Source organism: Streptomyces ambofaciens ATCC 23877, from assembly GCF_001267885.1.
Classification (GTDB): Bacteria; Actinomycetota; Actinomycetes; order Streptomycetales; family Streptomycetaceae; genus Streptomyces; species Streptomyces ambofaciens.
Map to the genome: position 1 here is coordinate 2,324,888 of NZ_CP012382.1, position 56,507 is coordinate 2,381,394.

At 72.3% G+C, this 56,507-nt stretch carries 51 protein-coding genes and 1 riboswitch (2 of these 52 running past the window's edge); of the genes, 25 read left to right on the top strand and 26 right to left on the bottom strand.

Features of this window, described 5'->3' with window-relative positions; genetic code table 11:
• The 4 genes from SAM23877_RS10470 to SAM23877_RS10485 form a co-directional block, all read right to left on the bottom strand.
• Window positions 1–65, bottom strand: the 5' end (the start) of a protein-coding gene (locus tag SAM23877_RS10470; protein WP_053129545.1) for a C40 family peptidase. It extends 949 nt beyond the left edge of the window; only the first 65 of its 1,014 coding nucleotides appear in the window; its start codon is at window positions 63–65; its stop codon lies off the left edge, out of view.
• Window positions 66–278: 213 nt separating this feature from the next.
• Complete coding sequence (locus SAM23877_RS10475) at window positions 279–1,319, bottom strand: C40 family peptidase (RefSeq protein WP_053142350.1); 1,041 nt, start codon at window positions 1,317–1,319, stop codon at window positions 279–281.
• Window positions 1,320–1,551: 232 nt separating this feature from the next.
• Window positions 1,552–2,895 (bottom strand): NYN domain-containing protein, encoded by a 1,344-nt coding sequence (locus SAM23877_RS10480; protein ID WP_053129548.1) that lies wholly within the window; start codon window positions 2,893–2,895, stop codon window positions 1,552–1,554.
• Between the two features lie 62 nt (window positions 2,896–2,957).
• On the bottom strand, window positions 2,958–3,197 hold the full coding sequence (locus SAM23877_RS10485; protein WP_031030820.1) for a hypothetical protein: 240 nt from the start codon (window positions 3,195–3,197) through the stop codon (window positions 2,958–2,960).
• A 157-nt stretch (window positions 3,198–3,354) separates the two neighbouring features.
• Between SAM23877_RS10485 and SAM23877_RS10490 the strand changes: the two genes are divergently transcribed.
• The 7 genes from SAM23877_RS10490 (at window position 3,355) to SAM23877_RS10520 (ending at window position 9,735) form a co-directional block, all read left to right on the top strand.
• On the top strand, window positions 3,355–4,125 hold the full coding sequence (locus tag SAM23877_RS10490) for a rhomboid family intramembrane serine protease (protein WP_053142351.1): 771 nt from the start codon (window positions 3,355–3,357) through the stop codon (window positions 4,123–4,125).
• Window positions 4,122–4,403 carry an Lrp/AsnC family transcriptional regulator gene (locus SAM23877_RS10495; RefSeq protein WP_053129551.1) on the top strand — a complete coding sequence of 94 codons (282 nt, stop codon included), beginning with the start codon at window positions 4,122–4,124 and terminating at the stop codon, window positions 4,401–4,403. The genes SAM23877_RS10490 and SAM23877_RS10495 overlap by 4 nt, the downstream gene beginning before the upstream one ends.
• 79 nt (window positions 4,404–4,482) lie before the next feature.
• Complete coding sequence (locus SAM23877_RS10500) at window positions 4,483–4,797, top strand: hypothetical protein (RefSeq protein ID WP_053129554.1); 315 nt, start codon at window positions 4,483–4,485, stop codon at window positions 4,795–4,797.
• Entirely contained in the window at window positions 4,718–6,208 is a 1,491-nt protein-coding gene (locus SAM23877_RS10505) for a sensor histidine kinase (protein ID WP_174532208.1), read from the top strand. The genes SAM23877_RS10500 and SAM23877_RS10505 overlap by 80 nt, the downstream gene beginning before the upstream one ends.
• Window positions 6,209–6,228: 20 nt before the next feature.
• Complete coding sequence (locus SAM23877_RS10510) at window positions 6,229–6,891, top strand: response regulator transcription factor (RefSeq protein WP_053129557.1); 663 nt, start codon at window positions 6,229–6,231, stop codon at window positions 6,889–6,891.
• 101 nt (window positions 6,892–6,992) lie between these two features.
• Window positions 6,993–8,408, top strand: coding sequence for an SLC13 family permease (locus tag SAM23877_RS10515; RefSeq protein WP_053129560.1), 1,416 nt, complete (start codon window positions 6,993–6,995; stop codon window positions 8,406–8,408).
• A 91-nt stretch (window positions 8,409–8,499) separates the two neighbouring features.
• A complete protein-coding gene (locus SAM23877_RS10520; protein WP_107408719.1) occupies window positions 8,500–9,735 on the top strand; it encodes a glycerate kinase in 1,236 nt (411 codons plus the stop codon).
• On the opposite strand, the gene SAM23877_RS10525 is transcribed toward SAM23877_RS10520, so the two are convergent.
• The 6 genes from SAM23877_RS10525 to ctaE form a co-directional block, all read right to left on the bottom strand.
• Window positions 9,669–11,057, bottom strand: coding sequence for an aminotransferase class V-fold PLP-dependent enzyme (locus tag SAM23877_RS10525; RefSeq protein ID WP_053129563.1), 1,389 nt, complete (start codon window positions 11,055–11,057; stop codon window positions 9,669–9,671). The genes SAM23877_RS10520 and SAM23877_RS10525 overlap by 67 nt on opposite strands.
• 166 nt (window positions 11,058–11,223) lie before the next feature.
• Window positions 11,224–11,340: riboswitch (SAM riboswitch) on the bottom strand.
• Between the two features lie 79 nt (window positions 11,341–11,419).
• On the bottom strand, window positions 11,420–12,484 hold the full coding sequence (gene trpD, locus SAM23877_RS10530; RefSeq protein ID WP_053129567.1) for an anthranilate phosphoribosyltransferase: 1,065 nt from the start codon (window positions 12,482–12,484) through the stop codon (window positions 11,420–11,422).
• Between the two features lie 131 nt (window positions 12,485–12,615).
• The gene (gene qcrB / locus SAM23877_RS10535) at window positions 12,616–14,253 is read right to left on the bottom strand and encodes a cytochrome bc1 complex cytochrome b subunit (protein WP_053129570.1); all 1,638 of its coding nucleotides are present in this window, start codon (window positions 14,251–14,253) and stop codon (window positions 12,616–12,618) included.
• Window positions 14,250–15,308: a cytochrome bc1 complex Rieske iron-sulfur subunit gene (gene qcrA, locus SAM23877_RS10540; protein WP_053129572.1), complete on the bottom strand. Its 1,059-nt coding sequence runs from the start codon at window positions 15,306–15,308 to the stop codon at window positions 14,250–14,252. Before qcrA ends, qcrB begins: the two co-directional genes overlap by 4 nt.
• Window positions 15,305–16,114: a cytochrome bc1 complex diheme cytochrome c subunit gene (qcrC, locus tag SAM23877_RS10545; protein ID WP_053129576.1), complete on the bottom strand. Its 810-nt coding sequence runs from the start codon at window positions 16,112–16,114 to the stop codon at window positions 15,305–15,307. The genes qcrA and qcrC overlap by 4 nt, the downstream gene beginning before the upstream one ends.
• A gap of 65 nt (window positions 16,115–16,179) precedes the next feature.
• Window positions 16,180–16,800: an aa3-type cytochrome oxidase subunit III gene (gene ctaE, locus SAM23877_RS10550; RefSeq protein ID WP_029393865.1), complete on the bottom strand. Its 621-nt coding sequence runs from the start codon at window positions 16,798–16,800 to the stop codon at window positions 16,180–16,182.
• Window positions 16,801–17,007: 207 nt separating this feature from the next.
• Between ctaE and SAM23877_RS10555 the strand changes: the two genes are divergently transcribed.
• Entirely contained in the window at window positions 17,008–17,409 is a 402-nt protein-coding gene (locus SAM23877_RS10555; RefSeq protein WP_053129579.1) for a response regulator, read from the top strand.
• A gap of 140 nt (window positions 17,410–17,549) precedes the next feature.
• On the opposite strand, the gene SAM23877_RS10560 is transcribed toward SAM23877_RS10555, so the two are convergent.
• The 4 genes from SAM23877_RS10560 to ctaC form a co-directional block, all read right to left on the bottom strand.
• Window positions 17,550–18,830, bottom strand: coding sequence for a L,D-transpeptidase (locus SAM23877_RS10560; RefSeq protein WP_053129582.1), 1,281 nt, complete (start codon window positions 18,828–18,830; stop codon window positions 17,550–17,552).
• A gap of 130 nt (window positions 18,831–18,960) precedes the next feature.
• Complete coding sequence (locus tag SAM23877_RS10565; protein ID WP_053129587.1) at window positions 18,961–19,359, bottom strand: cytochrome c oxidase subunit 4; 399 nt, start codon at window positions 19,357–19,359, stop codon at window positions 18,961–18,963.
• Window positions 19,356–21,089 carry an aa3-type cytochrome oxidase subunit I gene (ctaD, locus tag SAM23877_RS10570; protein ID WP_053129590.1) on the bottom strand — a complete coding sequence of 578 codons (1,734 nt, stop codon included), beginning with the start codon at window positions 21,087–21,089 and terminating at the stop codon, window positions 19,356–19,358. Before ctaD ends, SAM23877_RS10565 begins: the two co-directional genes overlap by 4 nt.
• Complete coding sequence (ctaC, locus tag SAM23877_RS10575; RefSeq protein WP_053129593.1) at window positions 21,086–22,045, bottom strand: aa3-type cytochrome oxidase subunit II; 960 nt, start codon at window positions 22,043–22,045, stop codon at window positions 21,086–21,088. The genes ctaD and ctaC overlap by 4 nt, the downstream gene beginning before the upstream one ends.
• Window positions 22,046–22,345: 300 nt before the next feature.
• On the opposite strand from ctaC, the gene SAM23877_RS10580 reads away from it, so the two are divergent.
• A complete protein-coding gene (locus SAM23877_RS10580; protein WP_079030127.1) occupies window positions 22,346–23,728 on the top strand; it encodes a cysteine desulfurase/sulfurtransferase TusA family protein in 1,383 nt (460 codons plus the stop codon).
• A 102-nt stretch (window positions 23,729–23,830) separates the two neighbouring features.
• Here SAM23877_RS10580 and SAM23877_RS10585 read toward each other — a convergent pair whose 3' ends face one another.
• Complete coding sequence (locus SAM23877_RS10585) at window positions 23,831–24,805, bottom strand: carbohydrate kinase family protein (protein ID WP_053129605.1); 975 nt, start codon at window positions 24,803–24,805, stop codon at window positions 23,831–23,833.
• Window positions 24,806–24,939: 134 nt separating this feature from the next.
• Here SAM23877_RS10585 and SAM23877_RS10590 point away from each other — a divergent pair, with 134 nt between their 5' ends.
• Window positions 24,940–25,149, top strand: a complete 210-nt coding sequence (locus SAM23877_RS10590) for a hypothetical protein (protein WP_053129608.1) — start codon at window positions 24,940–24,942, stop codon at window positions 25,147–25,149.
• A 94-nt stretch (window positions 25,150–25,243) separates the two neighbouring features.
• Window positions 25,244–26,782 carry a hypothetical protein gene (locus SAM23877_RS10595; RefSeq protein ID WP_053129611.1) on the top strand — a complete coding sequence of 513 codons (1,539 nt, stop codon included), beginning with the start codon at window positions 25,244–25,246 and terminating at the stop codon, window positions 26,780–26,782.
• A 92-nt stretch (window positions 26,783–26,874) separates the two neighbouring features.
• On the opposite strand, the gene SAM23877_RS10600 is transcribed toward SAM23877_RS10595, so the two are convergent.
• Complete coding sequence (locus SAM23877_RS10600) at window positions 26,875–27,231, bottom strand: iron-sulfur cluster assembly accessory protein (protein ID WP_053129615.1); 357 nt, start codon at window positions 27,229–27,231, stop codon at window positions 26,875–26,877.
• A gap of 265 nt (window positions 27,232–27,496) precedes the next feature.
• On the opposite strand from SAM23877_RS10600, the gene nadA reads away from it, so the two are divergent.
• On the top strand, window positions 27,497–28,681 hold the full coding sequence (gene nadA / locus SAM23877_RS10605) for a quinolinate synthase NadA (RefSeq protein ID WP_053142354.1): 1,185 nt from the start codon (window positions 27,497–27,499) through the stop codon (window positions 28,679–28,681).
• 90 nt (window positions 28,682–28,771) lie between these two features.
• Here nadA and SAM23877_RS10610 read toward each other — a convergent pair whose 3' ends face one another.
• The 5 genes from SAM23877_RS10610 to SAM23877_RS10635 form a co-directional block, all read right to left on the bottom strand.
• Entirely contained in the window at window positions 28,772–31,891 is a 3,120-nt protein-coding gene (locus tag SAM23877_RS10610) for an efflux RND transporter permease subunit (RefSeq protein WP_053129617.1), read from the bottom strand.
• A 188-nt stretch (window positions 31,892–32,079) separates the two neighbouring features.
• Window positions 32,080–32,763 (bottom strand): response regulator, encoded by a 684-nt coding sequence (locus SAM23877_RS10615; protein WP_053129620.1) that lies wholly within the window; start codon window positions 32,761–32,763, stop codon window positions 32,080–32,082.
• Window positions 32,760–34,010 carry a sensor histidine kinase gene (locus SAM23877_RS10620; RefSeq protein ID WP_053129623.1) on the bottom strand — a complete coding sequence of 417 codons (1,251 nt, stop codon included), beginning with the start codon at window positions 34,008–34,010 and terminating at the stop codon, window positions 32,760–32,762. The genes SAM23877_RS10615 and SAM23877_RS10620 overlap by 4 nt, the downstream gene beginning before the upstream one ends.
• A gap of 244 nt (window positions 34,011–34,254) precedes the next feature.
• Window positions 34,255–34,539 carry a PspA-associated protein PspAA gene (pspAA, locus tag SAM23877_RS10630; protein WP_053129635.1) on the bottom strand — a complete coding sequence of 95 codons (285 nt, stop codon included), beginning with the start codon at window positions 34,537–34,539 and terminating at the stop codon, window positions 34,255–34,257.
• 20 nt (window positions 34,540–34,559) lie between these two features.
• On the bottom strand, window positions 34,560–35,351 hold the full coding sequence (locus SAM23877_RS10635) for a PspA/IM30 family protein (RefSeq protein WP_261340612.1): 792 nt from the start codon (window positions 35,349–35,351) through the stop codon (window positions 34,560–34,562).
• A 309-nt stretch (window positions 35,352–35,660) separates the two neighbouring features.
• Here SAM23877_RS10635 and SAM23877_RS10640 point away from each other — a divergent pair, with 309 nt between their 5' ends.
• The 3 genes from SAM23877_RS10640 to SAM23877_RS10650 all read left to right on the top strand — a co-directional run bounded on the left by SAM23877_RS10640 (window position 35,661) and on the right by SAM23877_RS10650 (window position 38,238).
• Entirely contained in the window at window positions 35,661–36,260 is a 600-nt protein-coding gene (locus tag SAM23877_RS10640) for a DUF3043 domain-containing protein (RefSeq protein ID WP_425314753.1), read from the top strand.
• Window positions 36,261–36,343: 83 nt separating this feature from the next.
• Window positions 36,344–37,075 (top strand): class I SAM-dependent methyltransferase, encoded by a 732-nt coding sequence (locus SAM23877_RS10645; RefSeq protein ID WP_053129642.1) that lies wholly within the window; start codon window positions 36,344–36,346, stop codon window positions 37,073–37,075.
• 92 nt (window positions 37,076–37,167) lie between these two features.
• On the top strand, window positions 37,168–38,238 hold the full coding sequence (locus tag SAM23877_RS10650; protein WP_053129644.1) for a S1C family serine protease: 1,071 nt from the start codon (window positions 37,168–37,170) through the stop codon (window positions 38,236–38,238).
• Window positions 38,239–38,281: 43 nt separating this feature from the next.
• Here SAM23877_RS10650 and SAM23877_RS10655 read toward each other — a convergent pair whose 3' ends face one another.
• Window positions 38,282–38,500: a hypothetical protein gene (locus SAM23877_RS10655; protein WP_053129646.1), complete on the bottom strand. Its 219-nt coding sequence runs from the start codon at window positions 38,498–38,500 to the stop codon at window positions 38,282–38,284.
• Window positions 38,501–38,683: 183 nt separating this feature from the next.
• On the opposite strand from SAM23877_RS10655, the gene SAM23877_RS10660 reads away from it, so the two are divergent.
• Window positions 38,684–39,883, top strand: a complete 1,200-nt coding sequence (locus SAM23877_RS10660; protein WP_053129649.1) for a bifunctional adenosylcobinamide kinase/adenosylcobinamide-phosphate guanylyltransferase — start codon at window positions 38,684–38,686, stop codon at window positions 39,881–39,883.
• Here the strand turns inward: SAM23877_RS10660 and SAM23877_RS10665 are convergent.
• Window positions 39,872–40,630: a class I SAM-dependent methyltransferase gene (locus tag SAM23877_RS10665; RefSeq protein ID WP_053129651.1), complete on the bottom strand. Its 759-nt coding sequence runs from the start codon at window positions 40,628–40,630 to the stop codon at window positions 39,872–39,874. The genes SAM23877_RS10660 and SAM23877_RS10665 overlap by 12 nt on opposite strands.
• 148 nt (window positions 40,631–40,778) lie before the next feature.
• On the opposite strand from SAM23877_RS10665, the gene cobT reads away from it, so the two are divergent.
• Window positions 40,779–41,954 (top strand): nicotinate-nucleotide--dimethylbenzimidazole phosphoribosyltransferase, encoded by a 1,176-nt coding sequence (gene cobT, locus SAM23877_RS10670; RefSeq protein WP_053129653.1) that lies wholly within the window; start codon window positions 40,779–40,781, stop codon window positions 41,952–41,954.
• A gap of 130 nt (window positions 41,955–42,084) precedes the next feature.
• Here cobT and SAM23877_RS10675 read toward each other — a convergent pair whose 3' ends face one another.
• A complete protein-coding gene (locus tag SAM23877_RS10675) occupies window positions 42,085–42,837 on the bottom strand; it encodes a hypothetical protein (RefSeq protein WP_053129656.1) in 753 nt (250 codons plus the stop codon).
• A 60-nt stretch (window positions 42,838–42,897) separates the two neighbouring features.
• Here SAM23877_RS10675 and SAM23877_RS10680 point away from each other — a divergent pair, with 60 nt between their 5' ends.
• The gene (locus SAM23877_RS10680) at window positions 42,898–43,683 is read left to right on the top strand and encodes an adenosylcobinamide-GDP ribazoletransferase (protein WP_053129658.1); all 786 of its coding nucleotides are present in this window, start codon (window positions 42,898–42,900) and stop codon (window positions 43,681–43,683) included.
• Between the two features lie 18 nt (window positions 43,684–43,701).
• On the opposite strand, the gene SAM23877_RS10685 is transcribed toward SAM23877_RS10680, so the two are convergent.
• Window positions 43,702–44,484, bottom strand: a complete 783-nt coding sequence (locus SAM23877_RS10685; RefSeq protein WP_053129660.1) for an endo alpha-1,4 polygalactosaminidase — start codon at window positions 44,482–44,484, stop codon at window positions 43,702–43,704.
• A gap of 250 nt (window positions 44,485–44,734) precedes the next feature.
• On the opposite strand from SAM23877_RS10685, the gene SAM23877_RS10690 reads away from it, so the two are divergent.
• The 7 genes from SAM23877_RS10690 to SAM23877_RS10720 all read left to right on the top strand — a co-directional run bounded on the left by SAM23877_RS10690 (window position 44,735) and on the right by SAM23877_RS10720 (window position 55,434).
• The gene (locus SAM23877_RS10690) at window positions 44,735–46,273 is read left to right on the top strand and encodes a leucyl aminopeptidase (protein WP_053129662.1); all 1,539 of its coding nucleotides are present in this window, start codon (window positions 44,735–44,737) and stop codon (window positions 46,271–46,273) included.
• A gap of 308 nt (window positions 46,274–46,581) precedes the next feature.
• Window positions 46,582–47,970 (top strand): dihydrolipoyl dehydrogenase, encoded by a 1,389-nt coding sequence (gene lpdA / locus SAM23877_RS10695; protein ID WP_053129670.1) that lies wholly within the window; start codon window positions 46,582–46,584, stop codon window positions 47,968–47,970.
• Between the two features lie 64 nt (window positions 47,971–48,034).
• Window positions 48,035–49,852: a 2-oxoglutarate dehydrogenase, E2 component, dihydrolipoamide succinyltransferase gene (sucB, locus tag SAM23877_RS10700; RefSeq protein WP_053129673.1), complete on the top strand. Its 1,818-nt coding sequence runs from the start codon at window positions 48,035–48,037 to the stop codon at window positions 49,850–49,852.
• A 209-nt stretch (window positions 49,853–50,061) separates the two neighbouring features.
• Window positions 50,062–50,685, top strand: a complete 624-nt coding sequence (locus SAM23877_RS10705) for a GntR family transcriptional regulator (RefSeq protein ID WP_053129676.1) — start codon at window positions 50,062–50,064, stop codon at window positions 50,683–50,685.
• 404 nt (window positions 50,686–51,089) lie between these two features.
• The gene (aceE, locus tag SAM23877_RS10710; RefSeq protein ID WP_053129679.1) at window positions 51,090–53,792 is read left to right on the top strand and encodes a pyruvate dehydrogenase (acetyl-transferring), homodimeric type; all 2,703 of its coding nucleotides are present in this window, start codon (window positions 51,090–51,092) and stop codon (window positions 53,790–53,792) included.
• A gap of 62 nt (window positions 53,793–53,854) precedes the next feature.
• Complete coding sequence (locus SAM23877_RS10715; protein ID WP_053129681.1) at window positions 53,855–54,856, top strand: helix-turn-helix transcriptional regulator; 1,002 nt, start codon at window positions 53,855–53,857, stop codon at window positions 54,854–54,856.
• A 56-nt stretch (window positions 54,857–54,912) separates the two neighbouring features.
• Complete coding sequence (locus SAM23877_RS10720; RefSeq protein WP_053129684.1) at window positions 54,913–55,434, top strand: DUF4240 domain-containing protein; 522 nt, start codon at window positions 54,913–54,915, stop codon at window positions 55,432–55,434.
• A 405-nt stretch (window positions 55,435–55,839) separates the two neighbouring features.
• Here the strand turns inward: SAM23877_RS10720 and SAM23877_RS10725 are convergent, their stop codons facing one another.
• Window positions 55,840–56,507, bottom strand: the 3' portion of a protein-coding gene (locus SAM23877_RS10725; protein WP_053129687.1) for a peptidoglycan recognition protein family protein. The gene runs 196 nt beyond the window's last position; 668 of the gene's 864 nt are visible here — the last part of the coding sequence; its start codon lies off the right edge, out of view; its stop codon occupies window positions 55,840–55,842.

Sequence of the window (56,507 nt, forward strand, 5' to 3'; positions counted from 1 at the left end):
AGGCCGACGGCGACGGTGGCGCCGCGGTCGGACCCGGATGGTGCAAGGCGGCGATGGGACCCCACGGGAAGCCGCACTCCTTCCGCTGACGGACAGGGAAACGCGGCAGACAGTAACCCCGCGGCGGGGCACCGGCCAACGACCTACGGCGGCCCGCAGCACGACGCCCCGCCGCTGACGCAGGTCACCGGCGGGGCGGGGGGTCGGAGCGCCTCACCGTAGTTCGCCCGAACGGGCGGTACGACGGGGGCGACTTCGAGGTCGGGCGTGACGTCGGGTCAGACCCGCACGCCGAACATGAAGGGACCGCCGATGGTGCCCATCGACTCGTAGCGGACGACCGTGCCGGTGCGCGGCGCGTGCAGCACCTGGCCGTTGCCGGCGTAGAGGCCGACGTGGTGCAGGTCGTTGAAGAAGAAGACGAGGTCGCCGACCTGGAGGTCGCTCATCGAGGAGATCCGCGTGCCCGCGCCGGTCTGCGCCTCGGACGTACGCGGGATGCCGACGCCGGCCTGCGCGTAGGCCCAGGAGGTCAGGCCCGAGCAGTCGAAGGAGGACGGGCCGGTGGCGCCGTAGACGTAGGGCGTGCCGATCTTGCTCTGGGCGGCGGCGAAGGCGGCGGCGGCCCGGCCGGAGGCGGGGGTGCCGGTGCCGGACAGGACCTGGCGCTCGCTGCTGCGGGTGGAGCGCTGCTCCTCGGCCTGGAGGGCGGCCTTCTCCTGCGCGGTGAGGCTGTTGAGCAGCTTCTGCGCGGAGGAGAGCTTGCCCTGGACCTCCTTCTTCTTCTTGCCCAGCTCGGTGCGGGTGGAGGCGAGGTCCTTGAGCTTCTCGGTCGCCTCGGAGCGCTGCTGGGAGAGGTCCCGCTGCTTGGTCTGGATCTTCTTCAGCGCCTCGACCTGCTGACCGCTCAGCTGGTCGAGCGTGGAGGCCTTGTCCAGGTAGTCGTCCGGGTCGGCGGAGAGGAAGAGCTGGAGGGAGGGGTCGATCCCGCCGGAGCGGTACTGGGCGCTGGCCATCGAACCGAGGCCGTCGCGCAGCTCGTTGAGCTCCTCCTGGCCGCGGGCGACGTTGTCCTGGATGGTGGAGATCTCCTTCTGGAGCTTCTCCTGCTTCTCCTTGGCGCCGTTGTACTTCTCGGTGGCCTGCTCGGCCTCCTGGTAGAGCTTGTCGACCTTGGCCTTGACCTCGTCCTTGCTCGGCTTCTCGCTCGGGGCGGCGTTGGCGGCCTGGGAGCTGAGAGCGACAGCGGCGGCAGCGGCGGTGGTGAGCACGGTCACGCGCGTGCGGCTCGGCTGCTTGGGACGACGGTGGGACGCCACGGAGACGAGCTCCTTCTTGAGAGGGATCACCCGTTCGAGGGTTCGATGGCTGACCCTAGTGACCTACTCGTGATGAGTTCAAATCCTCCGCCGAAAAATCCCGGTTACGCACCGCATTCTTTGCCGTAACTCACATGCAGTAATCCCCACTTGACACTACGTTGCGTGACGGTTCCGTCAATTCAGGCATAGAGCGCCTACGTTGCGGTTGCCACGAAAGTGAACCAGGAGGTCAGGAAAGCCGCTTGAGGAGCACCGCCGACGCCACCGGGCGTGCGCCCGCGCGCGCCACCCCGTCGGCGACCTCGCGGTCGGTGGAGACGACGATGACCGGCCGGCCCGGCGGCTCGGCCCGCACCAGTTGACGGATCAGCTCGTCGGCGGTGACGCCGGGTTTGGAGAACAGCACCCGCACCCCGCGCGGCGGTGCGAGCAGCACCGGCGCGACCAGTTCGGCGCCGTCGAAGACGCAGGTCATCTCGGCGCCCGTCTGCGCGGCGAGCTGCGAGAGCTGGCCGAGCAGGCGCAGCCGCTGCTTCTCCAGCGGCATCTGCGGATAGCCGGTCTTGGTGACGTTGTAGCCGTCGACGACCAGGTGCGCCTGGGGCAGCGCGAGCAACTGGTCGAGGATGGCGGGGTCGTTCTCGGACAGGGCGCGCGCGGCGATGTCCTTCGGCGTCATGCGCCCGGGTTCCACGGCGTCGACGGTCTCGGCGGGCCGCACCGACACCGGGGGCAGCGCGAGTTCCCGGCGCAGCCCCTGGGTGGCGTCCAGCAGGGTGTCCAGCAGCAGCCGCACCCGCATGTCCTCGACGCTGCGTCCCTCGCGGGCCGCCTTGCGGGTGGCCTCCAGGGCGGCCTCCGCCTCCCCGAGGCGGGTCTTGAGCCGCCGGGACTCGCTCTCGGCCGCGGACACCTGGGCGTGCGTCTCGGCGCGGACGGCCTCGACCTCGTCCCGCACCTTGCGCAGGGCCGCCTCGCCCCGCTTGACGTCGCTGAGGGCGGAGCGCAGCTTGCGGTGCAGCGACTCGGTCTCCTTCTTCGCCGCGTCCAGCTCGGCACGGAGCCGCTCGGTCTCGGACCTGGTGTGCTCCCGGGCCCGGGCCAGCTCCGCGTGCAGCCGCTCCAGCTCCGCGCGGCTCTCCTCGTCGGCGCGCTCGGCGTCCGCGCGCTGCGCCTCCTCGCCGGCGGCGGTCACCAGCTTCACCCAGCCGTGCGGCCGCAGTACGTAGGCCGCGGCCGCCACGTCGAGCGGGTCCGCGGCCGGTGGGGGCGAGCCGGAGTCCAGGGCACCGGCCAGTTCCGGCTGGGCCTCTCTGAACTTCTCGCCGATGCGCTGGCGGAACAGGGTGTCGGTCTCCACGGCGGCGGCCATCGCGTTGCCGGCGAACTTGGCCCTGCGGTTCGGGGCGAACCGGGCGTACTGTCTCAGCTGTGCGGGCAGCTCGCCGAGCGTGAGTCCGCCGAAGCCGTCGGACACGATCTGCACGACCCTGCGGCGCACGCCGTCGGGCAGCGGACGGTCGAGCACCTCGGCGGCGCCGTCGCCCGGCCCCCCGCCTTGTGTCTCCACCATCCGTCACCCCAATGTCTCAGGGCGACCCCGCTGCGGGATCGCCTGGTGCGGGGCCGCTCCCGTCAGGAGGCGGCACCCGGCCTGTCCACGAGTTCCACCTGGTCCACGGCGTTGCACCAACGGCACCGCACCGACTCGATGGTCTCACTGAGCACCTCGCGCTCCTCGACCTTGGGCTCACCGGCCAGGTCGAGGTGCACGTACTCGACGACCTTCGAGGCCCGGGTCACGTCGAAGCGGGTGAGGTTGCCGCAGAGGGTGCAGCGCCACCGCGTCGTGTCGGTCGGCAGGGGAACCGTCATCGTGGCTGTTCGCTCTCTTCCAGTGTCGGTGACGCGCCGGGCTCCCCCGGCGCGTATGGCTCGTAACCCTACGGCCTGGCGGGTACCCGACGCCCGCGTGTCCACGGCGGCGAGGCGGTATGGGCGGTCGCGTCCCGTTACGTCATGCTCTGTGTCCATGATCCGCAACTGGAGCACGGCGGCCCGCTGGAGGGTCAGGTCACTCGGCACGGCCCGCGCGCCCCGCACCGCCCGCGGCCGGACGGCGCCGGTGACGTACGGGCTGATCACGCTGTGCTGTGCCCTGTTCCTGCTCAGCCCGGCGGCGGGCCTCAACCCGGCGTACGGCACCGGTGACGAGCTGCTCGCCGCTCAGCGTGCCTATTTCCGGCGCTGGGGCGTGATCCCCGCAGAACTGTTCGAGGACTCCCCCGGATCGGCGCTCACCCCCGCCACGGCGCTCTTCGTCCACGGCAGCTGGGTGCACCTGCTGGGCAACATGCTCTTCCTCTACGTCTTCGGCGCGATGACCGAGGAACGGATGGGCAGGCTCCAGTTCACCCTCTTCTACCTGGGCTGCGGCTACCTGGCCCTGCTCGGCTACGCGGGCGCCAACGCCCACTCCCAGCAGTCCCTGGTCGGCGCCTCGGGGGCGATCTCCGCGATCCTCGGCGCGTTCCTCTTCCTCTTCCCGCGGGCCCGGGTGACCAGCCTGCTGCCCTTCCTCTTCTTCCTGCCGCTGCGGTTCCCCGCCTGGATCGTCCTGCCGTTCTGGGCCGGCCTGCAATGGATGGCGGCGGGGCGGGCCGGCGACGGCCCCGGGGTGGCCTACCTCGCGCACCTGGTGGGCTTCGGGCTGGGCTTCGTCTTCGCCTGGGTGCGGTTCGGGCGTACGACTAGAGTGAAGAGCGTTCCAGTGGCGGCGCCCGAGGGAGAGAACCAGCCGTGATCAGCGCGATCGTCCTCATCAAGACCAGCGTGGACCGCATCCCCGAGATCGCGGAACGGATCGCCGCGCTGGAGAACGTCACGGAGGTCTTCTCCGTCACCGGCACCTACGACCTGATCGCGATGGTGCGGGTGGCCCAGCACGAGGACCTGGCGGAGGTCATCCCCGGCCGGATCAGCAAGATCCCGGGTGTGGAGGGCACGGACACCCACGTGGCGTTCCGGACGTACTCCCAGCACGACCTGGAGGCGGCGTTCGCCATCGGGCTCGACAACTGACGTCGGCCCGGACGCGGATGAAGAGTTCTTCATCCCGGACTCATCCGGATCGCCGGGTACCGGGCGCAGGATCGGGGACATGGTCTTCTCACGCCGGATGGCGGCCCTGGCGGCCGTCGTCCTGATCCCGCTCGGCATCGCCGCGACCAGCTTCGCCCTCACCGACAGTCCGCAGGAGCCCAAGGTCCCGTCCAAGGTGGAGCTGGAGAGCGGCTCCCCCACCCCGTCGCCCACCTCCTCCTCGCCCGAGCCGACGCCCAGCGACCAGGTGGTGACCCGGCCACCGGTGACCGACAGCCCCCCGGATGACGACGATGACGACGACCGAGGCCAGGACACCGACGACGGAGCCGCCGGCACGGCCGCCGACGACGGACCCGGCGACGACGGCTGACCGCGAGCGCCGCCGGATCTCGGCCCGTGTCCGCATCCTGCTCTGGCTGCTGCTCGTGATGGCCGTCGCCCTCGCCTCGGTGGCCGCGACCACCCGCTCGATCCTGCTGCGCGACACCGACCAGCGGATCAACGGCCTGCTCGCGCAGGAGGCGGGCGAGTTCGCCAACTTCGAGGAACAGGGCTTCGACCCGGAGACCGGCCGGCCCTTCACCGACCCCGGGCGGCTGCTGCGCGTCTTTTTGGAGAGGCAGTACGCCGACCTGGACGAGGAGCTGGTCGGTCTGGTCGGCGAGGTGGGCAGCAGGCCGACGCAGATCATCCAGCAGCGGGAGATCCCGGTCGCCCTGCCCCTGCACGAGGACGCCGACGCCCGGCGCCGCATCTACGCCTCGCCCGACTCCACCGGCACCCTGGAGCGGCCGGAGGGGGAGATCCGCTGGGCCAAGGTCACCGTGGCCCGGTACGGCGGCGAACCGGCGGCCGCCTTCGTGGTCGCCTTCCACCCCGGGCGGGAACAGGCCCGCGCCGACGAGGTGTTCCGCGTGCTGCTCGCCATCTCCGGCGTCGCCCTGCTGATGACGACGGGCATCGCCTGGGTGGTCGCGGGCCGCATCCTCAAGCCGGTGCGACTGGTGCGCGCCACGGCCGCGCAGCTCACCGAGCAGGACCTGACCCGGCGCATCCCGGTGCACGGCCACGACGACGTGGCCGCCCTGGCCGAGACGTTCAACGCCATGCTCGACCGGCTGGAACGCGCCTTCGCCGCCCAGCGCAGGTTCGTCGACGACGCGGGCCACGAACTGCGCACCCCGATCACCATCGTGCGCGGCCACCTGGAGCTGATGGGCGACGACCCGGCCGAGCGCGAGGAGACGGTCCGCCTGGTCACCGACGAACTGGACCGGATGAGCCGCATCGTCGAGGACCTGCTGCTGCTCGCCAAGACCGAACGCCCCGACTTCGTCACCCCGGAGCCGGTGCAGCTCGCCGAACTCACCGCCGACGTCTACGTCAAGGCCCGCACCCTCGGCGACCGCGACTGGGTGCTGGACGGCGTCGCCGACCGCGAGGCCCGCCTCGACCCCCAGCGGATCACACAGGCCATGGTGCAGCTCGCGCAGAACGCCGTGCAGCACACCACCACCGGCCAGACCATCCGCATCGGCTCCCGCGCCGACGGCACCCGTGTCGAGCTGTACGTCGCCGACTCCGGCCCCGGGGTCCAGCCGCAGGACGCCGAGGTCATCTTCGAACGGTTCCGGCGCGGCACGGCCCGGCGCGGGGTGCGCGGGACCGGCGCCGGGCTCGGGCTGTCGATCGTCAAGGCCATCGCGGAGGGGCACGGCGGGCGGGTCGCCCTGCGCACCACCGAGGGTGGCGGCGCCACCTTCGTCCTGACACTGGACTGATTTCCGGAAGAGGCACGTCCATGAACCGCATCCTCATCGTCGAGGACGAGGAGCGCATCGCCTCCTTCGTCGAGAAGGGCCTGCGCGCCAACGGCTTCACCACCACCGCCGTCGCCGACGGCGACTCCGCCTACGAGTACGCGCTCACCGGCGGCTTCGACCTGGTCGTCCTGGACATCGGGCTGCCCGGCCGGGACGGCTTCACGGTCCTGCGCGAGCTGCGCGAGTCCCGGGTGACGACCCCGGTGATCGTGCTGACCGCCCGGGACTCCGTACGGGACACGGTGGCCGGCCTGGAGGGCGGCGCCGACGACTGGATGACCAAGCCGTTCCGCTTCGAGGAACTGCTCGCCCGGGTCCGGCTCCGGCTCCGTACGGCGGCCAGGGCACCGGAGGTGACGGTGCTCAGGTCCGGCGACCTCTCCCTGGACCTGCGCACCCGCCGGGCCCGAGCCGCGGAGCGGACGGTGGACCTGACGGCCCGTGAGTTCGTGCTGCTGGAGCTGTTCCTGCGGCATCCGGGGCAGGTCCTGTCCCGGGAACAGATCCTGTCCCACGTGTGGGGCTACGACTTCGACCCCGGCTCCAACATCGTCGACGTGTACGTGCGGGCGTTGCGCAAGAAGCTGGGGGCGCAGCGGGTGGAGACGGTGCGGGGCATGGGGTACCGGCTGCCGGGCTGAGGCGCGTCCCCGCGCCTCGGGCGGGCTGACCGGCTTTTGTGTGAAGTTTCCTTCATGTCGGGCTCATTGGAGGCTCACCGCCCGGGAGAACCCTCGATGACGTGACGTTGAACCTCCGCCTCGCGGCGGCCCTGTGCGTGGCGCTGTCCCTGTGCGCGCTGCTGGCGGTCCCCGCCAACTTCCCCGCCCTCGGCGGCGACGCGCGCCTCACCCTCGCCGTCTTCGCCCTGGCCACCTGCGCCTGGATCGGTACGCCGATCGACGACACGTACATCGCGCTGGGCGCCGGTCTCGCGCTCACGGCGACCGGCGTGATCAGCAGCGACACCCTCTTCGGCACCCTCGGTGACGCCACGGTGTGGCTGCTGATCTGCGCCTTCGTGCTGGCGGCGGCGGTGGCCCGGACCGGGCTCGCCGGACGCGCGGCGGTCTTCCTGGTCGGCGGGGCGCGCAGCGTACGGCAGTTGGTGCACCTGACGACGGCCGCGCTGGTCGTGACCGCGTTCGCGGTGCCGGCCACCTCCGGCCGGGCGGCGCTCGCCCTGCCGGTGTTCCTCGCCCTCGCCAAGGCCCTCGCCGACCGGAAGCGACTGGTCGTGATGCTGGCGCTGCTGTTCCCGACCGTGATCCTTCTGTCGGCGGTGGCGACCCTGATCGGGGCGGGCGCACATCTGATCACGGTGTCGGTGCTGTGGGAGTCGACCGGCGACCGGATCGGCTTCACCCAGTGGCTGCTGCTCGGACTGCCGCTGGCGGTGGCCTCGTCCCATCTGGCCGCCGAGACCGTCCTGCTGACGACGACCCGGCGCGCGGACCGCGAGGGCCCGGTCCACATCACCGCCGAGGAGATACAGCGGCACAGCGAGAGTCCGGTCACCGGTCCCTGGACGCAGGCGGAGAAGCGCTGCGCCCTGCTGCTGGCCACGGTGGTGACGCTGTGGTGCAGCGAGCCCCTGCACCACGTCTCGCCGGCGGTGGTGGCGCTGATCGGCGCGGTCGTCGCCTCCTCCCCCGCGCTCGGCACCGTACGGCTCAAGGACGCCCTGAAGACGGTGCCCTGGTCGCTGCTGCTCTTCATGGCGGCGACCATGGCGATGGGTGTCGCGCTCGCCGACTCCGGAGCGGCGAGGTGGCTGGTGTCGGGGCTGCCCGCGCACGTCACGCCGGCCGTCTTCCTCGGGGTCGTGGTCGCCGTGAGCACGGCCGCCCACCTGGTCCTGCAGTCCCGCTCGGCCCGCTCCTCCGTCCTGGTCCCGCTGGTGATCGCCGCGGCGGTGGGCGCCGGGGTCAATCCGGTCGCCGCCGCCCTCGCGTCCACCGCGGCGGCCGGCTTCTGCCACACGCTGCCGGCCTCCGCCAAGCCGGTCACGCTCTTCTCCGACCTCCCCGGCACCCCCACCTACACCCCGCGCGACCTGCTGCGGCTGTCCGCCGTGCTGGCACCGCTGACCGCCGCGCTCGTGCTGTTCTTCGCCGCCGCCGTCTGGCCGCTGCTCGGCGTACCCGTGACCCGCTGAAGGAGTCTCCATGTCCATGCCGTCCTCCGCGCCCTCCGTGATCCCCGCGGCCTCGGTGACCCCCGCGCCCGCTGGGGCCTCCGCGGCCTCCGTGCCCTCCCCGCTGCACCGTGTCGTCGTCGCTCCCAGCGGCTTCAAGGAGTCCCTGTCCGCCCAGGCCGCCGCCGACGCCATCGCGGCGGGTGTCCGCCGGGTCCTGCCGGCCGCCGAGATCGACAGCATCCCGCTGGTCGACGGCGGCGAGGGCACGGCCGTGACGCTGGCCGCGGCGACCGGGGGGCGGCTGGTGGCGCTGCCCGCCACGGGGCCGGTCGGGGAGACCGTGGGCACCCACTTCGCGCTGCTCGGCGCCCAGGACACGGCGGTCGTGGAGATGGCGGCCGTCGCGGGACTGTCCCTGGTGCCCCGGGCCCTGCGCGACCCGGGCGCCACGACCACGTACGGCGTCGGTGAGCTGATCCGCGCCGCGCTCGACACCGGGGTACGGCGGATCCTGGTCGGCTGCGGCGACTCGGGTACGTCGGACGGAGGCGCGGGCGCGCTCCAGGCGCTCGGGGCCCGGCTGCTGGACGCGGACGGCTTCGCCCTGCCGCCCGGCGGAAGGGAGCTGGTCCGCCTCGCCCGCGTCGACCCCTCCGGCCTGGACCCCCGGCTGAAGGACACCGAGCTGCTGGTGGCCTGCAACCCCTTCAACGTGCTGTGCGGCGAGCGGGGCGTGGCCCGGGTGTTCGGTCCGCAGAAGGGGGCGACGCCCGCGCAGGTCGAGCACCTGTCGGCCGGGCTGGAGAACTGGGCGCGCGTCCTCACCCGCGACCTCGGTGTCACCGGAACCGATCTGCGCGGCGGCCCCGGCACCGGCGCCTCGGGCGGGCTGGGCGCGGGTCTCGCCGCCGTCGGCGCCCGGCTGCTGCCCCGCTTCGAGGTGCTGCTGGACCACCTCGACCTGGACGCCCGCCTCGCCCGCGCCGACCTGGTGCTCACCGCCGAGGGCGCCCTGGACCACCAGACGCCGCGCGGCAAGGTCCCCGCGGAGGTGGCCCGCCGCGCCAAGCTCTACGGCCGTCCCGTCCTCGCCCTGGCCGGCACCCTCGGCGAGGGCGCCCACGAGGTGCCGGGGGTGGACGCCTGCCACGGGATCATGCCGGCCCCGATGGCCCTGGCCGACGCGCTGCTGCGCGCGGCCGAACTCCTCACGGACGCCACGGAGCGGGCACTGCGGATGATCCTGCTGGGGTCGCGGCTGCCGGCGGGCCGGACCGCTCAGGCCGCCGGGACCTCGGCGGCGGAGGTGGTGTCGGGCACGCAGCGCCCGTCCTCGGTGCGGTAGTTCCACCGGGCGCCGTCGCTCACCAGCTCCTTGACGGCGTTCACGAACCGCTCGACGTGCTCGTCCGGGGTGCCCGCGCCGAAGCTGACGCGGATGGCGTTGAGGGACTTCTCCCCGGGCGCGGCCTCGGGGGCACCGCACTCGCCCTGCGTCTGCGGGTCGCTGCCGAGCAGGGTGCGCACCAGCGGGTGGGCGCAGAACAGGCCGTCGCGCACACCGATGCCGTACTCGGCGGAGAGCGCGGCGGCGAAGTGCGAGCTGTTCCAGCCGTCGACGACGAAGGAGAGCACGCCGACGCGGGGCGCGTCGTCGCCGAAGAGGGACAGGACGCGCACCTGGGGCACCTCGGCGAGGCCCTCGCGCACCTTGCCGACGAGGTACTGCTCGCGGGCGACCAGCGTGTCGAAGCCGGCCTCCTCCAGCGCCTTGCAGGCGGAGGCGACGGCGTAGGCGCCGATGACGTTGGGCGACCCGGCCTCGTGCCGCGCGGCGCTCTCGTGCCACTCGACGTCCACGCCGCCGTCGGCGCGCCGGGAGACGCTGCGGCTGGCCCCGCCGCCGGCCAGGTACGGCTCGGCCTCGCGCAGCCAGTCGGCACGGCCCGCCAGCACCCCGGTCCCGAAGGGGGCGTACAGCTTGTGCCCGGAGAAGGCGACCCAGTCGACGTCCAGGTCGGCCACCGAGACGGGGTGGTGCGGGGCGAGCTGGGCGGCGTCCAGCACGATCCGTGCGCCGTGCGCGTGTGCGGCGGCGGCCAGTTCGCGCACCGGCCACAGCTCGCCGGTGACGTTGGAGGCGCCGGTGACGCAGACCAGGGCGGGCCCGTACGGCTCGCGGGCGGCGAGGGCGCGCTCCAGGGTCTCGACGGCCTGCGCGGGGGTGCGCGGGGCGTCGAGGTAGGTCACGTCCGCGTCACTCCAGGGCAGCAGCGAGGCGTGGTGCTCGGTCTCGAAGACGAAGACGCGGCAGCCGGCCGGCAGCGCGGCGGCGAGCAGGTTGAGGGAATCGGTGGTGGACCGGGTGAACACGACCTGGTCGGTGTCCCGGCAGCCGAGGAACCCGGCGACGGTCTTCCGGGCGTTCTCGAACAGGTCGGTCGACAGCTGCGAGAGGTACCCGGCGCCCCGGTGCACGCTGCCGTAGTAGGGGGCGTAGGCGGCGACATCGTCCCAGACCCGCTGGAGCGCGGGCGCGCTGGCGGCGTAGTCGAGCGCGGCGTAGGTGACCTCGCCGCCGGTGACGAGCGGCACGGTGACGTCCCGGCCCAGCACGGGCAGCGGGGCGCAGACGGACGGGTCGGCGGCAACGGTGGAGACGGACATGGCGGTACTCCCGTGAAGGCGGAGGACGTCGCCACGCGAGCGCGTGCGGCTCGAGCGTGGGACGGAAAGGAAAAGGAGGTGCGGAGGCGGGGCTCTGCGGCCCTATCGCATTCGCTGGTTCACGGGAGACTCCCTCGGACGACCCAGGACCCCTGGTTTCGCGAGGGGTCCGCGCTTGCCGCGGACCTTGCTGTCCACGACCTGGTCTTCACCCGGGGCACCCCGCCACGGACGGAGGGTTGCCGGACAGTCGGCCGGGGCCTCATGACTGTCACTCATGACCTGTCGAAAAACCTAGGGGAAAAGATCGGCGCCCCGCAACCCGAGTCCGGATCGCGGGACGCACGTCACACGAGAGGCGGCTACGCGTTGCTCGCGGCCACCCAGCGCTCCAGGGCGCGGCGCGCGGCACCCGAGTCGATCGCCTCGGCGGCCCGGTCCATGCCGGCCCGGATGCGCGCGGTCAGCGGCTCGTCGCCCGGCTCCAGGGCCACCAGGGCCGCCGCCGAGTTCAGCAGCACCGCGTCCCGCACCGGGCCCGTCTCGCCGTTCAGCAGACGTCGGGCGACGTCGGCGTTGTAGGAGGCGTCAGCGCCGCGCAGTGCCTCGACCGGCACCAGTTCGAGGCCGACGTCGCGCGGGTCGAAGGTCTCCTCGGTCACCCGGCCGTCCCGCACGACCCACACCCGGGAGGTGGAGGTCGTGGTCAGCTCGTCGAGGCCGTCGTCGCCGCGGAACACCAGGGACGAGTGGCCGCGTTCGGCGAAGACCCCGGCGATGATCGGCGCCATGCGGGCGTGGGCCACCCCGATGGCCTGGGACTTGACCCGGGCGGGGTTGGTCAGCGGACCCAGGAAGTTGAACACCGTGCGGATGCCCAGCTGGCCGCGTGCCGCCGCCACGTGGCGCAGCGCCGGGTGGAACTTCACGGCGAAGCAGAAGGTGATGCCGGCCTCCTCGGCGACCTCCGCCACCCGCTTCGGCGTCAGCTCCAGATTGACCCCGAGCTTCTCCAGGACGTCGGAGGCACCGGACGCCGAGGAGGCGGCCCGGTTGCCGTGCTTGACGACCTTCGCTCCGGTGCCGGCCACGACGATCGCCGACATGGTGGAGATGTTGACCGTCTTGGCGCCGTCGCCGCCGGTGCCGACGATGTCGACCGTCTCGCCCGGCACCTCGATCACGTTGGCGTGGGCGTACATGGTGCGGACGAGACCGGAGATCTCCTCGACGGTCTCCCCCTTGGACCTGAGGGCCACCGCGAAGCCGGCGATCTGCGCGTCGGTCGCCTCGCCGCGCATGATCACGTCCAGCGCCCAGGCGGTGTCGTCCGCGGACAGGTCCTGGCCGTCCAGCAGTCCGTTCAGCAGGGCGGGCCAGGAGCGGCCCGCCGCGTTGTCGCCTCCAGCGGGGGTCACAGCGCTCATGAGCCGCTCCTGTGTCGTGTGTACTGCGGAAGGAAGGTGTGGTCCCACCCTATCCAGCCCCGGGCACGGCGAAGGGCCCCGTCCGCGGAACGGACGGGGCCCTTCGACCGTGGTGTGGCGACGCTGGAGGGTCAGTGGTGGCCGTGGCCGCTCGTGATCTCCTTGTACTCCTCGACGGTCGGCTTCGGAATCTGCGACTCCTCGCCGTAGTACGACTTGCTGAGCTTGGCGCGGAGCTTCTCGGTGCCCTTGACCTTGCGCTCGACGCCGTTCTCGTCGACCGTCGGGCCGATCTCGACCGGCTTGTACTGCTCGTGAGCCGTGAGGGTGTGCAGCTGCTCCTGGCTGAGCGGCTCGTGGACCTCGATGAACTCACCGTGCGGCAGGCGCTTGATGATGCCCGACTCGCGGCCGTGCAGCACCTTCTCCTTGTCCCGGCGCTGGAGGCCGAGGCAGATCCGCTTGGTGACGATGAACGCGATGACCGGGCCGACGAAGAACGCGATGCGGACGAACCAGGTGATCGCGTTGATCGACAGGTGGAAGTGCGTGGCCCAGATGTCGTTGCCGCCACCGATCAGCAGGATGAAGTACTCGGTGATCCAGGCGACACCGAACGCGGTCCGCGTCGGGGCGTTGCGCGGGCGGTCCAGGATGTGGTGCTCGCGCTTGTCGCCGGTGACCCAGGACTCGATGAACGGGTAGACCGCGATCGCCACCAGGACCAACGGGAAGATCATCAGCGGGACGAACACACCCAGGACCAGCGTGTGACCCCAGAAGTTGATCTCCCAGCCGGGCATCACGCGGATCAGGCCCTCGGAGAAGCCCATGTACCAGTCCGGCTGGGCGCCGGTGGAGACCATGTCCGGCCGGTAGGGGCCGATGGACCAGATCGGGTTGATCGTGGCGATCGCCGAGATGGCGGCGATCACGCCGAAGACCAGGAAGAAGAAGCCTCCGGCCTTCGCCATGTACACCGGCAGCAGCGGCATGCCGACGACGTTCTTGTTGGTCTTGCCCGGACCCGCGAACTGCGTGTGCTTGTGGTAGAAGACCAGGATCAGGTGGCCGACCACCAGGCCGAGCATGATGCCCGGCAGCAGCAGGATGTGGACCGAGTAGAACCGGGCCACGAAGTCGTGGCCGGGGAACTCCCCGCCGAAGAGGAAGAACGAGAGGTACGTGCCGACGATCGGCACGGACAGGATCGCGCCCTCCATGAAGCGGATGCCGGTGCCCGAGAGCAGGTCGTCCGGGAGCGAGTAACCGGTGAAGCCGGTGAACATGCCGAGGACGAACAGCAGGAAGCCGAACAGCCAGTTGATCTCACGCGGCTTGCGGAACGCACCCGTGAAGAAGACGCGCATCATGTGCACGAACATGCCGGCCAGGAAGATCAGCGCCGCCCAGTGGTGGATCTGCCGGATGAGCAGACCACCGCGGACGTCGAAGCTGATGTCCAGCGTCGAGGCGTACGCCTCACTCATCAGCTGGCCCTGCAGCGGCACGTACGAGCCGTGGTACGTGACCTCGTTCATCGAGGGGTGGAAGAACAGCGTCAGGTACACACCCGTGAGGATGATGATGATGAAGCTGTAGAGGCAGACCTCACCCAACATGAACGACCAGTGGTCGGGGAAGATCTTGCGCATGTTGGCCTTGGCCAGGGAGTAGATCCCCAGCCGGCCGTCGGCCCAGTCGGCGACGCGCTCGCCGGCCGGTGCCTTCCCGCGAGAGCGGGGGGCTTCGTTCGCTGTAGTGCTCATCCGCGCTCCCAGAAGGCAGGACCGACGGGCTCTTCGAAGTCGCCGAGCGCTTCGAGGTAACCCTCGTCGTTCACGCCGATGCGCAGCTGCGGCAGGGCGTGACCGGCGGGACCGAAGATCACCCGGGCGCCGTCGGCAAGGTCGAAGGTGGACTGGTGGCAGGGGCAGAGCGCGTGGTGCGTCTGCTGCTCGTACAGGGAGATCGGGCAACCGACGTGGGTGCAGATCTTCGAGTACGCCACGATGCCCTCGTGCGACCACTCGAGCTCGCGCTTGTCCTTGATGGCCTCCGGCTCCAGCCGGATGATCATCAGGGCCGCCTTGGCGATCTCGGTCATGAACTCCTCGTCGTGCTCCTCCAGGCCCTCGGGCATGGCGAAGGTGAGGGAGCCCACCGCGACGTCGGAGGGACGCAGCGGCTCGTGGGTGTTCATGTTGACCAGCAGCTTGCCCTTGGACCACAGGGTGTGGCGGAGCTTGGTCTCGGGCAGCGGACCGAGGTCGCGCAGCAGGACGACACCGGAGAGCGGGACCAGGGTCAGCGCGCCGAACATCGTGTTGCGGATCAGCTTGCGGCGCCCGATGACGGACTCCTTGGCACCCTGCTTGAAGTCCGCGTGGACCTTGGCACGGACCTCGGGCTCCGCCTCGATCGGGTGGCGCTCGTCGGCGATCTCCTCGTCGGACATCAGGGTGCGGGCCCAGTGGACCGCGCCCGCGCCGATCGCGAACAGCGCGACGCCGAGCGTCATGCCGAGCGCGAAGTTCAGCGCACTGATGTGACCGATCGGGAAGATGTAGACCGACTGGTCGACCGGGATCGTCACGAACGCGGCGATGAAGCCGACGGTGGCCAGCATCGACAGCGTGAACAGCAGGGCCACCGTGCGCTCGGACCGCCTGGCGGCCCGCTCGTCGATGTCCTGGACACGGTGCTCGTGGGGCGGCAGCCCCGGGTCGGCGAACGGGTTCTTGTCGTCCGCGACCTTCACCGCGCCGTGCGCGGTGCCCTGCTCAGCGGGCAGGTTCTCTTCTGGAATGTCTTGGCTACTCATGACTTCTTGGCCTTTGCGGTCCGAGCGGCGACCCAGACGGCGACCGCGATCAGCGCGCCCAGTCCGAAGACCCACGCGAACAGACCCTCACTGACCGGGCCCAGTCCGCCGAGGCTGAGGCCGCCGGGGTTCTCGGTGTCGTCGCTGTTGACCGCGTGCAGGTAGGCGATGATGTCCTTCTTGTTCTGCTCGGACATCGTGGTGTCGGGGAAGGAGGGCATGTTCTGCGGGCCGGTCTGCATGGCCTCGTAGATGTGCTTGGGGTCGACATCCTCGAGGCTCGGCGCGTACTTGCCGTGCGTCAGCGCGCCACCCTTGCCGGTGAAGTTGTGGCACTGCGCGCAGTTGTTGCGGAACAGCTCACCGCCCTTGGCGATGTCCGCGCCCTCCGGGCCGTACTTCTCCTCCGACGGGATGGCCGGACCGGCGCCCAGCGACGCCACGAAGGCGGCCAGCTGGTCGATCTCGGCCTGGGTGTAGATCACCTTCTTGCGCGGGACCTGAGCGCCCGGCTGCTGGGCCGGCATGCGGCCGGTGCCCACCTGGAAGTCGACGGCCGCGGCACCGACGCCGACGAGGCTCGGACCGTCGGTGGTGCCCTGACCTCCGGTGCCGTGGCAGCTGGCGCAGCCGACGGCGTAGAGCTTCTTGCCCTCTTCGATGGCGAGGGACTGGGCGGTTTCATCGGCCTGCGCCTTGCTCGCGGGTGCGAACGCGGCGTACAGCCCCCCTGTGCATGCCAGCGCGAGGAGTAGGACGACGAGCGCCGCCAGCGGGTGGCGTCGTCGTGCGGAGAGCTTTTTCACGGATTACCCCGGTGTCAGGATCTTCTGCGTCGATGCTTCTGGTATTGGGCGGGTGCGTGCCGCGACTACTTGATCATGTAGATCGTGGCGAAGAGGCCGATCCAGACGACATCGACGAAGTGCCAGTAATAGGACACGACAATGGCCGCGGTCGCCTGCTCGTGGGTGAACCTCCGGGCCGCGTAGGTGCGGCCGAGGACCAGCAGGAAGGCGATGAGGCCGCCCGTCACGTGCAGTCCGTGGAAGCCGGTGGTCAGGTAGAACACCGAGCCGTACGGGTCCGACGAGAGCGAGAGGCCCTCGTGCTTGACCAGTTCGGTGTACTCGAACACCTGACCGCCGATGAAGATCGCACCCATCACGAAGGTGACGATGAACCACATCCGGAGCTTCTTCACGTCACCGCGCTCGGCCGCGAACACGCCGAGCTGACAGGTGAGGGAGGAGAGCACCAGGATCGTGGTGTTCGTCGCGGAGAACGGGAAGTTCAGCGCGTCGGCCTTCTCGGACCAGAAGTCCGGGCCGGTCACCGATCGCAGGGTGAAGTACATCGCGAAGAGGGCCGCGAAGAACATCAGCTCGGAACTCAACCAGATGATGGTTCCGACGCTGGTGAGGTTCGGCCGGTTGACCGACGGGTGCGCGTGCCCGGTTTCTACTGTCGTTGCTGTCGCCACGACCGACATTATGTCGGTCGCTTATCCCGCCCTCACCCCGGGGGGTGCCGTTCGGAGTGTCCGCCCCGTCTGTACTGCCCGTATGGCCCATCGAACGGCCCGTCGAAGCCCTGTCCGAACCAGTGTTGACGGGCTGGACGAGGGAGTAGCATCCGGCGCACGGACTACGACAGTCCCGACGGGCTTCATCGGTCTTCACCGCGTATCGGAGGAAGCATGCAGGCGACCGCCACGGTGCTGGTCTACAGCGACGACTCCAACACCCGCGAGCAGGTGCGGCTGGCGACCGGTCGCCGGCCGGCTCCGGACGTGCCCGTGGTCGAGTTCGTGGAGTGCGCCACCCCGGCCGCCGCGATCAAGGAGCTGGACAAGGGCGGCATCGACGTCTGCGTCCTGGACGGCGAGGCGGTTCCCATGGGTGGCATGGGGCTGTGCCGGCAGATCAAGGACGAGGTCTTCCACTGTCCTCCGGTGCTGCTGCTCATCGCACGGCCGCAGGACGCGTGGCTGGCGACCTGGAGCCGCGCCGAGGCGGCTGTGACGCTCCCGGTGGAGCCCGTCGAGTTCGCGGGCGCGCTGGCCTCCCTGCTGCGGCAGAAGAGGCTGCAGGGCGTCTAGGGGCGCCCGAGGGGCCCGGGGCAGGGGTCGCCGGGGACGGTACGGCGCCGCCGCGGCCCGTCGCGTCCGCGCGGCCGGGCCGTGCGCCGGCCGTCCCGCGTCCCCCGGTGCGCCGCCCCCGGGGGCGTCCTCGAACGTCCTCACACGCTCTCCGGGCGCAGTCGGGCCTGCTCCGCCGCCCCGGGAGCGTCCGGGGTGCCGCCCGTCAGGGCGCTTCCCGTGCGCCACCTGTTCCAGTCCAGGTTCCAGTCGCCGAAGCCGTTGCCGAAGGACTCCATCGTCTCGCCACCGGAGTTGACCACCTCGACGAGGTCGCCCTCCTGGACGGCGCCGAAGAACCACTCCGCGTTGGCGGTGCTCATCCCGACGCAGCCGTGGCTGACGTTGGCGGAGCCCTGGGAGCCGACGGACCAGGGGGCCGCGTGCACGTACTCGCCGCTCCAGGTGACCCGGGTGGCGAAGTACACCGGCAGGTCGTACGACTCCGAGGAGCCCTCGGCGATGCCGACGGTGGTGCTGCGCATGCGTACGAAGGGTTCCTTGCCCAGGACGACCTTGACGCCGTTGCGGGTCTCGAAGCCGGGCTTGCCGGTGGTGACGGGGATCTGCCGGACCTCGCGGCCGTCCTGGAAGAGCGTCAGCGTGTGCGTGGCGGCGTCGGTGACGGCCACCACGTGGTCGTCCGTGGTGATCCTCAGCGGCTTGGCGGCGCCGCCCCACATCCGGTCGCCGATCTTGATGCCGTCGAGGGCGCTGCGCACCTCGATCGTGGCGTGGGCGGGCCAGTACTCCCTGGGCCGGTAGTGGAGCTTCTTGTCGTCCACCCAGTGCCAGGCGCCCTCCACGGCGGGGGTGGACCGCACCTTCAGGGCGCGCTCCACTATGGCCCGCTGGGCCTTGTCCCGGACCGGCTGGTTCAGTTCCGCCGTGATGGGCTGTCCGACCCCGTACGCGCCCGCCTCGGGCCCGAAGGCGACGTCCAGGGTCTTCTTCGCGCTCGGCCGTCCGGTCTCGAAGGTGAGGACCTTGCGGCCGGGCGCGCCGTCGCCGTCCTCGGTGCTGACCCGGACGGTGTACCGGGCGCTGGCGGCCAGCGGGGAGGTGCTGTGCCAGCGGGCCCCGTCCGCGGAGAGTTCGCCCGCCACGTAGCGGCCCGCCGCGTCCACGGCCGTGACGTCCGTGATGCGGCCGTCCGCGCCCTCGGCGACGACCTCCAGGGGTTTGTCCGGGTCGGCCTTCTTCCCGGCGTCCGTGGGGCCGTTGAAGGAGATCTGGCCGGCCGCGTCGTACGGCGCGGCCGTCAGCGGATTGTCGGCGTCGCCGGTGCAGGCGGTGACGCTCGCGCCGAGGGCGATCACCAGCAGGGTGCAGCCGACGACCGTACGCCCCCGCGCCTGGAAGTGAACCGTGTTGCTGCTCATGTCCTCACGCTAGGGAGCGACGTCAACGGCGGCACGGCGGGTAACCCGTACGAGTGAGGGCGGCTGCGGCAGACGAAGGGGCCCGGACTCTCCTGACGGAGTGTCCGGGCCCCTCGGCGTCCGACGCGTGCTACTGGGTGCGGTTCTCCCCGCGGTAGTACTCGAAGACCCAGCCGAACAGGCCCACGAGGATGACCGGCGCGGAGAAGTACATGATCCACCAGCCGACGGCCACGCCCAGGAAGGCGAGCGCGCCGCCGAGACCGAGCGCCAGCGGCTGCCAGCTGTGCGGGCTGAAGAACCCGACCTCGCCGGCCTCGTCCGCGACGTCCGCTTCCTTGTTGTCCTGGGCCCCGGCGTCCACCCGCTTGGCCGTGAAGGCCAGGTAGAAGCCGATCATGATGGCCAGGCCGAAGGCCAGGAAGAGGGCCGTGGTGCCGGCCGGCTCCTTCGACCAGTAGCCGTAGACGATCGCGACGGCCAGGATGAAGACGCTCAGCCAGATGAAGAGCTTGCCCTGGATCTTCACTTCCCGGCCTCCTTGCCGCCGGCGAGGGCCTTCTCACCGTGACCGACGTTCTCCAGCTGGTCCAGCGCGGAGATCTCCGGGTGGTGCAGGTCGAAGGCCGGGGATTCACTGCGGATGCGCGGCAGGGTGAGGAAGTTGTGCCGCGGCGGCGGGCAGGAGGTCGCCCACTCCAGCGAACGGCCGTAGCCCCACGGGTCGTCCACGTTGACCGGCTTGCCGTACTTGGCCGTCTTCCAGATGTTGTAGAAGAACGGCAGCATCGACATGCCGAGCAGGAACGAGCTGATCGTCGAGATCGTGTTCAGGGCCGTGAAGCCGTCGGCCGCCAGGTAGTCGGCGTACCGGCGCGGCATGCCCTCGGCACCCAGCCAGTGCTGGACGAGGAACGTGCCGTGGAAGCCGATGAACAGCGTCCAGAAGGTGATCTTGCCCAGGCGCTCGTCCAGCAGCTTGCCGGTGAACTTCGGCCACCAGAAGTGGAAGCCGGCGAACATCGCGAACACCACCGTGCCGAACACCACGTAGTGGAAGTGCGCCACCACGAAGTACGAGTCCGAGACGTGGAAGTCCAGCGGCGGCGAGGCCAGGATGACACCGGTCAGACCACCGAAGAGGAAGGTGATCAGGAAGCCGGTGGACCACAGCATCGGGGTCTCGAAGCTGATCGAGCCCTTCCACATGGTGCCGATCCAGTTGAAGAACTTCACACCGGTCGGGACCGCGATCAGGAAGGTCATGAACGAGAAGAACGGCAACAGCACGCCGCCCGTGACGTACATGTGGTGCGCCCACACCGTCACCGACAGACCGGCGATCGCGATGGTCGCCGCGATCAGGCCCATGTAGCCGAAGATCGGCTTCCGGGAGAAGACCGGGATGATCTCACTGACGATGCCGAAGAACGGCAGCGCGATGATGTACACCTCGGGATGCCCGAAGAACCAGAACAGGTGCTGCCACAGCAGGGCTCCGCCGTTGGCCGAGTCGAAGATGTGGGCACCGAACTTGCGGTCGGCCTCCAGCGCGAACAGGGCCGCGGCCAGCACCGGGAAGGCGAGCAGGACCAGCACACCGGTCAGCAGCACGTTCCAGGTGAAGATCGGCATGCGGAACATGGTCATGCCCGGGGCGCGCATGCAGATGATCGTGGTGATGAAGTTGACCGAGCCGAGGATGGTGCCGAAGCCGGAGAAGGCCAGACCCATGATCCACAGGTCACCGCCGATGCCCGGCGAGTGCACCGCGTCGGACAGCGGCGAGTAGGCGAACCAGCCGAAGTCGGCCGCGCCCTGCGGGGTCAGGAAGCCGCCCACCGCGATCGTCGAGCCGAACAGGTACAGCCAGTAGGCGAACATGTTCAGCCGCGGGAACGCCACGTCCGGCGCGCCGATCTGCAGCGGCATGATCCAGTTCGCGAAGCCGGCGAACAGCGGCGTCGCGAACATCAGCAGCATGATCGTGCCGTGCATCGTGAACGCCTGGTTGAACTGCTCGTTCGACATGATCTGCAGACCCGGCCGGGCCAGCTCGGCGCGCATGAAGAGCGCCATCACGCCGCCGATCACGAAGAACGCGAACGACGTGGCCAGGTACAGCGTGCCGATCGTCTTGTGGTCCGTGGTCGTCAGCCACTTGACCACGATCTCGCCACGCCTCTGGCGCCGGACCGGCAGCTCGTCCTCATAGTGGGACCCTGCCGCGGCACCCTGGGGTTCGTTGAGGATGCTCACAGGATGTTCGACTCCCGGTTCTTCTCGTGGCCCGCCTGCTCGATGCCGGCGGGGACGTAACCGGTCTGCCCCTTCTTCACGAGGTCGTTCAGGTGCTGCTCGTAGCGCTCCGGAGAGACGACCTTCACGTTGAACAGCATCCGGGAGTGGTCCACGCCGCACAGCTCGGCGCACTTGCCCATGAAGGTGCCCTCCTTGTTGGGGGTGACCTCGAAGGCGTTGGTGTGGCCCGGGATGACGTCCTGCTTCATGAGGAACGGCACCACCCAGAAGGAGTGGATGACGTCACGCGAGGTGAGGACGAAGCGGACCGTCTTGCCCTTGGGGAGCCAGAGGGTCGGGCCCGGGTTGTTGGTCTGCGGGTTCCGCGTGCTCGGGACACCGCAGTCGAAGGTGCCGCCGGCGTTCGCCGGGAAGTCCTCCTTGTACCGGTCCGGGATGCCGGCCAGTTCCTTGGAGGTCTTGGCGTCACCGGTGGAACCGTCGACGTTCTCGACGTAGTTGAAGCACCAGCTCCACTGGAAGCCGACCACGTTGACCGTGACGTCGGGCTTCTTCTTCAGGGTCAGGAGCTCGGACTCGTCACGGGCGGTGAAGTAGAACAGCACCGAGACGATGACGAGCGGAACGATGGTGTAGAGCGCCTCGATGGGCAGGTTGTACCTGTTCTGCGGAGGTACCTCGACCTTGGTGCGGGTGCGCCGGTGGAAGAAGCAACTCCACAGGATCAGGCCCCACACCAGCACGCCGGTGGCCAGCGCGGCTGCCCAGGAGCCCTGCCACAGGGAGAGGATCCGCGGAGCCTCTTCCGTGGTGGGGGTGGGCATGCCGAGGCGGGGGAAGTCCTCGTATGTGCAACCGGTGGCGGTCGCCAGGACCAGGCCCGCGGTCAGTGCCTGCAGCAGCTTCCGCCGCATCGGGCGCCGCGGCGAGCGGTCGGAGCCGTTGGGACTCACGTAGCGCCTTCCCGAGAGTCTCGCCCGCGCTGTTCGGCTGCGGCCTTCTCGCTGGTCGGTCGCCGCCCTGCGTCGGGCAGGGGTTTGATGTTTATGCGGACCAAACCCTAGCCGACGCCCTCCGGGGGGTCGCGGGGAGGGTGGCATACGCGCCGGGGGGCACCCTGAAAGGGTGGGACGGGACGCCCACGAGGGGTGCGAGCTGGGGTTACGCGGCGGCTCGCGGTGCGTTGTGGCGGCTCGCGCGGTTCCCCGCGCCCCTCCGGGGCGTTTCCCCACCGGACGTCATAGCGTGGGCCTGTGGCCTACTTCGACGCTGCTTCCGCTGCTCCTCTTCATCCCGTCGCCCGGCAGGCGCTGTTGGCGTCCCTCGACGAGGGGTGGGCCGATCCCGCGCGGCTGTACCGGGAAGGGCGCCGGGCCCGGTTGCTGCTCGACGCCGCCCGGGAGGCGGCCGCGGAGGCCGTGGGGTGCCGGGCGGACGAGCTGGTGTTCACTCCTTCGGGGACGCGGGCGGTGCATTCGGGGGTCTCCGGGGCACTGGCCGGGCGGCGTCGGGCCGGAAATCACCTCATCGTGTCCGCCGTCGAACACTCCTCCGTACTGCACGCCGCCGAGACGCACGAGGCCGGCGGCGGGGCGGTCACCCGGGTGCCGGTGAACCGGACGGGGGCGGTCGACCCGGCGGCGTACGCGGGGGCCCTGCGCGCCGGCACCGCCCTGGCCTGCCTCCAGTCGGCCAACCACGAGGTGGGCACGGAGCAGCCGGTGGCCGAGGTGGGAGAGGCCTGCCGGGCGGCGGGGGTGCCGTTGCTGGTGGACGCGGCCCAGTCGCTGGCGTGGGGACGCGTCGAGGGCGACTGGTCGCTGCTCACGGCGAGCGCCCACAAGTGGGGCGGGCCGTCGGGGGTCGGGCTGCTCGTCGTGCGCAAGGGCACGCGGTTCGCGCCCGAGGGCCCGGCGGACGAGCGGGAGTCGGGCCGGGCGCCCGGTTTCGAGAACCTTCCGGCGATCGTCGCCGCGGCGGCCTCGCTGCGGGCGGTGCGGGCCGAGGCGGCCGAGGAGGCGGCCCGGCTGCGGGAGCTGACGGAGCGGATCCGGGCTCGGGTGCCGGCTCTGGTGCCGGACGTGGAGGTGGTCGGCGACCCGGCGCGCCGGCTGCCCGGTGTCGTCACCTTCTCGTGTCTCTACGTCGACGGGGAGACCCTGCTGCACGAGCTGGACCGGGCGGGTTTCTCGGTCTCCTCCGGGTCGTCCTGCACCAGCAGCACCCTGACGCCCAGTCACGTCCTGAAGGCGATGGGGGTGCTCACCGAGGGCAACGTCCGGGTGTCGCTGCCGCCGGGGACACCGGCCGAGGACGTCGAGCGCTTCCTCGAGGTGCTGCCGGGCACGGTGGCCGCGGTGCGGGAGAGGCTGGGCGCGCCGACGGCCACGGAGGCCGCCCCCCGGACGGGGGACGACCTCGTGGTGGACGCGCTCGGGCGGCGCTGCCCCGTCCCGGTGATCGAACTCGCCAAGGTCATCGGCGACGTGCCCGTCGGCGGCACGGTCCGCGTCCTGTCCGACGACGAGGCCGCCCGCCTGGACATCCCGGCGTGGTGCGAGATGCGGGGCCAGGAGTACGTGGGGGAAGCGCCGGCGGCGGCGGGAACGGCTTACGTGGTCCGCCGGACCAGCTGACCCACCGCGGGGCGCGGGGGCCGCTCGCGGGTGCGGCTCCGCCGCGCGGGCGGGCCGGCCCCCACGCACCCGCACGAGGCGAACGCGTGGGCGCGCCCGCGGTCAGCCCAGGTGCGCCTGGACCTCGGCGGCCGCCTCGTCCCCGTACGCCTTGGTGAACCGCTCCATGAAGTGGCCCCGCCGCAGCTGGTACTCCTGCGTCCCCACGGTCTCGATGACCAGCGTGGCGAGCATGCACCCGACCTGCGCGGCCCGCTCCAGCGAGACCCCCCACGCCAGTCCCGACAGGAACCCCGCGCGGAAGGCGTCGCCCACGCCGGTCGGGTCGGCCTTGCGCTCCTCGTCCGGGACGCCGACCTCGATGGTCTCCTCGCCGACCCGTTCGATACGGACGCCCCGGGCGCCGAGGGTGGTGACCCGGTGGCCGACGCGGCCGAGGATCTCCTCGTCCGTCCAGCCGGTCTTGGTCTCGATCAGCCCCTTCTCGTACTCGTTGGAGAAGAGGTAGGTCGCCCCGTCCAGCAGTATCCGGATCTCGTCGCCGTTCATCCGGGCGATCTGCTGGGAGAAGTCGGCGGCGAAGGGGATGGACCGCGCGCGGCACTCCTCGGTGTGCCGGAGCATCGCCTCCGGGTCGTCGGCGCCCACGGAGACCAGGTCGAGGCCGCCCACGCGGTCGGCGACGGTCTTCAGCTCGATGAGGCGGGCCTCGCTCATGGCACCGGTGTAGAAGGAGCCGATCTGGTTGTGGTCGGCGTCGGTGGTGCACACGAAGCGGGCGGTGTGCAGCGTCTCGGAGATGCGCACCGAGTCGGTGTCGACGCCGTGCCGGTCCAGCCAGGCCCGGTACTCGTCGAAGTCCGAGCCGGCGGCGCCGACCAGGATCGGCCGGGTGCCGAGCTGTCCCATGCCGAAGGCGATGTTCGCGGCGACCCCGCCCCGGCGCACGTCGAGCTGGTCGACCAGGAAGGAGAGCGAGACCGTGTGCAACTGGTCCGCGACGAGCTGGTCGGAGAAACGGCCGGGGAAGGTCATGAGGTGATCGGTGGCGATGGAGCCGGTGACTGCGATGCGCACGGCGTGGACTCTCTCCTGAAGGGGAGGGCGGGTTGACAGTTCACGCTACCCGGGACTTCCTCGGACCCGAAGCAGGCAAAACTACCCGGTAGTACAACTTTCTTCGCGGTCCGGGACGTGCCTACGGTTCTGTTATGACGAACTCGAGGACCGCCGACCCCGCCCCGGCCGACCTGGACGGCGACCTGGCGTCGCTGCGCGGTGACTGCGCCCGGATGGCCCCGCGCTGGGAGACTCCGGCGCGGGCGTCCACCCGTCCCGTCCCCGTCTCGCTGATCCACGGCGTGCGGGTGCCGCAGACGTCGGCCAGGCTGCTGGAGGCGATGTCCGACTACGGCGACTGAGGGCCGTCCGGGCGGCGCGCGACGCCGCCGGGAACCGGATCCTCCCCCACCGCGTCCCATCGCTGTCCCCAGTAACAGCCGAAGGAGCGATGCGGTGAACACCGAGCGACCCGACAACGACGACGCCACCGCCTCCGACGAGGCCGGCACCGGGCGCCCCGCGCGGCGGCGCCCCCGGGCGGTCGCGGTCGCGTCGGTCGCCGCCGCCGTGCTGCTGGTCGGGACCGGCGGGGCCTATCTGGCCACCTCCGCCTCCGGCGACGACCCGGATGGCGGTACGTCGTCCGGGGCGTCCGGCGACGACACTCCCCCGCCGCTCGTCCTGGACGGGTACGGCGCGCCTTCCCAGGGCGGCACGAACGGCATCGCGCCCGGCGAACCCGACCCGAACGGCGTCACCTACCGGTCCGACGGCCCGCTCCCCGAGGGGCCCGGCTCGGCGCCCGTGTACCGGGCCAAGGGCGAGGTCAGCGAGGCGGAGGTGGCGCGGCTGGCCGAGGCGCTCGAGGTCGAGGGGACACCGCGCGTGCGGGGCGAGGAGTGGAGGGTCGGCACCGCCGGGGACGGTTCGGGTCCGCTGCTCACGGTGCACCGGCAGGCGCCGGGCACCTGGACGTTCCACCGCTACGCCCCCGGCACGGACGACTGCGGCAAGGGCCCGGCGTGCAAGGCTCCGTCCGCCGGCGGGAGCCCGGTGAGCGAGGCGGCCGCGAAGAAGGCGGCGGCTCCGGTGCTCAAGGCGCTGGGACAGGACGACGCCAAGCTGGACGCGGGCCAGGTCATGGGCGCCCGCCGGGCCGTCAACGCCGAGCCCGAGGTCGGCGGGCTGCCGACGTACGGCTGGACGACCGGCGTGGTCGTCGGCCCGCAGGGCGAGGTGGTCGGCGGCAGCGGCCAGGTGACGGCGCCGGTCAAGGGCGACACGTACCCGGTGCTGGGCGCCGAGGAGGCGCTGGCGCTGCTCAACGCGCCGGGCGGCGGCACCGGGGCCGGTATCGGCGGCTGCGCGAGCCCCGTACCGCATCGGGACCGCGCGGACGCGGCCTGCGAGCCGTCGGCGGGCACGCCGCAGAAGCCGGGCAGGCCCGACGCGTCGGAGAAGCCCGGGGAGCGGACGGTCGCGGTCGAGGACGCGGTGTTCGGGCTGGCCGCCCATCCGGTGCGGGGCCGGCAGACGCTGGTGCCGTCCTGGCTGTTCGAGGTGCGGGCGCCGGGCGCGCGGGACGCCCTCACGGTCACGTATCCGGCGGTGGACCCGAAGTACCTGACCACCGCCGCTCCCGCCTCGCCCTCCCCGGCCCCGTCCGACGGGCCGACCTCGGCGCCGTCGGAGCCGCGGGACGTGCGGGCCGACGGCTACACGGCCGCGGGCGGGGAGCTGACGGTGCACTTCACGGGCGGGGTCTGCGCCGACTACGAGGCGACGGCGAAGGAGAGCGCGGGGAAGGTGACGGTCACGGTGACCGAGACCCCGCGTCCCGGGAAGGTCTGCATCCTCATCGCGAAGGAGTACGAGCGGACGGTGCCGCTCGACGAGCCGCTCGGCGACCGGACGGTCGTGGGCCCCGACGGCGAGAAGATCCCGGCGCACAAGCCGGGCGCGCGGCTGCCGGCCCCGTCCGGGAGCCGGTGACCCGGAACCACCCGGCGCGACGACAGGGCGGCGGCCCGGGGTGATCCCCGGGCCGCCGCCCTGTGTACGACTGTGGCGCGTGGCCGCGCGGCTCAGCTGAAGGAGTCGCCGCAGGCGCAGGAACCCGTCGCGTTCGGGTTGTCGATCGTGAAGCCCTGCTTCTCGATCGTGTCCACGAAGTCGATGGTGGCACCGCCCAGGTACGGGGCGCTCATCCGGTCGGTGGTGACCTTGACGCCGTCGAAGTCCTTCACCACGTCGCCGTCGAGCGAGCGCTCGTCGAAGAAGAGCTGGTAGCGCAGGCCGGAGCAGCCACCGGGCTGGACGGCGACGCGCAGCGCCAGGTCCTCGCGGCCTTCCTGGTCGAGCAGGGCCTTGACCTTGGCCGCGGCGGCGTCGGTCAGGATGATGCCGTCGGTGACGGTGGTGGTCTCGTCCGATACGGACATCTACATCTCTCCCGGGTTGTACGGAGACTGCTTGCCGACGGTTCCAACCGGCGGGGCCGCGGATTCATTCCGGGATCGGTCCCGGATCTCGCCCTCGGCCTTCCCCTTCATGCTCGCACACGCCCCGGGGAGCGGACAGCGGCTGTGGACGGCGGCTCGGGCACCGGGATTCACGTCACACCGACACAAGGGCCATCGTCAAACTGACGTGAACCGGTTATGATAGATAGCGTCAGTTCGACGAAAAGAAGAAAGGGTGCGTGTCGTGACCACCGCCCAAACGCAGGAGCTCGACGTACAGCCGTCGCCTCTCGCTCTGCTGCTGCTCGGCCGCGAGGCCGACCCGAGAAGCGAGCGCGGCGTGGAGTGCCCCGGCGATCTCCCCTCGCCCTCCGACCCGGACCTGGTCGCCCGCGCCCGCGCGGCCAAGGAGAAGCTCGGGGACAAGGTCTTCGTGCTCGGTCACCACTACCAGCGCGACGAGGTCATCCAGTTCGCCGACGTCACGGGTGACTCCTTCAAGCTGGCCCGGGACGCGGCCGCGCGCCCGGAGGCCGAGTACATCGTCTTCTGCGGTGTGCACTTCATGGCGGAGTCGGCCGACATCCTGACCTCCGACGAGCAGAAGGTGGTCCTGCCCGACCTGGCGGCCGGTTGCTCGATGGCCGACATGGCCACCGCCGAGCAGGTCGCCGAGTGCTGGGACGTGCTGACCGAGGCCGGCGTCGCCGAGCAGGTCGTGCCCGTCTCGTACATGAACTCGTCCGCGGACATCAAGGCGTTCACGGGCAAGCACGGCGGCACCATCTGCACGTCGTCCAACGCGAAGCGGGCCCTGGACTGGGCCTTCGAGCAGGGCGAGAAGGTGCTGTTCCTGCCCGACCAGCACCTGGGCCGCAACACCGCGGTGCGGGACATGGGCATGTCCCTGGAGGACTGCGTCCTCTACAACCCGCACAAGCCGAACGGCGGACTGACCGCCGAGGAGCTGCGCGCCGCGAAGATGATCCTGTGGCGGGGCCACTGCTCGGTGCACGGCCGCTTCAGCCTCGACTCGGTGAACGACGTGCGCGAGCGCCTACCGGGCGTGAACGTCCTGGTGCACCCCGAGTGCCGGCACGAGGTCGTCGCGGCGGCGGACCTGGTCGGCTCGACCGAGTACATCATCAAGACCCTGGAGGCGGCCCCGGCCGGTTCCAAGTGGGCCATCGGCACGGAACTGAACCTGGTCCGCCGCCTGGCGAACCGTTTCGCCCCCGAGGGCAAGGAGATCGTCTTCCTCGACAAGACGGTCTGCTTCTGCTCGACCATGAACCGCATCGACCTGCCGCACCTGGTGTGGGCGCTGGAGTCGCTCGCCGAGGGCACCCTCGTCAACCGCATCGAGGTCGACAAGGAGACCGAGGCGTTCGCCAAGCTGGCGCTGGAGCGGATGCTGGCACTGCCGTAGGGGCGGGGTTCGAGGACCGGAACGGGGAGGGGCCCCGCACCACCACCTTCGGTGGCGGGCGGGGCCCCTCCCCGTTCGGGTTCCGGTCGCTCAGACCTTCGCCGGCTCCGGCTCGTCCGAGGCCTCGGCCCGCGGCGGCACGGCGCCGCCCTTCTTCGCCGCGCGCTTCTTCGCACGGCGCTCCTTGCGCAGCTCCAGCATCGCGTAGAGGGTCGGGACCAGCAGCAGCGTCAGCAGGGTCGAGGTGATCAGACCGCCGATCACCACCACCGCCAGCGGCTGGGCGATGAACCCGCCCTCGCCGGTGACGCCCAGCGCCATCGGGAGCAGGGCGAAGATCGTCGCCAGGGCCGTCATGAGGATCGGGCGCAGCCGGTGCCGGCCGCCCTCGACGACGGCCTCGACGACGCCGTAGCCCTGCCCCCGGTACTGGTTGATCAGGTCGATCAGCACGATCGCGTTGGTGACCACGATGCCGATCAGCATCAGCATGCCGATCATCGCCGGGACGCCCATCGGGGTGCCCGTGGCCAGCAGCAGGCCGATGGCGCCGGTCGCCGCGAACGGGATGGACACCAGCAGGATCAGCGGCTGGGCCAGCGACCGGAAGGTGCCGACCAACAGCATGAACACGATCGCGATGGCCGCGAGCATGGCGAGGCCCAGGTTGACGAACGCCTCGTCCTGGTCGGCGGTGACGCCGCCGATCTCGGCCGTGGCGCCGGCCGGCAGGTCCAGCCCGTTGATCTTCGACTGGAGTTCCGTGCCCACCGCGCCGGTGTTGTCGCCGGTCGGCTTGGCGGTGATGGTCGCCGCCCGCTGGCCGTCGATGCGGGTCATCGAGACCGGGCCGTCCACGAGCTGGACGGTGGCGATGTCGCCGAGCTTGGCCGGGCCCAGGTTCAGGGCCTTCAGCTGAGCCAGCGTCGCGGCCGGCTGGGCCGACCTGATGACGACGTCGCGCTCGGTGTCGTCGAGGACCGCCTTGGCGGCCGGGGTGCCGCGCACCGCCTGGGCGACGGCCGCGCCGAGCGTCTGGTCGCTGAAGCCGGCCCCGGCCGCCTTCGCGTTGGCCTTGACCGAGACGCGGGGCACGCTCTGCGCCAGGTCGCTGGTGACGTCGGTGACGTCGTCGAGCCCGGCGACCGTCTTGCGGACCTCCTCGGAGGCCTCGCGGAGCACCTGCGCGTCGGCCGCCTTGACGACGACGCTCAGGTCCTGGCTGCCGAAGCCGTCACCGGCGGCGACGGTGGTGGTGCCGATGCCGTCGAGCTCGGCGAGCCCGTCCTCGATGTGGTCCTGGACGTCCTCGGCGTTCGCCGAGTCCTCCAGCATGAGTTGGTACGAGGCCTGGTTGGTGTCCGTGCCGCCGCCGAAGGCGGCCATGAACCCGGACGAGCCGATGGTGACCTGGAAGTCCTTGACGCCCTCGGTGTCGCCGAGCAGCTTCTCGACCTTCTCCGCCTGGGCGTTCGTCGCGCTCAGGCTGGTGCCGGGCTTCAGCTCCTGCTTGATGCTGAGGACCTTCTGGTCACCCTGGTCGAAGAAGTTGGTCTTCAGCAGCGGCGCCATGCCGAACGTGCCGAGCAGGACGACGACCGCGATGGCCACGCTGGTCAGGCGACGGCGGGTGGCGAAGCGCAGGACGGGGACGTAGATGCGCTGGAGGCGGCTCCTGGCCTCCTTCTCCTCGGCCAGCCGACGGGCCTCGTCCGCGTCCTCGGGGGTGCCCTTCGGAGGACGGAGGAACCAGTACGACAGCACCGGGACGACCGTCAGCGACACCAGCAGGGAGGCCAGCAGCGCGGCGGTGACGGTGAGGCTGAAGGAACCGAACAGCTCGCCGACCATGCCGCCGACCAGGCCGATCGGCAGGAACACGGCCACCGTGGTCAGCGTCGAGGAGGTGACCGCTCCGGCGACCTCCCGGACGGCCTTGAGGATGGCCTCCTGGCGCTCCTCGCCGTAGCCGAGGTGCCGCTTGATGTTCTCCAGGACCACGATCGAGTCGTCGACCACGCGGCCGATGGCGATGGTCAGCGCGCCCAGCGTCAGCATGTTCAGCGACAGGTCGCGCGTCCACAGCACGATCAGCGCCAGCACCACCGACAGCGGGATGGAGACCGCGGTGACCAGGGTGGAGCGGACCGACGCCAGGAAGACCAGGATGATCAGGACGGCGAAGAGCAGACCGAGGGCGCCCTCGGTGGTCAGGCCCTCGATGGCCTTGGAGACCGCCGGGCCCTGGTCGCTGACGACGGTGAGCGTCGCGCCGGAGCCGAGCTGCTCGCGCAGGTCGGGGAGCTTGTCCTCGACGGCGTTCGAGATGGCGACCGCGCTGCCGTCGTGGTCCATCGTGACGGCGACGGAGAGGCTCGGTTCGCCGTTGGTGCGGGTGAGGGAGTCGGCCTTGGCCTCCTCCTCCTCGACGGTGGCCACGTCACGGAGGCGCACGGGCTTGTCGACGCCCTCGCCGGTGACCATGAGGTCCTGGATCTGCTTCAGCGAGGTGAAGCCGCCGCCGACCTGGACGGTGCGGTTGGCGCCGCCCTCGTCGAAGGAGCCCGCGGGGACGGTGGCGCCGCCGGCCTGGAGGGACTGGGCGAGCACCTGGGGGGCCACGCCGGCCTCGGCCAGCTTCGCCGGGTCGGGGGTGACGGTGACCTGGAGGTCCCGGACGCCGTCGACCACGACCTGGGCGACCCCGTCGATGTCCTTCAGCTCGGCGACGACCGTCTTGTCGAGCTGGTCGGCCAGCGCCTGCTGGTCCTTGTCGGAGGTGACGGCGAGGACGACGGTGGGGATGTCGTCCGTGGAACCGGAGATGACCTGCGGGTCCACGTCGTCCGGGAGCTGGGCGCGGGCCCGGTTGACGGCCTGCTGGACGTCGGCGACGAGCTGCTGGGTGCCGTTGCCGTAGTCGAAGGACGCCATGATGACGGCGTTGCCCTCACTGGCCGTCGCGGTGATGCCGGAGATCCCGTCGACGGCTTCGAGGCTGTCCTCGATCGGCTCGACGACCTGCTTCTCGACCACGTCGGGCGAGGCGCCCTGGTAGGGCGCCAGCACGGACACCATGGGCAGTTCGATGGTGGGCAGCAGCTGCTGCTTGAGCTGGGGGATGGCGATCGCGCCGAAGACGAGCGCGACGATCGACATCAGGCCTATCAGGGCCCGTTGCGCGAGGCTGAACCTCGACAGCCAGGACATGGATCAGGGTCTCTCTTCTGTGGCCGAGCGGGGGACGGAGCACATGTGAGCGCCGGACGCGGGCGTCACCGGCTCACGGGTGACCGCCCACCCCAACACCCTGGGCCATGAACGGCCCCGGTTCCCTAGGCCGCAGGTCCATTTCCTTATCCCGCGCATACTCCGGCCGCAGTACGCCCGGGCCGGGGTCACTCCACCCTCGGACGTACCAGCCCGGACTCGTACGCGATGACGACCAGCTGGGCCCGGTCGCGGGCGCCCAGCTTGGCCATGGCCCGGTTGACGTGCGTCTTCACGGTGAGCGGGCTGACCTCAAGCCGCTCGGCGATCTCGTCGTTGGAGAGTCCGCCGGCGACCTGGACCAGCACCTCGCGCTCGCGCACGGTCAGCGTCTCCAGGCGTTCGGCCCGGGCGGGGTCGCGCTCCTCGCCGGCCGTGCCCTCCTGGGCGAGGAAGCGGGCGATGAGCCCCTTGGTCGCGGCCGGGGACAGCAGCGCCTCGCCGCCGGCCGCGACCCGGATCGCGCTGAGCAGCTCCTCGGGCTCGGAGCCCTTGCCGAGGAAGCCGGAGGCACCGGCGCGCAGCGACTGCACCACGTAGTCGTCGACCTCGAAGGTGGTCAGTATGACCACGCGGACGTGCGCGAGGGAGGGATCGGCGCTGATCATGCGGGTGGCGGCGAGGCCGTCCGTGCCGGGCATCCGGATGTCCATCAGCACCACGTCGGCCCGCTGTTCGGCGGCCATCCGCGCCGCCTGGGCACCGTCGGACGCCTCCCCCACCACCTCCATGTCGGGCTCGGAGTCGACCAGCACCCTGAAGGCGCTGCGCAGCAGCGCCTGGTCGTCGGCGAGCAGGACACGGATCGTCATACGGGGTCCTCCGCGGCATCGGTGCGGTTTCTGACCGGCAGGATCGCATGGACCCGGAAACCGCCCCCGTAGCGGGGACCCGTGGTGAGGGCCCCGCCCACGGCGGCCACGCGCTCGCGCATGCCGAGCAGGCCGTGTCCGCCGCCGTCGGCGCCGGTGCCCGCCGGGGCGCCGGGGGCGCCCGGCGCGTCCCCCGCGCCGGCCCCGTCGTCGAGCACGGTGACCTCGATGTCCGGCCCCACCCTCACGACGCTGACCTCGGCCTTCGCCCGCGTCCCCGCGTGCTTCTGCACGTTGGTCAGCGCCTCCTGGATGATGCGGTAGGCGGCCAGGTCGACGGCGGCGGGCAGGTCGGTGCCCTGGTCCGCGCGGGCCACCTCGACGTGCAGCCCGGCGTGGTGGAAGGTGGCGGCCAGTTCGTCGAGGCGGTCCAGGCCGGGGGCGGGCTCGGTCGGTGCCTTCGGGTCGCCCGACTGGCGGAGCAGGCCGACGGTGGCGCGCAGTTCGTCCAGTGCGGAGCGGCTGGCCGCCCGTACGTGGGCCAGGGCCTCCTTGGCCTGGTCGGGCCGCTTGTCCATCACGTGGGCGGCGACCCCGGCCTGGACGTTGACCAGGGCGATGTGGTGGGCGACGACGTCGTGCAGGTCACGGGCGATGCGCAGCCGCTCCTCGGCGACGCGGCGGCGGGCCTCCTCCTCGCGGGTGCGCTCGGCCTTCTCGGCCCGGTCCCGGATGGCCTGCACGAAGGCGCGCCGGCTGCGCACCGCGTCCCCCGCGCTGGCGCCGATGCCGGTCCAGGCGAAGACGGCGAGGTTCTCCTGGGCGTACCAGGGCAGGGGGCCGGCCAGCATGGCGGCGCCGGTCAGCACCGTCATGGTGAGCAGGCCGGCCCGCCAGGTGGTGGGGCGGTCGGTGGAGGCGGCGACGGTGTAGAGGGCGACCACGGTGGACATGACGACCGGGGCGCGGGGGTCGCCGGTGACGCTCTCGACGACGGAGACGCAGCCGGTGACCGCGAGGACCACCAGCGGAGCACGCCGGCGGAAGACGAGCGCGGCGGCGCCCACGGCCATGAGGACCAGGCTCAGCACGTCGGGGGTCCGCAGGCCCCAGGTGACGCCCTCGGGGCTGTGCGGGTCCACGAAGGAACCGGCGACCATGCACACCAGGACGGCCGCGGCGAGGGCCGCGTCCAGGGCCGAGGGGTGGGCGCCGAGGGTGCAACGGGCGCGGGCGAAGGTGCTCACGGCCGCTCACGGTAGCCGGAGCGGGCGTGGCCGACGGCCGGGCCCGCGTGCGGCGGGAGGTGGGGGGTGCCGCCCCCGGGCCCCTGCTCCGGCCCGGACGGCCTCGTCCTCGGGGTCTGCCGGGTCCTCGAAGTACGCGGAGTCGTCGGAGTCGTCGGAGTTCTCGGGGTGGTCGAAACGGTCGAGGCGGTCGAGGCGGTCGAAGTCCTGGAACGCCGGCCGGGCCGGCAGTGGATGCCGGCCGTCACGCCCCGCCCGGAATGAGACCGTCGTCGCTCAGCAGCTCCCGGACCTCCTCCAGGGTCGCGTCCGGCGACGGGAGGATGAGGTCGGACGGCTCCAGGGAGTCGTCCGGGAGCGGCTCGCCCAGTTCGCGGACCTTGGCCAGGAGAGCCTGGAGGGTCGCGCGGAAACCGGGGCCGTCGCCGGTCTCCATCTCGGCCATCAGCTCGTCGTCCAGCTTGTTCAGCTCGGCGAGACGGCCGTCGGCCAGCGTCAGCTGTCCCTCCCCCATGATCCGTACGATCATGTCGCCCTCCTAGGCGTGGCCTACTGCTTGTCGAACCGCGGGGTGTCCTGCGGCTGCTGCTGGGACTGCTGCTGCCCCTGTCCCTGGCCGCCCTCGAGGGCCTGCCGGTCGGCGGCGGGGCCACCGGCCAGCTCGGCCTTCATCCGCTGCAGTTCCAGCTCTACATCCGTACCACCGGAGAGCCGGTCCAGCTCGGCCTGGATGTCGTCCTTGCGCATGCCGGACTGGTCGTCGAGGGCGCCGGAGGCGAGCAGTTCGTCGATGGCGCCGGCCCGGGCCTGGAGCTGGGCGGTCTTGTCCTCGGCGCGCTGGATGGCCAGGCCGACGTCGCCCATCTCCTCGGAGATGCCGGAGAACGCCTCACCGATGCGGGTCTGCGCCTGGGCGGCGGTGTAGGTGGCCTTGATGGTCTCCTTCTTCGTACGGAAGGCGTCCACCTTGGCCTGGAGGCGCTGGGCCGCGAGGGTGAGCTTCTCCTCCTCGCCCTGGAGGGTGGCGTGCTGCGTCTCCAGGTCGGTGACCTGCTGCTGGAGCGCGGCGCGCCGGGAGAGCGCCTCGCGGGCGAGGTCCTCGCGGCCCAGCGCCAGCGCCTTGCGGCCCTGGTCCTCCAGCTTGGACGACTGGGACTGGAGCTGGTTGAGCTGGAGCTCCAGGCGCTTGCGGCTGGTCGCCACGTCGGCGACGCCGCGGCGCACCTTCTGCAGCAGCTCCAGCTGTTTCTGGTACGAGTAATCGAGGGTCTCGCGCGGGTCCTCGGCCCGGTCAAGGGCCTTGTTGGCCTTCGCGCGGAAGATCATCCCCATACGCTTCATGACACCGCTCATGGGCTTCGCGCGCCCCCTTCTGACCGACTCCAGCTCCAGCACCTGCGACAGAACCCACAGTACGGGCCCTGCATCCATTACCGCACTGTTCGGGGACGGATGCGCTCATCCCCAAGGACGACTGCGTACCCTCCCGGTCCGGCGTAGGGAGTAGGTGCTCCCCGGGGTTGTCCGGAATGACCCGGTGTCCGGGGCGGTACACAACGTCCCCTCTGTCCCCTTACAGACGACCGGCGTTGCCGGATCGTTCCCCACCGGGCTGGGTCCACGCCTGCGCACCCCGTACCCTTGGGTTTTGTGTTCCGTAGCCGTGCCAAGGATGAGAAGGCCCAGAGCGCCGTCAGCGCGCCGGTGACCGACTCCAATCAGCCCCGCGACCCGCAGGCCCCGAAGGGCAGGCCGACGCCCAAGCGCAGTGCGGCCCAGTCCCAGCGCCGCAGCGTCGCCCAAACGCCGATGACGCGCAAGGACGCCGCCAAGCGCCAGCGTGAGGAACGCCGGACCGCGATGGCGCGGCAGCGCGAAGCCCTGGCCAAGGGCGACGAGCGGTACCTGCCGGCCCGCGACAAGGGTCCGGTCCGCAAGTTCGCGCGCGACTTCATCGACTCGCGGTTCAACGTCGCGGAGTACTTCCTGCCGATGGCGGTGGTCATCCTCGTGCTGAGCATGATCCGGGTCGCCTCGCTGCAGAACGTCGCGCTGCTGTTGTGGCTGGTCGTGATCGTGCTGATCGTGCTGGACTCGATCGTCACCGGCTTCCGGCTGAAGAAGCGGCTCGCCGAGCGCTTCCCCGACGACCGCAAGCGCGGCGCGGTCGCCTACGCCCTGATGCGCTCCCTCCAGATGCGCCGGCTCCGGCTGCCCAAGCCCCAGGTCAAGCGCGGGGAGCGGCCCTGAGCACGACGCCGTTCGCCGGCGGCGCCGCCGACGCCTGGCTCGGCAGCCTGGGCGGTCTGCGGGACGTCGTACGGCAGGAGCTGGTGGCCCGGCAGCTCGACGAGCAGATAGCCGGCCGCTTCCCGGTCGGCAGGCGGCTGCGGGTGCTCGACGTCGGCATGGGCCGGGGCGCCCAGTCGCTGCGGCTGGCACGGGCCGGGCACCAGGTGACCGGCCTGGAGCGGGACGCCGTGATGATCGCCGCGGCACGCGAGGCCCTGGCCGGTCAGCCCGAGGGCATCCGGGAGCGGATGCGGATCATCGAGGGCGACGGCCGGGACACCGGCGTGCACTTCCTGCCGGGCAGCTTCGACGTGGTGCTGTGCCACGGCGTGCTCATGTACGTCGAGGAGCCCGACCCGCTGCTCGCGGGGCTGGCCCGGATGCTCGCCCCGGGCGGCCTGCTGTCGCTCCTGGCACGCAACGGCGACGCGCTCGCCATGCGCCCCGGCCTGTTCGGCGAGTGGTCGGGCGCGCTGGCCGCCTTCGACACCGGCCACCTGCTGCCCCGGTCCCGGACCGAGTCGGACGGGGTGGCGCCCGCCCGCCCGGGCGTCCGCGCGGACCGGCTGGCGACGCTGACGGCGAAGCTCGCGGGCATCGGCGCCCCGCTGCACACCTGGTACGGCGTCCGGGTCTTCACGGACACGGCGCCCGACGGCGCCCCGGTCCCGGACGATCTCGACACGCTGCTGGCCGTCGAGGACCGGGCGGGCCGGACCGACCCGTACCGCGGCGTCGCGGCACTGCTGCACCTGTGCGGGGTGCGGGGCTAGCTCCGACGCTCTCCGTCGTCGCGCGGCGGGCCCGGCGCCCGTTCGGGCGTTCACCGGGAGCCGGTGGTCCGGCGCGCGGTGAGACTCGGGGCATGGACGCTTCCCGTACCCGTGCGCCACGGCTGTTCGGCCCGGCCGCCGCGGTGGCCTGCTCCCTGCTGTTCGTCGCCGGCTGCTCCGGTCCGGGCGCCGGTGCGGGGCGGGAGGGCGACACGGCACAGGCCGCCGCGCCGCTCGCGGCCAACGCTCTGCAGAGCGACTACCAGCGGGTGATCAACGACGTGCTCCCGTCGGTCGTGCAGATCCAGGCGGGCGACTCCCTGGGGTCCGGGGTCGTGTACGACGGCAAGGGACACGTCGTCACGAACGCGCACGTGGTCGGGGACAACAGGTCCTTCCGGGTGACGACCGCCCGGACCGAGGACACCCTCGCCGCCGAGCTGGTCTCCTCCTACCCCGAGCAGGACCTCGCCGTCATCAGGCTGGACCGGGTGCCCGACGGCGTCAAGGCGGCCCGCTTCGGGGACTCCGCGAAGGTCGAGGCCGGGCAGATCGTGCTGGCCATGGGCTCGCCGCTCGGCCTGTCCTCCAGCGTGACGCAGGGGATCGTGTCGGGGACCGGACGGACCGTCACCGAGGGCCGGTCCGGCGGCGGTACGGGCGCGACCATCGGCAACATGGTGCAGACGTCCGCCGCCATCAATCCCGGCAACAGCGGTGGCGCCCTGGTGAACCTCGACGGCCAGGTCGTCGGCATCCCGACGCTCGCCGCCACCGACCCGGGCCTCGGCGACAGCGCGGCGCCCGGTATCGGGTTCGCCATCCCGGCGTCGATGGTGCGGACGGTCGCCGACCAGATCGTCGCGGACGGGCGGGTGACCGACTCGGGCCGGGCCGCGCTCGGGGTCACCGCCCGTACGGTCGTCGACGACGCCAACCGGCCCGCGGGCGTGGCCGTCGTCGAGGTGAGTGACGGCGGAGCGGCCGACGAGGCGGGGCTTCGCCCCGGGGACGTCATCGTCCGGCTCGGCGACACGGACATCACCACGATCACCTCGCTGGCCGAGGCGCTGGCGTCGATGCGGCCGGGCGACCGGGTGAAGGTGACGTACACCCGCGACGGCGACGAGCGCACCGCCGAGGTGACGCTGGGCGAGCAGTGACGGGAGCGGGGCCGGTCCGGTCGTGCCCGGCCCCGCCGGCCCGTCAGGCCTCGGCGTCCTCCGCGTGCAGACTCATCGGGCCGTAGATCTCGGTGGAGTCCTCGAACAGCCGAACCTGGTCGGTGCCGCCCTCCTTGAGGTCCTTCCAGTACTCACCGATCCAGGACTCGGCGTCCCCTTGCGTGGTGAACTCCTCGGGCTGCACCGCGGGCTGGACCTCCGTCCCGCCGGCCGTCTCGAACCGCCACGTCCATGCCGCCATGTACGCCTCCAAGATGTGAGCACATGCAGAGCGGAAGCCGGATCTTGGTCCGGCCTCCGCCCGCAGCCTATGCGGTGAGCCGGGCGCGCCGCGGGCGACCCGGGGACACAGGCCGGGGCGGCCCGCGCTCCTCAGGGGGGTCTCGGGCGCGCACGTCGCCGGGTCACCGGGGAAAATCGGTGCGTGGACGTGACTCTGCTCGGCACCGGTGCCCCCGCGGGACTGCCCCGCCCCGACTGTCCCTGCGCGGCGTGTGCCGCGGCGCAGGGCGAGAACGCGCGCGCGGCGACCTCGCTGCTGGTGGACGGGGCGATGCTGCTCGACCTGACGCCGGGCGCCGCGTTCGCCGCCGCGCGTGCCGGGCACTCCCTGACCGGCGTACGGCAGGTGCTGCTGTCGCACCCGCACGACGGGCCCGCCGTGGAGGTGCCGGCGGGGCTGCCGCAGCCGGGTCGGGTGCCGGACGGGCGGGAGCTGGCGCTGCTGACCGGGCACCGGGTGCGGGCGGTGGCGATGGACTCGCCGGGCACCGGGTACGCGGTGACCGGCCCCGACGGACAGCGGCTGCTGTACCTGCCGCCGGGCGGGGCGCCGGCCGGTCTGGAGGAGTCCGCCGAGTCCTACGACATGGTCCTCGCGGACGTCGTGGGGCGGCCGGACGCGCTGGCCAGGCTGCGGGCGGCGGGCGCCGCGGGACCGACGACGGACGTGGTCGCCGTCCACCTGGACCACGACGTGCCGCCGGGCCGGGAACTGGCGCGGCGGCTCGCGGCGGCCGGGGCGCGGGCCGTGCCGGACGGGACGACGCTGGCGGTGGGCGCCTACGAGGACGTGCCCGACGTGCCGCGGCGCACCCTGGTCCTGGGCGGTGCCCGGTCGGGGAAGTCGGTGGAGGCGGAGCGGCGCCTGGAAGCCTTCCCGGACGTGCTCTACGTGGCGACCGGGGGTTCCCGCAACGGGGACACCGAGTGGGCGGCGCGGGTCTGCGCGCACCGCGAGCGGCGGCCGGGGTCCTGGCGGACCGTCGAGACGTGCGACCTGGTGCCGCTGCTGAAGGACGACGGTCCGGCGCTGCTCGTGGACTGCCTGTCCCTGTGGCTGACGGACGCGATGGACGCCGTCGGGGCGTGGGACGACGCGGAGTGGGCCGACGGCGGCGAACGGGCCCTCAGGGACCGGGTGCACGAGCTGACGGAGGCGGTCCGCGCCACCCGCCGCACGGTCGTCGCGGTGTCGAACGAGGTCGGCTCGGGCATCGTCCCGGCCACCGCGTCGGGACGCCGCTACCGGGACGAACTCGGGCGGCTGAACGCGGCCTTCGCGGCCGAGTGCGAGCAGGTGCTGCTGGTGGTGGCGGGCCAGGCGCTGGTGCTACGGGGCTGAGGCGTCCTTGCGCGCGATGACCCGGTGGGCCCGGGCGCCGGTGAGCACCGTGCAGCCCCGGGCCGCCAGTTCGGCGCGCAGGTCCGCCGGGTGCGGGGCACCGGGCGGGAGGGCGAGCAGCCGGCGCGGGTCCGTCACGTCGACGAGCAGATGGCCGCCGGGGCGGAGCACGTGGAGGGCGGCGCGCAGTTCGGCGCGCGGGTCCGGGACGCGTTCCAGCTGCTGGAAGAGGCTCACCACGTCGTAGCGGGCCCGCAGGCGGGCCGCGATGTGCGGGTCCGTCAGACGGCCGACGAACGCCTCCTCGACGCGCTCGACCGCGCGGGCGCGCAGGACGCGGTGGGTGGGGTCCAGGCCGTCGAAGGACGTGTACGGGAAGTGGGCGCGCGCGGCGTGCGGGAAGTCGGCGTCGCCGGTGCCCACGTCGAGCCAGCTCTCCGGCTCGGGGCAGCGGCGGAGCAGTGCCCGGGCGGCCAGGCCGTGGCGCAGCCGCACGCCGGCCCGGACCAGCGGGTGGTCCGGGCGGCCGGCCGCGAGTGCGGGGTTGTGGAAGGTGTGCCGGCAGTCCCGGCACCGGTCGAGGACGGACCGGCCGGGCGCGGCCCGCCGGGGGTCCGCGCCGCGGGTGCGGGTGCGCAGCCGCCGCGAGCCGCACCAGGGGCAGTCCCCGCGGTGCGGCCCGTACCGGGGCACGGGCGGCACCAGGGGCACGGGGGGCGGCGTCGAGGGGACGGGGGGTGCGGACACGGGCGGCTCCCGACGCGAGAGAGGGACGTACGACAAACCAGGCAAAACGTTACGTAGGTGATCGCGATCCGGAGCGCAACGACGCCGCCCGGGCGCGGTGCGGACAGGCCCGCCGTGGTGTTCGACCGGGGCCGGTACTGTTCGGCGAATGAGCTCGCTGAATCTCGACGACTTCACCGATCTGATCGAGCGGCCCGACGGCGGGGTGCGCCGCGACGCCGAGGCACGCCGGGAGCGTCAGGTCGTCCCGCCCGGATCGCTGGGCCGCCTGGACGAACTGGGCGAGTGGCTGGCCGCGGCGCAGTCCGCCGTACCGGTGCGGCCGGTCGACCGGCCCCGGGTGGTGCTCTTCGCCGGTGACCACAGGATCGCCGAGCTGGGCGTCTCGGCGCGGCCCGCGGGCGGTGCGGGTGAGCTGGTGCGCGAGGTGCTGGAGGGCGGCCGGCCCGTGTCCGTGCTCGCCCGGCGGCTGGGTGTGCCGGTGCGGGTCGTCGACATGGCCCTGGACTGCGACCCGCAGACGCTCCCGGCCGAGGTCGTACGGCATCGGGTGCGGCGCGGCGGCGGGCGCATCGACGTCGAGGACGCGCTGACCCCCGAGGAGGCGGAGGCCGCTTTCCGGGCCGGGATGGCGGTGGCCGACGAGGAGGCCGACTCCGGCACGGATCTCGTGGTGCTCGGCGACGTGAGCGTGGGCGGGACCACGGCGGCGGGCGTGCTGGTGGCCGCGCTGTGCGGGACCGACGCGTCGGTGGTCACCGGGCGGGGCGGGCTGGCCATCGACGACCTGGCCTGGATGCGCAAGTGCGCGGCGACCCGCGACGCGCTGCGCCGGGCCCGGCCGGTGCTCGGGGACCAGTTGCGGTTGCTCGCGACGGTGGGCGGCGCGGACCTCGCCGCGATGACGGGGTTCCTGCTGCAGAGCGCGGTGCGCAAGATGCCGGTGATCCTGGACGGCGTCGTGACGGCCGCGTGCGCGCTGGTCGGGCAGCGGGTCGCCTTCCGGGCCCCCGACTGGTGGCTGGCCGCGCACGACAGCGGGGAGCCGGGCCAGGCCAAGGCGCTGGACCGGATGGCCCTGGAGCCGCTGCTCACCCAGGGCGTGACCGTCGGGGAGGGCGCGGGCGGCCTGCTGGCCCTCCCCCTGGTCCAGGCCGCGGCGGCACTGGCCGCGGAACTGCCGGAGCGGCCGAAGGCGTCGGAGAGGTCCGAAGGCTCCGTGGACTCCGCGGGTTCCGAGAACTCCGAGAACTCCGAGGACTCCGAGGACTCCGAGGACTCCGAGGACTCCGAGAACACGGACTCCGCCGAGGAGAAGGCGTAACGGCACGACGCGGGAGCGACGCGGACCGTCGGCCGCCCGCGGCGGGAAGCGGCCGTGACGGGGGGTGTCCGCCCGCGGCGGTCGGCGCGTCCGCCCGCCGTGGACCCCGCACCCGCGCCCGCGGGTGCCGTCACCGCCGGTCCGGCACCGGGTCCGGGCGTCCCCCGATCCAGTCCTGGACGGCGCGGCTGGGACCGGCCCAGCGGCGGTCGTGGCGGTAGGCGCGCAGCCGGGACTTGGCGCGGGCGCGCGGACGGCTGCCGTAGAAGCGGCGGGCCCACGCGGAGCCGGGCCGGGCCAGACGGACCGCGCCGACCAGCGCGACGAGGGGGACGATCACGCCGAAGAGCGCGAGGCGGCCCTTGCCCTTGGCGAGGGCGAGGAGCGAGAAGAAGAAGTTCCCGGCGACGGTCGCGATGACGTTGGCCCGGTCCTGTCTCTCGTCCGGGGACAGACCGTCGACGCCGAACGGCGTGAACCCGGCGAGCACCAGCCCGACCAGGGCCGCGGTGACCACCACGACCTCCACGCTCTTGCGGCCGGCCTCGGTCCAGTACACGTCGTCGAGGTGCAGGATGAGCGCGAACTCGTCCAGGACGAGCCCCGCCCCGACGCCGAAGACCACCGCGGCCACGGCGGAGCCGAAGCCGTGCCGGCCCCCCGCAACCGCGGCGAACCCGCCGACGACGGTGAGGACGATCCCCGGGACGACGTGGTGGATGTGCACCCCGCCCGCCCGGACGTTGCCGAAGGGGCCCTTGCCGGCCCGGATGAGGCGGGTGACGACCCGGGTGATCACGAACGTCAGGACGAAGGCCCCCAGGGCGAGGAGCAGCGGCAGCTTGCCCGGTTCCATGATGTTGCGCTGCCACCAATCTCCCATATGCGCACTTTATCCCCACGGGCCGTCGGTGCCCTGGTGACCGCCGGGTAGTCTGCGCCGGTGCTCAGGACGCCCCTCTCCCCCGACGGTCTCCGCTTCGCCTTCGGCACGCTCACCGTGTTCCCGGTCGAGGTGACCCGCTGGGACCGCGAGGCCGCACGCGGCGGCATGCTGTGCGCGCCGCTGGCCGGACTGGCCGTCGGCCTCGCCGCCGCGGCCGCCGGGCTGCTGCTGCTGTTCCTGGGCGCGGGCAGCCTGCTCGCCGCCGTCGCCACGGCCGCCGTACCCGCCGTGCTCACGCGCGGGCTGCATCTGGACGGGCTGGCCGACACCGCGGACGGACTGGGCAGCGGGAAGCCCGCCGAGGACGCGCTGCGGATCATGAAGCAGTCGGACATCGGGCCGTTCGGCGTGCTCGCCCTCGTGTTCGTGCTGTTCGCCCAGGTGGCCGCGCTGGCGCAGGCCTACGACGGCTCCTGGGCCCGGGGGGCGCTCGCCGCCGTGGTCTCGGCGACGGCCGCCCGGCTGGCGCTGACGCTCGCCGCCCGGGCCGGGGTGCCGGCCGCGCGCCCGGAGGGGCTCGGCGCGGCGGTCGCCGGGGTGGTCCCGGTGGGAGCCGCGCTGGCGACCGCCGCCGTCGTCACGGCGGCCGGCGCGGTGGCGGGCGCCTTCGGCGGGCCGTACGACGCGGTCCGTACGGCACTCGCCGTGCTGTGCGCCGCCGCCGCCGCGGAACTGCTGCTGCGGCACTGCGTCCGCCGGTTCGGCGGCGTCACCGGTGACGTCTTCGGCGGGGTCGCGGAGACGGCGGCCACCGCCTCGCTGGTCGTGCTGGTCCTCGGCTGATCCCCCGCACGGGCGGCCTCAGCAGGCCTCCCGCTCCGCCCCCAGCTCGTACTCCTTCAGCATCGAACTCAGCCGCAGCTCGCGGGACTCGGCGCAGAAGCGCTCCGTCGGCAGCTCGTACTCGACGTGGAAGACGGCCTTGTCCGCGTCGATGAACGGCTTGTTGTCGGCGCACTCGCCGTACTGGGCGCACTGCTCGTTGACCGCGAAGTCGAAGTCGTCCACCAGTTCCGGGATCTGGTCCAGGTCGTTCTTCAGGCCGACGGCCATGCCGCGGTCGTGGGCGAGTCGGGCGATCAGCCGGTTGTAGCGGAGCTGGTCGTCGGCGGTGAGCGGGAAGCCGGTCTCGTTCCTGTAGCCGTCCATGTTGTCCGGCTCGACGGCGTCGAAGCCCTTCTCGCGGCACATGTCGATGCGTTCGGCCATCAGCGGTTCCAGGACGTCCGTGGCACGGATGTCCAGCCAGCGCTCGCCCTCCCACCCGTTGCCTTCGCCCAGCACCGCCTCGGGGAACTTCGCCGCGTCGGGGCGGAAGTCCTCCCAGGCGCCGGTGGACAGGTAGCAGATGACCTTGCGCCCGTCCTCGTGCAGTGCGGCCACGGTGGAACCGGGGTGGTCGAAGCCGTCGATGTCGTAGACCGGGACGTCGACGGAGGTGTCGAGCCTGCCGCTGAGCTGCCACTGCCAGGCGGTGCCGGGCCGCGGCTGCCAGTGGCCGGCGGCTTCCCGCCCGTCGCCCGGGGACGCGGAGCAGCCGGCGAGCAGCAGGAGGAGGGCTATCGACAGGACCGGGCGTCTCACGGGGGTGCTCCAGGGTGTGGGTGGCGCGGTGGCGTACCCCAGGAATGATCTCCCACCCCGGGGGCGGCGCGGGAAACCGCGGCCCCGCGGGAGGGAGCGGAGGCGGGCGCGAGCGTAGGCTCGTGCCCGGTGTTCGCCTGCCCAGGCGAAGACCGCGACGCAGGAGGGATCTAGGGTCGGTTGTCGGGCCCGGTCGACCCACCCGCATTCGGCCATACAGGACTTCATACGGAAGCGAGAATTCACCACCGTGACTGCTCTCACTCTCTCCACCGCCGCGGTGCCCGGCCTGCGGGCCGACGCGATCGTGATCGGTGTCGCCAAGGGCGCGGCATCCAGGTCCGGGGGCCTGGTCGTCGCACCGGGTGCCGAGGCCGTGGACAAGGCGTACGACGGCCGGCTCGCCGGCGTCCTGGAGACCCTCGGCGCCTCGGGCGCCGAGGGCGAGGTGACGAAGCTGCCCGCGCCGGCCGGCTTCAAGGCACCCGTCGTGGTGGCGGTGGGCCTGGGCGCCGAGCCCGAGAAGGACGCCGGGTTCGACGCCGAGGCGCTCCGCAGGGCCGCCGGTGTGGCCGCCCGCGCGCTCGCCGGCGCCAAGAAGGCCGCCTTCGCCCTGCCGCTCGCCGAGGCCGCCGACGCCGGCGCCGTCGGTGAGGGCGTGCTGCTCGGCGCGTACCTGTTCGACGCCTACAAGGAGTCCGCCAAGGACACCAAGGCGAAGAACGGCAAGGCCCCGCTGGCCGAGGCCACGCTGCTCGGCGGCAAGCCCCGCGACAAGGCGTTCAAGGCCGCCGTCGAGCGTGCCGCCGCCGTCGCGGAGGAGCTGAACCGCGCCCGCGACCTGGTCAACACCCCGCCGAACGACCTCGATCCCGAGGCGTTCGCGGCGGTCGCGCAGGCCGCCGCGAAGGAGCACGGCATCAAGGTGCAGGTGCTCGACGAGAAGGCGCTCACCAAGGGCGGCTACGGCGGCATCCTCGGCGTCGGCGCCGGCTCCGCGTCCGGCCCCCGGCTGGTGAAGCTGTCCTACACCTCGTCCAAGGCCAGGAAGACCCTCGCCTTCGTCGGCAAGGGCATCACCTACGACTCGGGCGGCATCTCGCTGAAGCCGGCCGGGCACAACGAGACGATGAAGTGCGACATGGCCGGCGCCGCCGCCGTGTTCGCCGCGGTCGTCGCCGCCGCGCGCCTCGGCCTGGAGGTCAACGTGACCGGCTGGCTGGCGCTGGCCGAGAACATGCCGTCGGGCTCCGCCACCCGCCCGGGTGACGTGCTGCGCATGTACAGCGGCAAGACGGTGGAGGTGCTCAACACCGACGCCGAGGGCCGGCTCGTGCTCGCCGACGCGCTCTGGGCGGCCTCGCAGGAGAAGCCGGACGCGATCATCGACGTGGCGACGCTGACCGGCGCGATGATGCTGGCGCTGGGCAGCCGGACCTACGGGATCATGGCGAACGACGACGCGTTCCGTGCCGCGGTGCACGAGGCGGCGGAGGAGGTCGGCGAGCCGGCCTGGCCGATGCCGCTGCCGGAGCACCTGCGCAAGGGCATGGACTCGGCGACCGCGGACATCGCCAACATGGGCGAGCGGATGGGCGGCGGCCTGGTGGCCGGTCTGTTCCTGCGCGAGTTCGTCGGCGAGGGCATCGCCTGGGCGCACCTGGACATCGCGGGTCCGGCCTTCAACGAGGCGGGGCCCTTCGGGTACACGCCGAAGGGCGGCACCGGAACGGCGGTGCGGACGCTGGTGCGGGTCGCCGAGCTGGCGGCCGCGGGCGACCTCGGATAGGGCGTCCGACAGCTCGGGGGTGCGGGTGCCGGTGCGGTCGCGGGACGTCGTGCCCGTCGCGCCGAAGCGGCGAAGCCGTGGACGAAACACCGCCCCGCGCCCCCGGCAGCGTCTCCGTCGCCCCTGTGACAGGAAAAGGTGCGACGTCTCACACACCGGCCCCACGTCTCGTCGGCCCCTCACAAGTGCGAAGATGGGGCTCGGCAGGACAGGGCCCCACCTAAGGGCCGAGAACAATGAGCGGCCGGACACCAGCCGCCGACCGGTCACTGGAGACCGGCGTGGCGCACATGCATGGAGGACGTGACGTGGCGAACGACGCCAGCACCGTTTTCGACCTAGTGATCCTCGGCGGTGGCAGCGGTGGTTACGCCGCGGCCCTGCGCGGGGCGCAGCTGGGCCTGGACGTCGCCCTGATCGAGAAGGACAAGGTCGGCGGTACCTGCCTGCACAAGGGGTGCATCCCCACCAAGGCCCTGCTGCACGCGGGCGAGATCGCCGATCAGGCCCGCGAGAGCGAGCAGTTCGGCGTGAAGGCCACGTTCGAGGGCATCGACGTGGCGGCCGTGCACAAGTACAAGGACGACGTGATCTCGGGCCTGTACAAGGGCCTGCAGGGTCTGATCGCCTCGCGCAAGGTGACCTACATCGAGGGTGAGGGCCGGCTGTCCTCGCCGACCTCCGTGGATGTGAACGGTCAGCGCGTCCAGGGCCGCCACGTCCTGTTGGCGACCGGCTCCGTGCCGAAGTCGCTGCCGGGCCTGGAGATCGACGGCGACCGGATCATCTCCTCCGACCACGCCCTCAAGCTCGACCGCGTGCCGAAGTCCGCGATCGTCCTGGGCGGCGGTGTCATCGGCGTCGAGTTCGCCTCCGCGTGGAAGTCCTTCGGCACCGACGTCACGATCGTCGAGGGCCTCAAGCACCTCGTGCCGGTCGAGGACGAGAACAGCTCCAAGCTGCTGGAGCGCGCCTTCCGCAAGCGGGGCATCAAGTTCAACCTGGGCACCTTCTTCGAGAAGGCCGAGTACACCCAGGACGGCGTCAAGGTCACCCTGGCCGACGGCAAGGAGTTCGAGGCCGAGGTCCTGCTCGTCGCCATCGGCCGCGGCCCGGTCTCGCAGGGCCTGGGCTACGAGGAGGCCGGCGTCGCCATGGACCGCGGCTACGTCCTCGTCGACGAGTACATGCGGACCAACGTCCCGACCATCTCCGCCGTCGGCGACCTCGTCCCGACCCTCCAGCTCGCGCACGTCGGCTTCGCCGAGGGCATGCTGGTGGCCGAGCGGATCGCCGGCCTGAAGACCGTCCCGGTCGACTACGACGGCGTGCCGCGGGTGACGTACTGCCACCCGGAGGTCGCCTCCGTCGGCATCACCGAGGCCAAGGCCAAGGAGATCTACGGCGCGGACAAGGTCGTCGCCCTGAAGTACAACCTGGCGGGCAACGGCAAGAGCAAGATCCTCAAGACCACCGGCGAGATCAAGCTCGTCCAGGTCAAGGACGGTGCCGTGGTCGGCGTCCACATGGTCGGCGACCGCATGGGCGAGCAGGTCGGCGAGGCCCAGTTGATCTACAACTGGGAGGCGCTGCCGGCCGAGGTGGCCCAGCTCGTCCACGCCCACCCCACGCAGAACGAGGCGATGGGCGAGGCTCACCTGGCGCTGGCCGGCAAGCCCCTGCACTCCCACGACTGACCTCCCTCGGTCACTGGGCGCGACGACACAGACTTCCGCAATTCGTTAAGGAGCAACCGAAACCATGGCGGTTTCCGTAACCCTTCCGGCGCTCGGCGAGAGCGTCACCGAGGGCACCGTCACCCGTTGGCTCAAGGCCGAGGGTGAGCGCGTCGAGGCCGACGAGCCGTTGCTCGAGGTCTCGACCGACAAGGTCGACACCGAGATCCCGGCCCCCGCGTCCGGCGTGCTGTCCTCCATCAAGGTCGCCGAGGACGAGACCGTCGAGGTCGGTGCCGAGCTGGCGCTGATCGACGACGGTTCCGGCGCCCCCGCGGCCGAGGAGGCCCCGGCCGCCGAGCAGGCCCCGCAGGCCGAGCAGGTCGCCGAGCCCGCCCCCGAGCCGGCCCCGGCCGCCCCCTCCACCGAGCAGGCCGCCCCGGCGCCCGCCCCCTCCGCCGACGCGTCGGCCGGCGGCGGTTCCGCCGAGGGCACGGACGTGGTCCTGCCCGCGCTCGGCGAGTCCGTCACCGAGGGCACCGTCACCCGCTGGCTGAAGTCGGTCGGCGACGCGGTCGAGGCCGACGAGCCGCTGCTGGAGGTGTCCACCGACAAGGTCGACACCGAGATCCCGGCCCCCGCCTCCGGCACCCTGCTGGAGATCGTGGTCGGCGAGGACGAGACCGCCGAGGTCGGCGCCAAGCTCGCCGTCATCGGCGAGGCGGGCGCGGCTCCGGCCGCCGCCCCGGCCCAGGAGGCCCCGGCCGCCCCCGCGCAGCCCGAGCCCGCCCAGGCCCCGGCTCCGCAGCAGGCCGCCCCGGCCCAGCAGGCCCCGGCCGCTCCGGCTCCGCAGGCCCCGGCGGCCCCCGCGCCGCAGCAGCCCGCCGCCCCCGCGCCGCAGCAGCCGGCCGCCCCGGCGCCCGCGCCGGCCCAGGCCGCCGCTCCGGCCGCCCCGGCCGCCGCCCAGCCGGCGGACGACGGTGCCTACGTCACCCCGCTGGTGCGCAAGCTCGCCTCCGAGAACGGCGTGGACCTGTCCACCGTCAAGGGCACCGGCGTCGGCGGCCGCATCCGCAAGCAGGACGTCATCGCCGCCGCCGAGGCTGCGAAGGCGGCCCCGGCCCCGGCCGCCGCCCCCGCGGCGCCCGCCGCGAGGAAGGCCCCCGCCCTGGAGGCCTCCCCGCTGCGCGGCCAGACCGTCAAGATGCCTCGCATCCGCAAGGTCATCGGCGACAACATGGTCAAGGCGCTGCACGAGCAGGCCCAGCTGTCGTCGGTCGTCGAGGTCGACGTCACGCGTCTGATGAAGCTGCGCGCCCGTGCCAAGGACGCGTTCGCGGCCCGCGAGGGCGTCAAGCTCTCGCCGATGCCGTTCTTCGTCAAGGCGGCGGCCCAGGCGCTGAAGGCGCACGCGCCGATCAACGCCAAGATCAACGAGGCCGAGGGGACCATCACCTACTTCGACACCGAGAACATCGGTATCGCGGTGGACTCCGAGAAGGGCCTGATGACCCCGGTCATCAAGAACGCCGGTGACCTCAACCTGGCCGGCATCGCCAAGGCGACCGCCGACCTGGCGGGCAAGGTCCGGGCCAGCAAGATCAGCCCGGACGAGCTGGCCGGCGCGACCTTCACCATCAGCAACACCGGTTCGCGCGGCGCGCTGTTCGACACGATCATCGTGCCGCCGGGCCAGGTCGCCATCCTCGGCATCGGTGCCACGGTCAAGCGTCCGGCCGTCATCGAGACGGAGGAGGGCACGGCCATCGGCGTCCGCGACATGACGTACCTGACCCTGTCCTACGACCACCGCCTGGTGGACGGCGCCGACGCCGCCCGCTACCTGACGGCGGTCAAGGCGATCCTGGAGGCGGGCGAGTTCGAGGTCGAGCTCGGCCTGTAGTCCCCCTCGCCAGTGGGTCTGTTCGGTGCCCCCGCCCGGAGCTCTCCGGGCGGGGGCACCGTCATGTGCTGCCGCGCGCGCCGTGTAAGTCTCGTCTCACCTGCGTGAAAGCGCCCCCGTGCGCCCTTCCGGCTCGCGGTGACGGCCGTATTGTTTCTCAACGTCAGTCGCCCCAGGGGGCCGGAAGGGCCCCTCCCGAAGGAGCTCTCATGACCGCGCCCGTCGTCCACTCGCTGCGCGAACAGATCCGCGAGCACATCCTGGAAGGGATCATCAGCGGACGCTGGCAGCCGGGCGAGCGGATCGTGGAGCGCCGGATCGCCACCGAGCTGGAGGTCAGCCAGACGCCGGTGCGGGAGGCGCTGCGGGAGCTGGAGTCGCTGCGGCTGATCGAGTCGGCGCCGAACAAGGGCGTGCGGGTGCGCAATCTGACCGCCGCCGACCTGGAGGAGAGCTACCCGGTCCGGGCCGGTCTGGAGGCGATCGCCGCGGAGCTGGCGGCGGACCGGCTCGCCGAGGACTGCTCGGCGCTGGAGCCGCACGTCACGGCCCTGTACGAGGCCGACCGGACCGCCGACGGGACCGCCCAGGTGCGGCACACGGTGGGCTTCCACCGGGAGCTGGTGCGGGCGGCCGGCAACTCGGTGCTGCTGCACACCTGGGAGGGCCTGGGCATCGAGGTGTTCACGGCGCTGTCGATACGGTGGCTGGGGACGGTGCAGCAGTCGTACGCGGAGGAGCACGAGGAGCTGGTCGCGGCCTTCCGCCGCCGGGATCCCCGTATCCCGGAGATTGTCAAGGCCCACGTCCTCGGCTGCGCCCCCCGCGCCTAGCTTCTTCGCCTCCGCCGCCCCTCCCTGCCCCGCCCCTGGGGGCCGCGCCCCCAGACCCCCCGGATTCGCGCGGTTCCCCGCGCCCCTGAAGGGGTGCGGGGAACCGCGCGATCAGCCCAGGCGCACGGCAGAGGCCAACGCACCGAACCAACCGAGCCGCACCGCGCTCACCTGCACAAACCGCCGGTTTCATGGTCACCCCGTGCCACCGCAGGAGGCACCGCGTGCCGACTTTCTCGTGATCAAGAGGTTTTGGGCCTCAACCCTTTGATCGATCATCGATCAGGGAGTTACAGTCACCGACGGGCTTCCACCCAAGCCCAAGCCCTGTCCTGCCAAAGACCTAGGGCACCCCCGAACCCTTGACGATGAGGGAACCCCCTTCGACTGAGGAAGGCGGCGACATGACCGACCCCAAAGCCATCCAGCCGAGCGAGCTCGACCAGCTCCCGGACCGCGACCCGGAGGAGACCGCCGAATGGCAGGCCTCCCTGGACGCCGTCACCCAGGCGGCCGGGCCGCACCGTGCCGCGTACCTGATGCGCCGCACACTGGAGCGCGCCGAGGGCGCCGGCCTCGCCCTGCCGAAGCTCCTGGAGACGGACTACGTCAACTCCATCCCGACCGCCGACGAGCCCAGCGTGGACGGCGACGAGGACCTGGAGCAGCGGATCACCGCCTGGAACCGCTGGAACGCGGCGGCGATGGTCACCCGCGGCAGCAAGTACGGCGTCGGCGGCCACATCGCCACCTTCGCCTCCGCGGCCTGGCTGTACGAGACCGGCTTCAACCACTTCTTCAAGGGCAAGGAGGGTGACGGGTCCGGCGACCAGCTCTACATCCAGGGCCACGCCTCCCCCGGCATCTACGCCCGCGCCTTCCTCGACGGCCGGCTGACCGAGGAGCACCTCGACAACTTCCGCCGCGAGGCCGGCGGCAACGGCCTGCCGTCCTACCCGCACCCGCGCCGGCTGCCGTGGCTGTGGGAGTTCCCCACCGTCTCCATGGGCCTCGGCCCGATCTCCGCGATCTACCAGGCGCGGTTCAACCGCTACCTGACCAGCCGCGGCATCAAGGACCTGACGAACTCCCACGTGTGGGCGTTCCTCGGCGACGGCGAGATGGACGAGCCGGAGTCCACCACCGCGCTGACCCTCGCCTCCCGCGAGGGCCTGGACAACCTGACCTTCGTCATCAACTGCAACCTGCAGCGCCTCGACGGTCCGGTCCGCGCCAACTTCAAGATCGTGCAGGAGCTGGAGGCCCAGTTCCGCGGCGCCGGCTGGAACGTCGTGAAGTCGCTGTGGGGCACGGCGTGGGACGAGCTGTTCCAGCTCGACACCACCGGCGCGCTCGTACGCCGCCTGCGCGAGGTACCCGACGCGCAGGTGCAGACGTACCAGACGCGCGACGCCGCCTACATCCGCGAGGACTTCTTCGGCAAGGACCCGGCGCTCGTCGAGATGGCGAAGCTGCTGTCCGACGACAAGATCCTCGAGTGCTTCCACTACTCGCGCGGCGGCCACGAGTCCCGCAAGGTCTACGCCGCCTACCGCGCCGCGCTCGCCCACAAGGGCGCGCCGACCGTGATCCTGGCCCAGACGGTCAAGGGCCACACCCTCGGCACCGGCTTCGCGTCCAAGAACGCCAACCACCAGATGAAGAAGCTCTCGGTGGACGAGTTCAAGGCCATGCGCGACCTGCTCGGCCTGCCGATCAAGGACAGCGACTTCGTCGACGGCGTGGTCCCCTACGGCCACCCGGGCGCCGACTCCCCCGAGGTCCGTTACCTCCAGGAGCGGCGCGCCGCCCTCGGCGGTCCGGCCCCGGCCCGCCGCGTCCACCCGGTCGCCCCGCTGCCCGCGCCCGCCGAGAAGGCCTTCGCCTCCTTCGACAAGGGCTCCGGTTCGCAGAACGTGGCCACCACCATGGCCTTCGTCCGCCTGGTCAAGGACCTGGTCCGCGACAAGGAGACCGGCAAGCGCTGGGTGCCGATCGTCCCCGACGAGGCGCGTACCTTCGGCATGGAGAGCCTCTTCCCGTCCCTGGGCATCTACTCGCCCAAGGGCCAGACGTACGAGCCGGTCGACCGCGACCAGCTGATGTACTACAAGGAGGCCAAGAACGGCCAGATCCTCAACGAGGGGATCACCGAGGCCGGCTCGATGGCCGACTTCATCGCCGCTTCGACGTCGTACGCGACGCACGGCGAGGCGATGATCCCGTTCTACATCTTCTACTCGATGTTCGGCTGGCAGCGCACGGCCGACCAGATGTGGCAGCTCGGCGACCAGCTCGGCCGCGGCTTCCTGGTCGGCGCCACCGCCGGCCGGACCACGCTGACCGGTGAGGGCCTCCAGCACGCGGACGGCCACTCCCCGGCCATCGCGGCGACCAACCCGGCCGCCCTGACGTACGACCCGGCGTTCGCGTACGAGGTCGCGGCGATCGTCAAGGACGGTCTGCGCCGGATGTACGGCGAGGCGGCTCCGGGTGAGGACCCGGACGTCTTCTACTACCTCACCGTCTACAACGAGCCGATGCCGCAGCCGGCCAAGCCGTCCGCGCCCGGCGTGGACGAGGGCATCGTCAAGGGCCTGTACCGCTTCAACACGGCGGAGTCCGCGGGCCTGACCCCGGCCGCCAACGCCCCGCGCATCCAGCTGCTGGGCTCCGGCACGGCGATCCACTGGGCGCTGAAGGCGCAGCGGCTGCTCGCCGAGGAGTGGGGCGTGGCCTCCGACGTGTGGTCCGCGACCTCCTGGACGGAGCTGCGCCGCGACGCGCTGGACGCCGACGCGGCACTGCTGCGCGGCGAGGAGCGGGTGCCGTACGTCCGCCGGGCGCTCCAGGGCGTCGAGGGGCCGGTCCTCGCGGTGTCCGACTACATGCGCCAGGTCCCGGACCAGATCGCGCAGTGGGTCGAGCAGGACTGGTCCTCGCTGGGCGCCGACGGCTTCGGCCTGTCGGACACCCGTGAGGCCGCCCGCCGCCACTTCGGCGTCGACGCCGAGTCCATCGTGGTCGCGTCCCTCGCCCAGCTCGCCAGGCGTGGCGAGGTCAAGGCGACGGCCGTGAAGGAGGCGCGCGAGCGCTACGGTCTGTAGAGGCCGGGCACGAGCTGAGAGGAGGCCCCCGCCGCGGCGGGGGCCTCCTGCATGATGTGGGGATGCGTGCTGCCCGCCTCATCAAGATGGTGCTGCTCCTCCAGTCCCGCCCGGCCATGACCGCCGCCGAGCTGGCGCGGGAGCTGGAGGTCTCGGAGCGTACGGTCACGCGGGACGCGCAGGCGCTGTCGGAGGCGGGGGTGCCGGTGTACGCGGAGCGGGGGCGGGCCGGGGGTTACCGGCTGATCGGCGGGTACCGCACCCGGCTGACCGGGCTGGCCCGGGGTGAGGCCGAGGCGCTGTTCCTGTCCGGGGTGCCGGGGGCGTTGCGCGAGATGGGTCTGGAGGACGCGGCCTCGGCGGCCCGCCTGAAGGTGTCGGCGGCGCTGCTGCCGTCCCTGCGGGACGCCTCCCGCACGGCGGCGCAGCGGTTCCACCTGGACGCGCCGAACTGGTTCCGGGAGCCCCGGACGCCCGAACTGCTGCCGGTGGTCGCGGACGCCGTCTGGGACGACCGGCCCGTCACCGCGCGCTACCGGCGCGGGCAGGAGGAGGTCGTACGGGAGCTGGAGCCGTACGGGCTCGTGCTGAAGGCGGGCGTCTGGTACCTGTGCGCGAGGATCGCGCGGGCCGACGGCGGCGGCGCCTTCCGCGTGTACCGCATCGACCGGTTCACGGCGGTGGAGGCGGGCGAGGAGCGCTTCGAACGGGACGACGGCTTCGACCTGCCCGCGTTCTGGGCGGAGCGGGCCGAGCAGTTCGCGCGGTCGATCCTGCGGGCCCAGGTCGTGGTGCGGCTGTCGGCCAGGGGCGTGCGGGCGCTGCCTCACGCCGTCGACGCGCTGTCCGCCCGGGAGGCGCTGGAGGCGGCGGACGCGCCGGACGCGGAGGGCCGGGTCACGGTGACGCTGCCCGTGGAGTCCGAGGAGGTCGCGCACACCCAGCTGGCGGGGCTGGGACCGGAGGTGGAGGTGCTGGCGCCCGTGACGCTGCGGGAGCGCTTCGCACGGGACGCGCGACGGCTGGCCGGCCTGTACGCCGACGCGGACCCGGCCGGGACATAACGATCCGCCGCACTCCACGTGCGTCCCGCCCCTCCAGGGCCGATGCTGGACCCGTGATGGACGAGACGGAGTTCTGGGAGCTGATCGACGCCACCCGGCAGGGCGCCGACGGCGATCCCGAGGACCAGGCCGACCTGCTCGTGGACCGGCTCCTCGGGATGGACCCGGACCTGGTGCTCGACTTCGCCCGCCACTTCGAGGCCCGCTACAACCGCGCCTGCACCTGGGACGTCTGGGGTGCCGCGTGGATCCTGCTCGGCGGGGCCAGCGACGACGCCTTCGACTACTTCCGCTGCTGGCTGATCGGCCAGGGCCGCGAGGTGTACGAGGGCGCGGTGCACGATCCCGACTCGCTCGCCGAACTGCTGGACGACTTCGACGAGGAGCTGGACGGCGACGGCGAGGAGCTCGGCTACGCGGCCGACGAGGCCTACGAGCAGCTCACCGGGACCGTCGCCCCCGACCTGGGCATCGCGCCCGCGCCCGCCGAGCCGCTGGGCACTCCGGTCGACCTGGAGGACGACCGGGCCCTCGCCGAGCGTCTGCCGCGCCTGTGGGAACGGTTCGGGCGGGACTGACGCGGGTCCGTCCCCGTTCACTCCGTACGGCGCCGGCCGGTGTCCGAGGGGCGGGCCGCGGCCGGGACGCCCGGAGCGCCCGGTGCGGCGGCGCCCTCCCGGGCCCTTGGAGGGCCCCGGGGGCGTACCGGCGGCCGGCTCGAGTGCCTGGACACGCGCCTGTGCGGTGGCCCGACAACGACCGCGGTCGCCGCGCCCGGCACGGCCCAGGGCCCGCGTACGGCCCCGCCTCCGCCCCGGCCGCCCGCCCGCGCGGTCCCACCTCGGCCGCCCGCCCGCGCGGTCCCACCTCGGCCGCCCGCCCGCGCGGTCCCGCCTCGGCCGCCGGTCGTGGTCCCCGCCTTCGTCCGCTGACCGAAGTGGACCGTACGGCGCCGGGCCCGGCGGGCCGGGCGTCCGCGCGGGTCAGCCGGACGTCCGCCCCTGGAGCCGCGCCGCCCGGTCCCTGATCTCGGGGAGGCGGGCGGTGAGGGCCGCGCCGGGGCAGCTGGTCTGGTAGCCCTCGTCGTGTCCCGCGACGGCGGGCAGGGTGGCGGTCGCGCCGGCGGCGTACCGGCTGAGGCCGTTGCTGGAGACCAGGGCGACCTCCGCGCGCGGGTCGGTGTCGGTGGGGCCGAGTTTCCAGGCGGCGAGCGCGGCGATCGCGTCGGTCAGCGCGTCGGGCACGGGCACGCCCGCGGTGAAGGTGCCGAGGGCGGCGATGCCGGTGGTGCGGTGGTTGAAGCCCTGGGTGTGGGCTCCGGTGACGGGGCGTGTGATGCCTCCGGCGCGGCCCTCGTAGATGGTTCCGCAGCGGTCCACGACGAAGTTGTAGCCGATGTCGTCCCAGTCCCGGCCGCCGGTCTGCCCCGAGTAGACACCGCGGAGGATGTCGGGCACGTCGGCGCAGTCGTAGCCGTTCGGGGTGTCGGTGTGGTGGACGAAGACGGCGAGGATCTCGTCGTCGTAGCGCGGGGGCGGCTGGGCGCGGGCGGCGTCGCCGAGCCAGGCGGACCGGGGCACGATGGGCGGCCGGGGCGCGGAGTGCCGGTCGGCGGCGGCCGGACCGGCGTGTGTCTCGGCCGCCCGCTCCA

What these genes read in the sequence shown, in the direction of transcription:
- SAM23877_RS10480 (WP_053129548.1), bottom strand. Translation starts at nt 2,895, where the DNA reads ATGGTGGAGACACAAGGCGGGGGGCCGGGCGACGGCGCCGCCGAGGTG.
- SAM23877_RS10485 (WP_031030820.1), bottom strand. Translation starts at nt 3,197, where the DNA reads ATGACGGTTCCCCTGCCGACCGACACGACGCGGTGGCGCTGCACCCTC.
- SAM23877_RS10490 (WP_053142351.1), top strand. Translation starts at nt 3,355, where the DNA reads ATGATCCGCAACTGGAGCACGGCGGCCCGCTGGAGGGTCAGGTCACTC.
- SAM23877_RS10500 (WP_053129554.1), top strand. Translation starts at nt 4,483, where the DNA reads ATGGTCTTCTCACGCCGGATGGCGGCCCTGGCGGCCGTCGTCCTGATC.
- SAM23877_RS10505 (WP_174532208.1), top strand. Translation starts at nt 4,718, where the DNA reads ATGACGACGACCGAGGCCAGGACACCGACGACGGAGCCGCCGGCACGG.
- SAM23877_RS10510 (WP_053129557.1), top strand. Translation starts at nt 6,229, where the DNA reads ATGAACCGCATCCTCATCGTCGAGGACGAGGAGCGCATCGCCTCCTTC.
- SAM23877_RS10525 (WP_053129563.1), bottom strand. Translation starts at nt 11,057, where the DNA reads ATGTCCGTCTCCACCGTTGCCGCCGACCCGTCCGTCTGCGCCCCGCTG.
- trpD (WP_053129567.1), bottom strand. Translation starts at nt 12,484, where the DNA reads ATGAGCGCTGTGACCCCCGCTGGAGGCGACAACGCGGCGGGCCGCTCC.
- qcrB (WP_053129570.1), bottom strand. Translation starts at nt 14,253, where the DNA reads ATGAGCACTACAGCGAACGAAGCCCCCCGCTCTCGCGGGAAGGCACCG.
- qcrA (WP_053129572.1), bottom strand. Translation starts at nt 15,308, where the DNA reads ATGAGTAGCCAAGACATTCCAGAAGAGAACCTGCCCGCTGAGCAGGGC.
- ctaE (WP_029393865.1), bottom strand. Translation starts at nt 16,800, where the DNA reads ATGTCGGTCGTGGCGACAGCAACGACAGTAGAAACCGGGCACGCGCAC.
- SAM23877_RS10555 (WP_053129579.1), top strand. Translation starts at nt 17,008, where the DNA reads ATGCAGGCGACCGCCACGGTGCTGGTCTACAGCGACGACTCCAACACC.
- SAM23877_RS10560 (WP_053129582.1), bottom strand. Translation starts at nt 18,830, where the DNA reads ATGAGCAGCAACACGGTTCACTTCCAGGCGCGGGGGCGTACGGTCGTC.
- SAM23877_RS10590 (WP_053129608.1), top strand. Translation starts at nt 24,940, where the DNA reads ATGACGAACTCGAGGACCGCCGACCCCGCCCCGGCCGACCTGGACGGC.
- SAM23877_RS10600 (WP_053129615.1), bottom strand. Translation starts at nt 27,231, where the DNA reads ATGTCCGTATCGGACGAGACCACCACCGTCACCGACGGCATCATCCTG.
- SAM23877_RS10610 (WP_053129617.1), bottom strand. Translation starts at nt 31,891, where the DNA reads ATGTCCTGGCTGTCGAGGTTCAGCCTCGCGCAACGGGCCCTGATAGGC.
- SAM23877_RS10615 (WP_053129620.1), bottom strand. Translation starts at nt 32,763, where the DNA reads ATGACGATCCGTGTCCTGCTCGCCGACGACCAGGCGCTGCTGCGCAGC.
- pspAA (WP_053129635.1), bottom strand. Translation starts at nt 34,539, where the DNA reads ATGATCGTACGGATCATGGGGGAGGGACAGCTGACGCTGGCCGACGGC.
- SAM23877_RS10635 (WP_261340612.1), bottom strand. Translation starts at nt 35,351, where the DNA reads ATGAAGCGTATGGGGATGATCTTCCGCGCGAAGGCCAACAAGGCCCTT.
- SAM23877_RS10650 (WP_053129644.1), top strand. Translation starts at nt 37,168, where the DNA reads ATGGACGCTTCCCGTACCCGTGCGCCACGGCTGTTCGGCCCGGCCGCC.
- SAM23877_RS10655 (WP_053129646.1), bottom strand. Translation starts at nt 38,500, where the DNA reads ATGGCGGCATGGACGTGGCGGTTCGAGACGGCCGGCGGGACGGAGGTC.
- cobT (WP_053129653.1), top strand. Translation starts at nt 40,779, where the DNA reads ATGAGCTCGCTGAATCTCGACGACTTCACCGATCTGATCGAGCGGCCC.
- SAM23877_RS10675 (WP_053129656.1), bottom strand. Translation starts at nt 42,837, where the DNA reads ATGGGAGATTGGTGGCAGCGCAACATCATGGAACCGGGCAAGCTGCCG.
- sucB (WP_053129673.1), top strand. Translation starts at nt 48,035, where the DNA reads ATGGCGGTTTCCGTAACCCTTCCGGCGCTCGGCGAGAGCGTCACCGAG.
- SAM23877_RS10705 (WP_053129676.1), top strand. Translation starts at nt 50,062, where the DNA reads ATGACCGCGCCCGTCGTCCACTCGCTGCGCGAACAGATCCGCGAGCAC.
- aceE (WP_053129679.1), top strand. Translation starts at nt 51,090, where the DNA reads ATGACCGACCCCAAAGCCATCCAGCCGAGCGAGCTCGACCAGCTCCCG.
- SAM23877_RS10715 (WP_053129681.1), top strand. Translation starts at nt 53,855, where the DNA reads ATGCGTGCTGCCCGCCTCATCAAGATGGTGCTGCTCCTCCAGTCCCGC.
- SAM23877_RS10720 (WP_053129684.1), top strand. Translation starts at nt 54,913, where the DNA reads ATGGACGAGACGGAGTTCTGGGAGCTGATCGACGCCACCCGGCAGGGC.